The 49,972-nt window shown below is 55.2% G+C and carries 48 protein-coding genes; 27 read left to right on the forward strand and 21 right to left on the reverse strand.

Annotated features, from left to right (window positions below):
* Window positions 1-661 precede the first annotated feature (661 nt).
* From QN359_RS11990 to fabI, 7 genes are all read left to right on the forward strand, one after another.
* Window positions 662-2,497, forward strand: coding sequence for an ABC transporter substrate-binding protein (locus QN359_RS11990; RefSeq protein ID WP_322247747.1), 1,836 nt, complete (start codon window positions 662-664; stop codon window positions 2,495-2,497).
* Between the two features lie 18 nt (window positions 2,498-2,515).
* Window positions 2,516-3,454, forward strand: coding sequence for an ABC transporter permease (locus QN359_RS11995; RefSeq protein WP_322247746.1), 939 nt, complete (start codon window positions 2,516-2,518; stop codon window positions 3,452-3,454).
* Window positions 3,455-3,463: 9 nt separating this feature from the next.
* On the forward strand, window positions 3,464-4,501 hold the full coding sequence (locus QN359_RS12000; protein ID WP_322247745.1) for an ABC transporter permease: 1,038 nt from the start codon (window positions 3,464-3,466) through the stop codon (window positions 4,499-4,501).
* Window positions 4,502-4,511: 10 nt separating this feature from the next.
* Complete coding sequence (locus tag QN359_RS12005) at window positions 4,512-6,233, forward strand: ABC transporter ATP-binding protein (RefSeq protein WP_322247744.1); 1,722 nt, start codon at window positions 4,512-4,514, stop codon at window positions 6,231-6,233.
* Between the two features lie 14 nt (window positions 6,234-6,247).
* Window positions 6,248-7,678: a TldD/PmbA family protein gene (locus QN359_RS12010; protein WP_322247743.1), complete on the forward strand. Its 1,431-nt coding sequence runs from the start codon at window positions 6,248-6,250 to the stop codon at window positions 7,676-7,678.
* Window positions 7,678-9,000 (forward strand): metallopeptidase TldD-related protein, encoded by a 1,323-nt coding sequence (locus tag QN359_RS12015; protein WP_322247742.1) that lies wholly within the window; start codon window positions 7,678-7,680, stop codon window positions 8,998-9,000. The genes QN359_RS12010 and QN359_RS12015 overlap by 1 nt, the downstream gene beginning before the upstream one ends.
* 163 nt (window positions 9,001-9,163) lie before the next feature.
* On the forward strand, window positions 9,164-9,955 hold the full coding sequence (gene fabI / locus QN359_RS12020; protein ID WP_322247741.1) for an enoyl-ACP reductase FabI: 792 nt from the start codon (window positions 9,164-9,166) through the stop codon (window positions 9,953-9,955).
* Between the two features lie 39 nt (window positions 9,956-9,994).
* Here the strand turns inward: fabI and QN359_RS12025 are convergent, their stop codons facing one another.
* The 4 genes from QN359_RS12025 to modA are packed head-to-tail and all read right to left on the reverse strand — an operon-like array spanning window position 9,995 to window position 12,760.
* A complete protein-coding gene (locus QN359_RS12025) occupies window positions 9,995-10,897 on the reverse strand; it encodes an ABC transporter ATP-binding protein (RefSeq protein WP_322247740.1) in 903 nt (300 codons plus the stop codon).
* Complete coding sequence (gene modB, locus QN359_RS12030) at window positions 10,894-11,580, reverse strand: molybdate ABC transporter permease subunit (protein WP_322247739.1); 687 nt, start codon at window positions 11,578-11,580, stop codon at window positions 10,894-10,896. The genes QN359_RS12025 and modB overlap by 4 nt, the downstream gene beginning before the upstream one ends.
* The gene (locus QN359_RS12035; RefSeq protein ID WP_322247738.1) at window positions 11,577-12,011 is read right to left on the reverse strand and encodes a TOBE domain-containing protein; all 435 of its coding nucleotides are present in this window, start codon (window positions 12,009-12,011) and stop codon (window positions 11,577-11,579) included. The genes modB and QN359_RS12035 overlap by 4 nt, the downstream gene beginning before the upstream one ends.
* Complete coding sequence (gene modA, locus QN359_RS12040; protein ID WP_322247737.1) at window positions 12,008-12,760, reverse strand: molybdate ABC transporter substrate-binding protein; 753 nt, start codon at window positions 12,758-12,760, stop codon at window positions 12,008-12,010. The genes QN359_RS12035 and modA overlap by 4 nt, the downstream gene beginning before the upstream one ends.
* Window positions 12,761-12,920: 160 nt before the next feature.
* On the opposite strand from modA, the gene bcsZ reads away from it, so the two are divergent.
* The 6 genes from bcsZ to QN359_RS12070 all read left to right on the forward strand — a co-directional run bounded on the left by bcsZ (window position 12,921) and on the right by QN359_RS12070 (window position 19,659).
* The gene (gene bcsZ, locus QN359_RS12045; protein WP_322247736.1) at window positions 12,921-14,075 is read left to right on the forward strand and encodes a cellulose synthase complex periplasmic endoglucanase BcsZ; all 1,155 of its coding nucleotides are present in this window, start codon (window positions 12,921-12,923) and stop codon (window positions 14,073-14,075) included.
* A gap of 114 nt (window positions 14,076-14,189) precedes the next feature.
* Entirely contained in the window at window positions 14,190-15,059 is an 870-nt protein-coding gene (locus tag QN359_RS12050) for a DMT family transporter (RefSeq protein WP_322247735.1), read from the forward strand.
* 325 nt (window positions 15,060-15,384) lie between these two features.
* Window positions 15,385-16,824: a DEAD/DEAH box helicase gene (locus QN359_RS12055; RefSeq protein WP_322247734.1), complete on the forward strand. Its 1,440-nt coding sequence runs from the start codon at window positions 15,385-15,387 to the stop codon at window positions 16,822-16,824.
* Between the two features lie 117 nt (window positions 16,825-16,941).
* Window positions 16,942-18,000, forward strand: a complete 1,059-nt coding sequence (gene selD / locus QN359_RS12060) for a selenide, water dikinase SelD (RefSeq protein WP_322247733.1) — start codon at window positions 16,942-16,944, stop codon at window positions 17,998-18,000.
* A 28-nt stretch (window positions 18,001-18,028) separates the two neighbouring features.
* Complete coding sequence (tal, locus tag QN359_RS12065) at window positions 18,029-18,964, forward strand: transaldolase (RefSeq protein WP_322247732.1); 936 nt, start codon at window positions 18,029-18,031, stop codon at window positions 18,962-18,964.
* 59 nt (window positions 18,965-19,023) lie between these two features.
* On the forward strand, window positions 19,024-19,659 hold the full coding sequence (locus QN359_RS12070) for a CatA-like O-acetyltransferase (protein ID WP_322247731.1): 636 nt from the start codon (window positions 19,024-19,026) through the stop codon (window positions 19,657-19,659).
* A gap of 36 nt (window positions 19,660-19,695) precedes the next feature.
* Here the strand turns inward: QN359_RS12070 and QN359_RS12075 are convergent, their stop codons facing one another.
* The 3 genes from QN359_RS12075 to QN359_RS12085 form a co-directional block, all read right to left on the reverse strand.
* Window positions 19,696-20,082: a hypothetical protein gene (locus QN359_RS12075; protein ID WP_322247730.1), complete on the reverse strand. Its 387-nt coding sequence runs from the start codon at window positions 20,080-20,082 to the stop codon at window positions 19,696-19,698.
* Between the two features lie 357 nt (window positions 20,083-20,439).
* Complete coding sequence (gene rnhA / locus QN359_RS12080) at window positions 20,440-20,892, reverse strand: ribonuclease HI (protein ID WP_322247729.1); 453 nt, start codon at window positions 20,890-20,892, stop codon at window positions 20,440-20,442.
* A 35-nt stretch (window positions 20,893-20,927) separates the two neighbouring features.
* Window positions 20,928-21,692 (reverse strand): class I SAM-dependent methyltransferase, encoded by a 765-nt coding sequence (locus tag QN359_RS12085; protein WP_322247728.1) that lies wholly within the window; start codon window positions 21,690-21,692, stop codon window positions 20,928-20,930.
* Between the two features lie 8 nt (window positions 21,693-21,700).
* Here QN359_RS12085 and gloB point away from each other — a divergent pair, with 8 nt between their 5' ends.
* The 3 genes from gloB to QN359_RS12100 all read left to right on the forward strand — a co-directional run bounded on the left by gloB (window position 21,701) and on the right by QN359_RS12100 (window position 24,382).
* Window positions 21,701-22,486 (forward strand): hydroxyacylglutathione hydrolase, encoded by a 786-nt coding sequence (gloB, locus tag QN359_RS12090; protein ID WP_322247727.1) that lies wholly within the window; start codon window positions 21,701-21,703, stop codon window positions 22,484-22,486.
* 12 nt (window positions 22,487-22,498) lie between these two features.
* Window positions 22,499-23,686: an elongation factor P maturation arginine rhamnosyltransferase EarP gene (gene earP / locus QN359_RS12095; RefSeq protein WP_322247726.1), complete on the forward strand. Its 1,188-nt coding sequence runs from the start codon at window positions 22,499-22,501 to the stop codon at window positions 23,684-23,686.
* A gap of 120 nt (window positions 23,687-23,806) precedes the next feature.
* The gene (locus QN359_RS12100) at window positions 23,807-24,382 is read left to right on the forward strand and encodes an elongation factor P (protein ID WP_322247725.1); all 576 of its coding nucleotides are present in this window, start codon (window positions 23,807-23,809) and stop codon (window positions 24,380-24,382) included.
* Window positions 24,383-24,449: 67 nt separating this feature from the next.
* Here the strand turns inward: QN359_RS12100 and QN359_RS12105 are convergent, their stop codons facing one another.
* From QN359_RS12105 to QN359_RS12140, 8 genes are all read right to left on the reverse strand, one after another.
* Complete coding sequence (locus QN359_RS12105) at window positions 24,450-25,901, reverse strand: efflux transporter outer membrane subunit (RefSeq protein WP_322247724.1); 1,452 nt, start codon at window positions 25,899-25,901, stop codon at window positions 24,450-24,452.
* Window positions 25,901-27,907, reverse strand: a complete 2,007-nt coding sequence (locus tag QN359_RS12110) for an FUSC family protein (RefSeq protein WP_322247723.1) — start codon at window positions 27,905-27,907, stop codon at window positions 25,901-25,903. The genes QN359_RS12105 and QN359_RS12110 overlap by 1 nt, the downstream gene beginning before the upstream one ends.
* A gap of 43 nt (window positions 27,908-27,950) precedes the next feature.
* Window positions 27,951-28,982, reverse strand: a complete 1,032-nt coding sequence (gene mdtN, locus QN359_RS12115) for a multidrug transporter subunit MdtN (protein WP_322247722.1) — start codon at window positions 28,980-28,982, stop codon at window positions 27,951-27,953.
* 22 nt (window positions 28,983-29,004) lie between these two features.
* Window positions 29,005-29,280: a YtcA family lipoprotein gene (locus QN359_RS12120; RefSeq protein ID WP_322247721.1), complete on the reverse strand. Its 276-nt coding sequence runs from the start codon at window positions 29,278-29,280 to the stop codon at window positions 29,005-29,007.
* 132 nt (window positions 29,281-29,412) lie between these two features.
* Window positions 29,413-29,853: a MarR family winged helix-turn-helix transcriptional regulator gene (locus QN359_RS12125; RefSeq protein ID WP_322247720.1), complete on the reverse strand. Its 441-nt coding sequence runs from the start codon at window positions 29,851-29,853 to the stop codon at window positions 29,413-29,415.
* Window positions 29,854-29,955: 102 nt separating this feature from the next.
* The gene (locus QN359_RS12130; protein ID WP_322247719.1) at window positions 29,956-30,759 is read right to left on the reverse strand and encodes a MetQ/NlpA family ABC transporter substrate-binding protein; all 804 of its coding nucleotides are present in this window, start codon (window positions 30,757-30,759) and stop codon (window positions 29,956-29,958) included.
* 42 nt (window positions 30,760-30,801) lie between these two features.
* A complete protein-coding gene (locus QN359_RS12135) occupies window positions 30,802-31,461 on the reverse strand; it encodes a methionine ABC transporter permease (RefSeq protein ID WP_322247718.1) in 660 nt (219 codons plus the stop codon).
* A 2-nt stretch (window positions 31,462-31,463) separates the two neighbouring features.
* The gene (locus QN359_RS12140) at window positions 31,464-32,486 is read right to left on the reverse strand and encodes a methionine ABC transporter ATP-binding protein (RefSeq protein ID WP_322247717.1); all 1,023 of its coding nucleotides are present in this window, start codon (window positions 32,484-32,486) and stop codon (window positions 31,464-31,466) included.
* A 224-nt stretch (window positions 32,487-32,710) separates the two neighbouring features.
* Here QN359_RS12140 and QN359_RS12145 point away from each other — a divergent pair, with 224 nt between their 5' ends.
* The 3 genes from QN359_RS12145 to QN359_RS12155 all read left to right on the forward strand — a co-directional run bounded on the left by QN359_RS12145 (window position 32,711) and on the right by QN359_RS12155 (window position 36,556).
* Complete coding sequence (locus tag QN359_RS12145) at window positions 32,711-33,073, forward strand: hypothetical protein (RefSeq protein ID WP_322247716.1); 363 nt, start codon at window positions 32,711-32,713, stop codon at window positions 33,071-33,073.
* 140 nt (window positions 33,074-33,213) lie between these two features.
* Window positions 33,214-35,397 (forward strand): TonB-dependent receptor, encoded by a 2,184-nt coding sequence (locus tag QN359_RS12150; protein ID WP_322247715.1) that lies wholly within the window; start codon window positions 33,214-33,216, stop codon window positions 35,395-35,397.
* A 160-nt stretch (window positions 35,398-35,557) separates the two neighbouring features.
* Window positions 35,558-36,556 carry a sulfate ABC transporter substrate-binding protein gene (locus tag QN359_RS12155; protein ID WP_322247714.1) on the forward strand — a complete coding sequence of 333 codons (999 nt, stop codon included), beginning with the start codon at window positions 35,558-35,560 and terminating at the stop codon, window positions 36,554-36,556.
* A gap of 58 nt (window positions 36,557-36,614) precedes the next feature.
* On the opposite strand, the gene QN359_RS12160 is transcribed toward QN359_RS12155, so the two are convergent.
* Both QN359_RS12160 and QN359_RS12165 read right to left on the reverse strand, forming a co-directional pair.
* Window positions 36,615-37,535 carry a methyltransferase domain-containing protein gene (locus QN359_RS12160; RefSeq protein ID WP_322247713.1) on the reverse strand — a complete coding sequence of 307 codons (921 nt, stop codon included), beginning with the start codon at window positions 37,533-37,535 and terminating at the stop codon, window positions 36,615-36,617.
* Between the two features lie 161 nt (window positions 37,536-37,696).
* Window positions 37,697-37,906, reverse strand: a complete 210-nt coding sequence (locus QN359_RS12165) for a hypothetical protein (RefSeq protein WP_322247712.1) — start codon at window positions 37,904-37,906, stop codon at window positions 37,697-37,699.
* Window positions 37,907-38,093: 187 nt separating this feature from the next.
* Here QN359_RS12165 and QN359_RS12170 point away from each other — a divergent pair, with 187 nt between their 5' ends.
* The 7 genes from QN359_RS12170 to cobA are packed head-to-tail and all read left to right on the forward strand — an operon-like array spanning window position 38,094 to window position 44,857.
* Window positions 38,094-38,867, forward strand: coding sequence for a sulfite exporter TauE/SafE family protein (locus QN359_RS12170; RefSeq protein WP_322247711.1), 774 nt, complete (start codon window positions 38,094-38,096; stop codon window positions 38,865-38,867).
* A 12-nt stretch (window positions 38,868-38,879) separates the two neighbouring features.
* Window positions 38,880-40,586 (forward strand): nitrite/sulfite reductase, encoded by a 1,707-nt coding sequence (locus QN359_RS12175; protein WP_322247710.1) that lies wholly within the window; start codon window positions 38,880-38,882, stop codon window positions 40,584-40,586.
* Between the two features lie 38 nt (window positions 40,587-40,624).
* Window positions 40,625-41,143: a DUF934 domain-containing protein gene (locus QN359_RS12180; RefSeq protein ID WP_322247709.1), complete on the forward strand. Its 519-nt coding sequence runs from the start codon at window positions 40,625-40,627 to the stop codon at window positions 41,141-41,143.
* A complete protein-coding gene (locus QN359_RS12185) occupies window positions 41,140-41,853 on the forward strand; it encodes a phosphoadenylyl-sulfate reductase (protein ID WP_322247708.1) in 714 nt (237 codons plus the stop codon). The genes QN359_RS12180 and QN359_RS12185 overlap by 4 nt, the downstream gene beginning before the upstream one ends.
* An 18-nt stretch (window positions 41,854-41,871) precedes the next feature.
* On the forward strand, window positions 41,872-42,807 hold the full coding sequence (cysD, locus tag QN359_RS12190) for a sulfate adenylyltransferase subunit CysD (RefSeq protein WP_322247707.1): 936 nt from the start codon (window positions 41,872-41,874) through the stop codon (window positions 42,805-42,807).
* Window positions 42,807-44,126 carry a sulfate adenylyltransferase subunit 1 gene (locus QN359_RS12195; RefSeq protein WP_322247706.1) on the forward strand — a complete coding sequence of 440 codons (1,320 nt, stop codon included), beginning with the start codon at window positions 42,807-42,809 and terminating at the stop codon, window positions 44,124-44,126. The genes cysD and QN359_RS12195 overlap by 1 nt, the downstream gene beginning before the upstream one ends.
* Before the next feature lie 5 nt (window positions 44,127-44,131).
* Window positions 44,132-44,857: a uroporphyrinogen-III C-methyltransferase gene (cobA, locus tag QN359_RS12200; protein ID WP_322247705.1), complete on the forward strand. Its 726-nt coding sequence runs from the start codon at window positions 44,132-44,134 to the stop codon at window positions 44,855-44,857.
* On the opposite strand, the gene QN359_RS12205 is transcribed toward cobA, so the two are convergent.
* From QN359_RS12205 to lptF, 4 genes are read right to left on the reverse strand one after another with little or no spacing between them, the layout of a single operon-like run.
* Window positions 44,858-45,610 carry a substrate-binding periplasmic protein gene (locus QN359_RS12205; protein WP_322247704.1) on the reverse strand — a complete coding sequence of 251 codons (753 nt, stop codon included), beginning with the start codon at window positions 45,608-45,610 and terminating at the stop codon, window positions 44,858-44,860. It lies immediately after the preceding gene.
* A 24-nt stretch (window positions 45,611-45,634) separates the two neighbouring features.
* Complete coding sequence (locus QN359_RS12210; RefSeq protein WP_322247703.1) at window positions 45,635-46,027, reverse strand: CbiX/SirB N-terminal domain-containing protein; 393 nt, start codon at window positions 46,025-46,027, stop codon at window positions 45,635-45,637.
* Entirely contained in the window at window positions 46,027-47,157 is a 1,131-nt protein-coding gene (lptG, locus tag QN359_RS12215; protein WP_322247702.1) for an LPS export ABC transporter permease LptG, read from the reverse strand. The genes QN359_RS12210 and lptG overlap by 1 nt, the downstream gene beginning before the upstream one ends.
* A complete protein-coding gene (gene lptF, locus QN359_RS12220) occupies window positions 47,154-48,284 on the reverse strand; it encodes an LPS export ABC transporter permease LptF (RefSeq protein WP_322247701.1) in 1,131 nt (376 codons plus the stop codon). Before lptF ends, lptG begins: the two co-directional genes overlap by 4 nt.
* A 50-nt stretch (window positions 48,285-48,334) precedes the next feature.
* Between lptF and QN359_RS12225 the strand changes: the two genes are divergently transcribed.
* A complete protein-coding gene (locus tag QN359_RS12225) occupies window positions 48,335-49,843 on the forward strand; it encodes a leucyl aminopeptidase (protein WP_322247700.1) in 1,509 nt (502 codons plus the stop codon).
* The last annotated feature ends 129 nt before the right edge of the window (window positions 49,844-49,972 follow it).

The raw sequence follows: 49,972 nt of genomic DNA on the forward strand, positions 1-49,972 counted from the left end.
CACTTATTCACCCGATTCCTCGCGCCAAGCATGCGAACAATTTGAATGAAAAATTACCACAAAGACAAAGTCTTGTAATTTTTTGCAAATAAATTCCATCTTTTTTTCAAAAAATGTAAATTTCTACGCCAAAAAATTTCAGACCGCGCATAAAACCATTTCTCTATATTACCTGTCAATAGCTTCAAAGCACCATTTCCCTGAAAAACAACAAGCTGTATTCTGCCAAATATTTTACGCGAAAGGAAATGCTGTGTTTTGTGCTTTGCAGCAATTAATTGGTGCACTTTCTCTCTATGACAAACTATTTATTTAATTATTTGCCTACAAGCGCGATGTGACGAATAAAATTCACTTCAACGCGAAATACCAGCATCAAGCCAGCATAAAACTTGCAAAAATTGTGCCAGTTTTTCTCACGCTTTTAATGCGTCACAACAAATAAAAAAACCTTGCACGCCATTCCAACGGGAATTCCCTGTTCAGTTTATCGCAAAGCGCACAGATTCGGTGCAAGAGAAAATGATAAATAATTTTTACAGGCATAGGCAAATCTATCGATCTTACGCTAAGGTTACGGCGTTTCCATCGCGCACCAAGGCAAAGCCGGTACGGTGCGCCATCCGGACGACACCGATCACCGTAGTAAGAGGAACATCTGATGATTTTTAGCTTCACGGCGGCATCTTCTGCCCGCCACCATTGCCGTCGCCTCATGGCGAGCGCGGCCCTGTTGTTGGCTGCCCTGGCAAACGGAGCGGCGAGTGCCGCCAGCGCGCCAGCAACGCCCGCTACGAGCAAGGAATTGCGCACGGTCTTCATCGCCACCGAAACCGGCTTTGATCCCGCCGTCACCCGCGACATCTATTCCAACGCCATCATCGAAGCCGTGTTTGACCGGCTGTATGGCTATGATTACCTGGCCAGCCCAGCCAAAATCATTCCCGAGGCGGCCGCCAGTTTGCCCGAGGTATCGGCCGACGGCATGAGCTATACCATACGCTTGAAACAGCATATCGTGTTTGCCGACGACCCGGCGTTTCAGGGTAAGACCCGCGAACTGACGGTGAATGACTTTGTGTATTCATTCAAGCGCCTGATGGATCCACGTATCGCCTCGCCGCACCAATGGCTGCTGGAAGGGAAAATCGTCGGCCTCGATGCGCTGGCCGAACAAGCTAAAAAAAGCGGCAAATTTGATTACGATGCCAAGGTGCCCGGCTTCGAAGTACTCGATCGCTACACGCTGCGGCTACACCTAACCCGGCCCGATTACAATTTGCCCATGATACTGGCGTATACCGCGGCCTCGGCGGTAGCGCGCGAAGTGATCGAGCAATATCGGGATTTGCAAGGCCAAGCGATGGCTAACCCAGTTGGCACCGGCCCGTATCAATTGGACGAATGGGTACGCGGCGCGAAAATCGTGCTCGCAGCAAGTAAAACTTATCGCGAGGAATACTGGCATTTCACCGGCAACGGCACGGCGGTCGACCAAAAGATCATCGCCGCCATGGAAAACAAGCGCATCCCGCAAATTGACCGTATCGTGATCAATATCATCGTCGAAGCGCAATCGCGCTTGCTGGCCTTTCAACAAGATCAAATCGACTTGTTCGAATTAAGCTCCGGGCTCTCGCCTCAAGTGATCCGCAACAACCGCCTCAAACCAGAATTGGCTGCCAAGGGCGTGCAACTCTCGCACGTCATTCAGCCGGAATTGGTGACGCAATATTGGAATATGCGCGACCCGGTGGTGGGTGGCTTAGCCAAAGAAAAAATCGCGCTGCGCCGCGCGATTGCCATGGCCTATGACGTCGAGGAAGAAATTCATGTGATCGCCCATGACCAAGCCGTCGCTTTGCAATATCCGATACCACCGGGCGTGGTCGGTCACGATCCCGATTACGTCAGCAGTATTCAATATGATTTACCGGCGGCCAATGCCCTGCTCGATCGCTTCGGCTATCGGCTCGGTGCCGATGGCTTTCGTCGTCTGCCCAACGGTGCGCCGCTGACCATCACCTACACGTCCACGCCCGACTCCAGCGGTTATGTGCAAGCTGAATTCTGGAAAAAAACCTATGACAAACTGAAAATCCGCATGAAATCGGATTTCCGGCCCTTTGCCGAAATTTTGAAAGCCGAAAAAAATTGCCAGCTTACTCAGCGCAACGCCCCATGGTTAGCCGACTATCCGGACGCCGATAATTTCATGCAATTGTTTTACAGTAAAAATATCTATATGAATAACAACGGCTGCGTCGCGATTCCAGCTTACGATCGCTTATATGAACAAAGTCAAAAGCTGCCGGCCGGTGCCGCACGCGACCGGCTTTATCATAAAATGGCACGCATCATGGAAGTGTATTCGGCCCAGCGCATCACGGCCGTTCCGTATACCAATTACCTGCTGCAAGCGCGCGTGATCGGTTACAAGAAACACCCTATCATGCATACCGAATGGCGCTACCTTGACATCGATCCCAAACAATAACCCGGACTCAGCACCTCTATGAGCACTTATATCCTGCGTCGCCTGTGGCAGATGGCACCGACCCTGCTCGGCGTGATCCTGCTGGTATTTTTCTTATTCAACTGGGTAGGCGGCGATCCGGCCTACCTGTTGGCTGGAAAAATGTCCAACCCCGAACAAATCGCCAATATCCGCACACAACTCGGCATTGACCAGCCGTATTACGTGCAATTATGGATTTTCATCAAGCAAATTGTGACTTTCGACTTCGGCAACAGTTGGAGCACCGGCGAAGCCGTCTCCGCCATCCTCAAGAGTCGGCTCGGCCCTTCGTTGACGGTGCTGGTGCCGCTGACCCTACTTGAAAGTGTGCTTGCCATCGCCTTGGCTTTGAGTATCGCGTTTCGGCGTGGCTCATTTTCCGACCGTGCCGTGATGATCGCCTGCACCATCGGCATGTCGGTCAGCATCCTGGTCTACATCATCGTCGGCCAATATGTGTTCGCCTTTCAACTGGGCTGGTTTCCAGTACAGGGCTGGAGCAATCATTTTGTCACCAACTTGTTCAAGTACGCGGCCCTGCCGATACTGATCGCGCTGATGGTCAGTGTGGCACCGAATCTGCGTTTATTCCGCAGTTTTATTCTCGATGAAGTCAATCAGGACTATGTGCGCACCGCGCGCGCCAAAGGGGTGCCGGAATGGCGCGTAAAGTGGCTGCATGTGCTGCGCAATGCCGCCATACCCATCGTCACGCACATCATGTCGAATCTGCCGGCGCTGTTGATCGGCGCGTTTCTGATCGAACGCTTCTTTTCGATTCCCGGCATCGGCCGTGAAGTCATTCTGGCAGTTGAGCGCAGTGATTTCCCGGTGATCAAAGCGATCACCGTCTACGTCGCCGCTGCCACCATGTTTTTCAATCTGCTTACCGATCTGCTCTACCAAGCACTCGATCCGCGCATACAATTAAAATAAGGATCGCTCATGATTTCTGCTCCAACGCATACTTCGCCGGGCCTGTGGGCGCTGGCCGCGCGCCGTCTGCGCGCCGACAAAGTAGCCATGGCGGCGCTGACCGTCGTGCTCGCCTTCTTACTGCTCATCAGTTGCTCGGCCTGCGGCTGGCTGGCCGCCGACTGGGAACAAGAAGTCGGCCTCAGCTACGCGCCACCCGGCTTCATCGGTGCCGATGCCGAAGAAACCGGCGCCAGCGCGCCTACCATCGCGCCGGCGGCGGCCAGCAGTATCGAAGACAATGACATCATCGACCCGCTGGCAGTCGAGCTGCGCGAGATCCGCGCCAAGTTGGCACAGGCCGGTAAAGCGACCGTTCTTGAACGGGCAGCCACCCTGCCCTTCGGGGCCGACCGCTGGGGCCACGACATCCTCAAGAAAACCATCAAAGGAGCAGAAACTTCCATCGTCGTCGGCCTCGTCGCCGCCTTTCTGGCCACTCTGCTCGGCACCGTCTTCGGTGCCTTGGCCGGCTATTTCGGCGGCCGCATCGATGATTTTTTCAACTGGTTTTACAGCATTTTCACTGCCATCCCCTATCTGTTACTGATCCTCTCTGTGGCCGCGGTGCTGCAGCAAAAAGGCGTCGGCACCATCGTCCTCATCCTCGCCCTGACTGGCTGGACCGGGCCATTTCGCTTGATGCGCGCCGAATACATGAAACACAAGAACCGCGAATACATCTGGGCGGCCGATGCCATCGGTGCCAGCCATTGGCGCAAAATGGCCTGGCAGATTTTTCCGAATGTCAGCCACGTCGCCCTGGTACAAGTTTCGATACTGGTAGTCGGCTTCATCAAATCGGAAGTGATACTGAGCTTTCTCGGCTTCGGCGTGCCGGTCGGAACGGTTTCCTGGGGCAGCATGCTCAATGAAGCCCAGAATGAATTGATACTTGGAAAGTGGTGGCAACTGACTGCCGCCACCGTCGCCATGGCGGTGTTGGTAACTGCCTTCTCCTTGTTTACCGATGCCTTGCGCGATGCGCTCGACCCCAAGTTAAAGTAAGGAAATCACGATGTCATCCATCGCTACATCGCCGGCATTGCTGGAAGTCGAGAATCTGCAAATCGCTTTTCGCATCAACAAACACGACTATGCCGACACCGTCAAAGGCATTTCGTTTCAGATTCCGTATAACAGCACGGTGGCCTTGGTCGGAGAATCAGGCAGCGGCAAATCGGTCAGCTCGCTGGCCATCATGGGTTTGCTGCCGCCCGACAGTGCCCGTATCGGCAGCGCCAGTGCGATCCGCTTTGAAGGACGCAGCCTGTTGGAATTGAGTCTCGATCAACGGCGTCAACTGTGTGGCAAAGATATTGCCATGATTTTCCAAGAGCCTATGAGTTCGCTCAATCCAGTCTTCACGGTCGGCTACCAGATTGGCGAAGTATTACGCCTGCACATGGGCATGACAGCGCGCCAGGCGCGCGCGCGCGCCATCGCGCTGCTGGAAGAAGTCGGCATTCCCGAGCCCGCCGCCAAGGTCGATGCCTATCCGAGCCAACTTTCGGGCGGCCAACAGCAACGCGTGATGATTGCCATGGCCATCGCTTGCGAACCGAAACTGTTGATCGCCGATGAGCCAACCACGGCGCTCGATGTGACGATACAAAAACAAATCATCGAACTCATCAATGCCCTGCGCATCAAACTGCGCATGTCCGTGCTGTTCATTACCCACGATCTGGCCTTGGTCGGCGAAATTGCCGACCAGGTGATCGTCATGCGTCATGGTGAAATTCGCGAAGCCGGCAGCGTCGACCAGATTTTCTTGCGGCCGCAAGATAGCTACACCCAAGCACTGCTGCATTGCCGACCAAGCTTGGACCAGCGCCCATGGCGCTTGCCGGTGATTGCCGATTTCCTCACGCAAGGCGGCGCGACTACGCTCGCACAACAGCGTCAGCGCGGCCTCGACGGCAGCGAAGCCATCGTGCTCGAGGTAAAGCATTTGAGTAAAAGTTTTTACACTCCCAGCGGCTGGTTCGGCAAAACCGAATTCAAGGCGGTCGATGATGTCTCATTCAAACTGGCACGTGGTAAAACTTTGGGCGTGGTCGGTGAATCGGGTTCGGGCAAAACCACGGTCGGCCTGTGCCTGATGCGTTTGCATGCGGCCAGCCAGGGCCAAGCCTTATTCGACGGGAGAGATATTCTGGCCATGTCGAAAGCAGAATTTTTGCCTTACAAACGGCGCATCCAAATCATTTTTCAAAATCCCTATGCCTCGCTCAACCCGCGCTACACAGTAGGGCAGATACTGACCGAACCGATGCAGATCCATCAAATCGGTGCCGATCGCCAGGCCCGCGAGTACCTCGCGGCGCAATTACTCGATAAAGTCGGCTTGCCGGTCGCCGCCATCGGCCGCTATCCGCATGAATTTTCCGGCGGCCAGCGCCAGCGCATCGCGATTGCACGCTGCCTGAGCATGCAACCGGAAGTCTTGATTTGCGACGAATCAGTATCGGCACTCGATGTCTCGGTACAAGCCCAAGTACTCAATCTGCTGCAAGATTTGCAGGAAGAATTCGGCCTGTCGTATATCTTCATTTCGCACGATCTGGCCGTGGTCAAATACATCGCCGATCAAGTCATGGTGATGCAACAAGGGAAAGTCGTCGAATTGGCGAATTCCGACACCTTGTATCAACAACCGCAGCAAGCCTACACGCGCAATTTACTCAATGCGATTCCGCGCGGGTATGGCGCGCACCGTATCGCCGCAGCTGCTTGATCAGGGAGATGAATATGGATGCCATCAAAAAACTGTTTCGCGAACTCATGCCGGCAGTGGAATTCTGCTCGCTGCGCTTAGTCGATGAAAATCACGAAGAATTGCTGGTACGCCAAAACGTCCTGCAACCACTCCATAGCAAGCGTAGTCGTGGTGCCATGCTCAGTGTGATACATCGCGGTGGCTACGGCTATGCCGCCACCAGCGATCTGTCGCGCAGCGGCTTGGGCGCGGCACTGCGGCGCGCCTGCGACTGGGCCAGCCAAAGCGCGGCACGTGGCGTCACCGATTTCAGCACCCTGCCGCAATCATCGGCACAAGGACGGTACCAAGGCCCGAGCGCCAGCGGCCTTGGTCGGCGCGACTTGATCGCACTGTTACAGCAAGAAAGCCAAGCTTGCCGGATCGATGCGCGCATCGTCGATTGGCAGGCTGCCATCGCCCGCACCAGCAGTCGGCAAATGCTGTGCAACAGCGCCGGTGCCGATCTCGAGCAAAGTTTCGACTACCTCATTCCCAGTCTGTCGGTCAGCGCGCATCACGACGGCGACACCCAAACCCGCAGCCTCGGCGGCCAATACAATGGCTTTTGCCAGCAAGGTGGCAGCGAAATTTTATCTGCTGCCGGCTTGTATGGGGCCGGCGCGCGCGTGGCCAGCGAAGCCTTAGCCCTGCTGGCGGCACCGAACTGCCCGAGCGGCGTGATGGATTTGCTGCTGATGCCAGAGCAGATGATGTTGCAAATACACGAATCGATCGGTCATCCGCTGGAACTCGACCGCATCCTCGGCGACGAACGCAATTTCGCCGGTACCAGCTTCGTCACGGCCGATATGTTTGGACATTTTCAATATGGCTCGGCACTGCTCAATGTCACGCATGACCCCTCGCGCGCCGAACAATTCGCCAGCTATCACTGGGATGACGAAGGCCACCCAGCCGAAAAAACCTGGCTCATCCGCGCTGGCGTACTCGAGCGCCCACTCGGCAGTGCCTTGTCGGCCGCACGCAGCGGCTTGCCTGGTCTGGCGAATGCCCGCGCCTGCGACTGGAACCGCCCACCGATCGACCGCATGGCGAACCTGAACATCGAAGCCGGCAGCAGCACGCTGCAAGAAATGATCGCCGCCGTCGAATATGGCGTGCTGATGAACACCAATGTCTCGTGGTCTATCGATGATTCGCGCAATAAATTTCAATTCGGCTGCGAATACGGACAATTGATCAAACACGGCGAACTACAAGGCTGGCTGAAGAACCCGAATTACCGCGGCATTTCCGACAGCTTTTGGCGCTCGCTGAAAATGGTCGGCGACGCCACCACCTGCGCCGTCATGGGCACGCCCTACTGCGGCAAGGGCGAACCGGCACAAGTAATCCGCGTCGGCCATGCCGCTCCGGCCTGCCTGTTTGAACAAGTCGAAGTTTTCGGAGGTGATGCCTGATGCAAGAATTTTTTTACCAACTCGCCGACTACGTGCAAACCCAACTGCAAGACGAGGAACAAAGCACCTGCTATTTGTCGGCCGAGAGCAGCGACTTCGTGCGCTTCAACCACAGCACCATCCGCCAACCCGGTCATGTGCAACAAATTGTTTTACGTCTGCAATTGCTGCGCGGCAGTTGCCATAGCAGCCGCAGTATCAATCTCAGTGGCAATACTGAGACTGACCTGCCCCTGCTCGATGACTGTCTGCTGCAATTACGCAGCGAGTTGCCCGATCTGCCAGCCGACCCGCATTGGCTCAGCACCAGCAGCGTCAGCCACAGCAGCACGGTGCAAGACAGCGCACTGCCGAGCGCCGCCGAACTGGTCGCCCAGATTCTGGCTGCTGCTGCCGGCCTCGACCTGGTCGGCTTGCTCAGCTATGGCAGCATTTGCCGCGGCTTTGCGAATTGCGCCGGACAGCGAAACTGGTATCAAACGAAAAATTTTAATTTCGACTGGAGCCTGTTTCATGCCGGAGACAAGGCCATCAAGTCCAATTACGCCGGCATGCAATGGGATCAACAGCAATTTTTGCAAAAATTCGCACTATCAAAACAACAACTGCTGTTATTGGCGCGCCCGGCCATCAGCATCACGCCGGGCGACTACCGGGTGTATCTGACGCCAACCGCACTCAATGAATTGCTAGGCATGCTGAACTGGCGCGGGCTGTCGGAAAAAGCCCTGCGCACCCAACAAAGCTGCCTGCAACGGCTGCACAGTGGCGCGGTAGCGCTCAATCCGGCGCTGCATCTGTGGGAAGACAAGCAACTCGGCATCGCCCCGAGCTTTCAAGAACAGGGCTTCATCAAGCCACCGCAGATCGCCCTCATCCGTGCCGGACAGTTGTGCGGCAGTATGGTGTCGCCGCGCAGCGCTAAAGAATACGGCATCGCCGATAACGGCGCCGACTCGGAAGAAAGCTGCCACTCATTGCGCATGCAGGGCGGCGAACTAGACATGGAGCAAGCTCTGGCCGCACTCGGTACCGGTATCTACATCAGCAACCTCTGGTATTTGAATTTTTCCGATCGCGCCAGTTGTCGCATCACCGGCATGACCCGCTTTGCCTGCTTCTGGGTTGAAGATGGCGTGATTCGCGCACCACTCAATGTGATGCGCTTCGATGACTCACTCTACCGCTTGCTGGGCGATGAATTATTGGCGCTGACAACCCAAACCGAACTCATCATGGATGACCAATCCTACGGCGAACGACGCACCGGCGGTGCGCAGTTACCGGGGGCCTTGTTGAAGGCGATGCGTTTCGTGTTGTAACATTCGCGCTTAACCACTACAATTCCGACCTGTTGTGATGAACGCGCTGAATTTCGCCTCGCACAACAATTTTCAGGAGTTTCCTGAAACCAAACATTCTATTCTGCCGATCCGTGCACCACAGCGCTGACGGCAAGGAAAGACGATTTTATCTGGAGTCAATATGGCATTTCTGCAAGGCAAAAAAATTCTGATCACCGGTTTGCTGTCCAACCGCTCCATCGCTTATGGCATTGCCCAGGCATGCAAACGCGAAGGCGCAGAACTGGCTTTCACCTATGTCGGCGAACGTTTCAAAGACCGGATCACTGATTTCGCGGCAGAATTCGACAGCAAACTGGTGTTTGACTGTGATGTTGCCAGCGACGAGCAAATCGATGCGGTCTTCACCGATCTCGCCAAGCATTGGGACAAACTCGATGGTTTGGTGCATGCGATCGGCTTTGCGCCACGCGAAGCCATCGCCGGCGAATTCCTCGATGGTTTTTCACGCGAAGCCTTCCGCATCGCGCATGATATCTCGGCTTACAGCTTCCCAGCTATGGCCAAAGCGGCCCTGCCTTTGCTGCATGAAAACTCGGCCCTGCTGACCCTGTCTTACCTCGGTGCCATTCGCGCCATTCCGCATTACAACACCATGGGCTTGGCGAAAGCGTCGTTGGAAGCCTCGGTACGCTATTTGGCGGAAAACCTCGGTAAAAAAGGCATACGCGTCAATGGTATCTCGGCCGGCCCGATCAAAACTTTGGCTGCCAGCGGCATCAAAGATTTCGGTAAATTGCTTGGCTTCGTTGCCGCGCATGCACCCTTGCGTCGCAATGTGACCATCGAAGACGTCGGCAACACCGCCGCCTTCCTGCTCTCGCCACTGGCCAACGGCATCACCGGCGAAATTACCTATGTCGATGGCGGTTTTTCGCATGTCATGGGTTTGAACGCCGAATCCTACGCGTAATCGCATGGGCGTCTGCTGCCGACATCAGTGGCAGCAGACTCAGCTTATGGCCACGGCTGGCTTGTTTCTGACGATCAGCGGACTGAAAGCCTTGGCCGAAATCGCAATCCTCTCGCCGACCTGCAAATTTTGCACTTCATCGGCGGCGGCGATGATTTCAACGATATCCGCACCGACCAGCAGCGACAAAATAAATACCACCTCTTCGCGCCGTACCGCCAGCACTTGCGCCTGCAATAATAATTGCCCCTGCATACGCTGCTGCAAAAACATCTCTGACGGACTGCCACTGCGCGCCACCGTGCCGTTTTCCAGCAGAAAAACTTGTTGCGCCAACTTAAACACTTCACCGACATCATGACTGACAAACAAGGTAGTCAAACCGAATTCGCGTTGCAGTTGTATCAATTCATCCTGTAATTGCGCACGCATGGCGGAATCGAGCGCCGTCAAGGCTTCATCGAGCAGCAACACGCGCGCCTGACTGCCAATCACACGCCCGAGCGCGCGCGCCAAGGCCACGCGCTGCTTTTGCCCGCCCGATAATTGCGCCGGCAAGCGCTCACGCAAGGCTGCTAAACCGCTCAACTCCAGCAAACGTTGGCATACCTGTTCCTGCCCCGCTGGCAAGGCATACGCGACCTGCTGCGCCACGTTCAAATTTGGAAACAAGGCATAATCCTGAAACACCAAACCGAGCGCACGCTGTTGCGGCGGCAAATTGATGCCACGCGCACTGTCATACCAACACTGACCATCAACCGTGATGCACCCGCTGTCGGGTGCGGTTAAACCGGCCAACATGCGCAAGAGCGTGGTTTTACCAGCTCCCGAGACCCCGAACAAGGCCGCACAGGCACCGGCCGCAAGCTCAAATTGCACATCGAGGCGCAGCGCCCCCTGACTGCTTTGCAAAGACTTTTGGCAATCGAATGTAATCATGGCCACATCCGCGCAGCAAGGCTGCGGCGATTGAGTAAATACACGCCCAATAAAATACTGAAACTGAGCACCAACAGCACGGCCGCATAGGTATGGGCAGCGGCATAATTGAGGCTCTCCACCTCATCATAAATCGCCAGCGAAGCGACCTTGCTCACACCGGGAATATTTCCGCCTATCATCAACACCACACCGAACTCGCCGACCGTATGCGCGAAGCTCAACACCACCCCGGTCAACACAGCCGGTTTGATATTGGGTAACAAAATACGCCACAAGGTGTAGAAATCGGATTTACCCAAACTGCGCGAGGCTTCGAGTAAAGACGCTGGTAAATTTTGCAAACCGGCTTGCAGCGGTTGCACCATAAACGGCAAACTGAAGATCAGTGAACCGAGCACCAAACCGGAAAAACTGAACACCAACTTCAGATGCAAATACTGCTCCAGCCAGTGCCCGAAAGCGTGCTGCGGACTCAAAGCCAGCAACAAATAAAATCCCAATACCGAAGGCGGCAGCACCAGCGGCATGCTGACCAGCGTTTCCCACAAGGGTTTCAGGCGGCTTTGCGACGAAGCCAAAAAATAAGCCAGCGCTATACCGATTGGCAACAGCAACGCTGTCGTCAAGGCCGCCAGACGAAAACTCAGCCACAACGGTGCCGTATCGATGCCGCCTATCATGCCACCACTCCATCATTAGCCGAGCCAGCCATAATACTCATCTCGTTCGCCTTCACCAGCCCCTCGAGTGCATCACCGACTTGCAGTTGCAAATTCTTGGCCGAGCGCGTGGTGATGACGGAACTGATCGTCACGCCGGCGAGATCATCCAGCAGCACGAGCACGCGCGTCAATAGCTGTCCCCATTCGATCTCGACTATGCGGCCGGGCAAGCGATTACGCAGGCTGATTTGCCCCTGTAAATTCTTGGCCAAGGCCACTTCGGTTTCCTTGAACAGCATCTGTACCGGCTGCGCCGCCTGCCAAGTCGCCAATTGCTGCGCGCTGCCCAGCAAGGTCGCCGTCAATTGCAGTGCACCCACGGCGACATCGACGATGGCGACAGTACCATGCGCCTCGACCGCCAAAATTGTTCCGTGCAAACAATTCATGGCAGCAAATAACCGTAACGCTGCAAAATCGCCCGTGCTTTGGCCGAATACATGAAGTCATAAAACTGCTGCGCCGCTTGCGCATGATGTTGTCGACCATAATTAAGCAACACCGCCCCCTGCGCAATCGGTTCATACGCAGACTTCGGCATCTCTACCCAACTGCCATGGCCCTGCATCTGCGGCGACAGCACCACCGACTTGGCGGTGAAACCGAGATCGACCAAGCCCGAGTCGATATATTGATTGGTTTGCGAAATACTTTCACCAAACACCAGTTTGCTCTGTACAGCAGCATCCAGACCCAAGGTTTTCAGCATTTTCATGGCTTCGCGACCGTAAGGTGCAGTCTTGGGGTTAGCCAGCGCAATGCGCGTGATCGCGGCACTGCTCAGTAATTGCTGCCACTGCTGCCAATCGCGGCTTTTACTGCTCCACAACACCAGCGCACCGCTGGCATACACCTTCGGGGCTGCCGTGGTAAAGCCATCTCGATACAATTTTTCGGGAAATTCCATATCGGCCGACAAGAATACATCGAAGGGCGCACCATTACTGATCTGCGCCACAAACTTACCCGAAGAATTGAACACCCCCTGTGCCTCGTGCCCGGTTTCCTGTTTGAAGGCCGCCTTCAAGTCATCGAAGACATACTGTACATTCGCCGCCACCGCCACCGAAATCGTCTCGGCAGCGGCCGGTAGTGTCACTGTCATACAAAACAGCAGACTGAACAATTTGTTGCGCATTCTTTATCCTATGGTTAACACACTTCATTGCTGCATCGTATCAGTCTCATCCACATTACTCAAATAAAACCAAGTGCGGCCACTTGCACATTTACTTGCTGCATGCTTTACACTTTCACCTGCCGCCCCATGGGCTTTACTCAAACGATCCAACCACACCATGCGCACCAACCATTACCGCCGTCGTTTCACCTGTTTGGCATGCAGTTGTTTGCTCCTCCTTGGCCACGCCCATGCCAGCGCGGCCGATTGCGCCGCGCCTTGGCCGGAATGGGAACAATTCAAACATCAGATGATCAGCGTCGACGGCCGCGTCACCGATCGCAAAGAAGCGCAGCAAACCACCGTTTCCGAAGCCCAAGTCTACGGCATGTTTTTCGCCCTCGTCGCCAACGACCGCAGCAGCTTCGACACCCTGCTAACTTGGACCGAAAATAATCTGGCCGGTGGCGATCTGACGGTACGCTTACCGGCTTGGCAATGGGGCCAGCGCCCCGATCAAAGCTGGGGCATACTCGATGACAACAGCGCCAGCGATGCCGACCTGTGGCTCGCCTACCTGCTCGAACAAGCCGGCCGCCATTGGCAAACGCCGCGCTACCGCGCGCTCGGCCGCTTGCTTGCGGCGCGCATACTGAAAGAAGAAAGCGCCGAACTGCCCGGCTTAGGTCTGGCCTTACTGCCGGCACCGCGCGGCTTTGCTTATGCAGCCGCCAATTCGCCGACCAGTTGGAAACTCAATGCCAGCTACCTGCCGCTGCAAGTCTTGCGTGGCCTCGAAACTGCCCACAAAGACGCGCGTTGGGGCCAATTGGCCCATTCTGCCTTCGCGATTACTGTCGGCTCCGCGCCCAAAGGCTATGCGGCCGATTGGATACGCTACAGCGCCGCCAGCGGCTTCAGCATTGACAGCGATGGTGCCGAGCAAGGGCGCGGCGGCTACAACGCCATTCGCGTCTACCTGTGGACCGGCATGCTGGCCGATACGGTGCCGGAACGCGCCGCCCTGCTCAAAGCCCTCGCTCCGATGGCGACCCTGACCGAACAACTGGGCTACCCGCCCGAATACGTGCGCATCGATAATGGCATCACAACGGGCAGCGCTGGCAGTGGCTTTTCGGCGGCATTACTACCGTTTTTCCAAGCCAGCCGCGCCCACAAAGCCTTCGATCACCAGCAACAAAGGCTGCAAGCACGCCCACCGCAAGCCTACTATGACCGCGTGCTGAGCCTGTTTGCCGGCGGCTGGCTGGAACGGCGCTATACGTTTGATGCCAACGGCAGCTTGCGGCTGAACAGTACTTGTAAGCCGTGAGCAGCAGAGAATGCTCGCGAACGTGTGCAAATAAATAAGCAGACAACTTATCTCGCTCACACTAAAATAGTTTACATCAAGGGATAAGCATAGCGGCCCCTCAGGGAAAATACCATGACTCCCCAACGCAAAGTCCAACTCGCCACCGCCTTCGTCATCGTGTGCTGGGCCTATTCCCCGATAGGCATACGCAGCGGCTTGCAAGCCTATGCGCCGGGCAGCCTGGCGTTGCTGCGCTTCCTGATCGCTTCGCTGTTCATGCTCGGCATCGCGCTCTGGCGTGGCATCGCCTTGCCGGCGCGGCGCGATATCCCACTGCTGCTGCTGCTCGGGGCCTTCGCCGTCAGCTTCCATCATCTCGCCCTCAATCTCGGTCAGCGTCATGTCAGCGTCGGTGCCGCCAGCATTTTGGCGCAATCGACGCCTATCTTCAGCGCCCTGATTGCCCGTTTTTTCTTGGGTGAAGCGGTCAGCCGCTGGCGTTGGGGCTGTATCGGCGTGGCCATGGCCGGTGCCGCGTTGGTGGCGCTGAGCGACCGCAGCGCTGCCGCACCCCACTACGGCTATGCCGCACTGATACTTGGGGCGGCCGTATCATGGAGCATTTATTTCAGCCTGCAAAAACGCTACGGTCAACGCTACAGCGACTTGACTATGGTGTGCTACACCATTTGGAGCGGCACCTTGTTGCTATGCGCTTATCTACCGGGGCTGGCCGTGCAAATCGCTGCCGCACCGCTGCGCGTCAACATGGCCGTGCTGCTACTGGGACTATTCCCGAGTGCGCTGGCCTACTTGGCCTGGGCCTATGTGCTGCAACACTGTCAACTGAGCCGCGCCGCCGCCGCCCTCTATCTGGTGCCGCCGACGGCCATCCTGATGGCCGCCGCGCTGTGGGGCGAGCTCCCGAGCTGGCCGGTATTGCTCGGTGGCGCGCTGATCATCGCTGCGCTGTTTGGGCTACAGCGCGGGCAACAAGCCTGATAGCGCCGAGTAAGTATTGCGGCCAACTCAAAAACTTGTGCAAGTTTGGTCGAAATCATGTATCATTCCGTTTTTGCACTGCAATATAAAGCAAATAAAACCTGTAGCATCGCAAGCCTGTGCTCATCAGCCTCTGATGGAGCATGTAAAAGCCCTCCCGCCCTGCATGTCTGGTATTACGAAGACATCATCCCGGCGCAAAGCTTTTGTGCCGAAATCTCATTGTCGTCCGTTGTTGGATTTTCTGTGTTCATTTCGTTTGGTTGGCGCTGCATTGTTGCGCGCGTTACGTTTGCATCGCGCTAAATCTTTACGAAAGAATTCCATGAGTTTCGAAGCACTAGGCCTCCACGTTAACCTCATCCGTGCACTGACTGACTCCGGCTATACCAAGCCGACATCGGTGCAAGAGCAGGCGATTCCTGCCGCGATTGCAGGTCGTGACCTGATGGTCTCCTCCCAGACCGGCTCGGGCAAAACTGCCGCATTCATGCTGCCAGCCTTGCACAAATTGATCGCCGCCGAAGTTGTCGAATACGACAACAGCAAAACCCCTAACCAAGAACGTCAATCGGCCCGCTCACGCGGCGACCGTCCACGTTTCATCGCTGCAAAACCAAAAATGTTGGTCTTGACACCAACCCGTGAATTGGCTTTACAAGTCACGACTGCCACCGAAAAATACAGCGCCTATTCGCGCCGTATCAAGGCCGTCTCGATTTTGGGTGGCATGCCTTATCCTAAGCAAATGCAATTGCTGGCACGCAATCCGGAAATTCTGGTTGCCACACCAGGTCGTTTGATCGACCACATGGAATCGGGCAAAATCGATTTCTCCGAACTCGAAATGCTGGTACTTGACGAAGCCGATCGCATGCTCGACATGGGTTTCATCGACGATATCGAAAAAATCGTCGCCGCTACCCCACCGACCCGTCAAACCATGCTGTTCTCGGCGACACTCGACGGCGTCGTCGGCAATATGGCCAAGCGCATCACGAACGACCCAATGGTCGTACAGATCGCCGGTTCCGCCAGCAAGCATGAAAATATCGAACAAAAAGTGCATTTCGTCGACGATTTGTCGCACAAAAATCGCCTGCTCGATCATTTGCTGCGCGATGTCTCGCTCGATCAAGCCGTGGTCTTCACCGCCACCAAACGTGATGCCGATACCATCGCTGATCGCCTCAACATCGCCGGTTTCGCCGCTGCTGCATTGCATGGCGACATGCACCAAGGCGCGCGTAACCGTACCCTCGACGGCCTGCGTCGCGGTCAAATCCGTGTTTTGGTAGCCACCGACGTTGCTGCCCGCGGCATCGACGTACCTGGCATCACCCACGTATTCAACTACGATTTGCCGAAATTCCCAGAAGATTACGTCCACCGCATCGGCCGTACTGGCCGCGCCGGTCGCAAAGGTTTGGCGATTTCCCTGGTCAACCACGCCGAAGGCATGCACGTCAAACGTATCGAACGCTTTACCAAGCAATTGATACCAGTCGATGTCATCGAAGGTTTCGAACCAAAGAAAACTGCCTCGGCACCGCGCTCTGCAGCACGCAAGCCAGGTAACTGGAAACCAGGCGACAACCGCAAACCGGCCGGTGCTGGTTTCGGCGCCAACAAACCAGCGCAACGTTCGTTCAGCAAACCGGCCGGCAGCAGCAATGCCGCACCGCGTAAAGAAGGCAGCGGCGGCTACAAAGGTACGCGTAGCACCGAAGGCAGTGCACGTCGCTCGTTTGGCGACTACAACTGATCGTCTTCAGCATATAAGCAACATTATCAAAAAGCGAACACTGCGGTGTTCGCTTTTTTTTATTCCAAGGCGCTGCAGCGTATAATCATAGCCTTGATGCTGACTGATGAAACGACCATGACCACACCCACCGAAACGCCGGTACGCCTGACCTCCTTTTCTCACGGCGGCGGCTGCGGCTGTAAAATCGCCCCCGGCGTATTGGCTGAAATTCTGAAGAAATCGAGCGGCTTCCCGGTACCGCCAGCGCTGATGGTCGGCATAGAAACGGCCGATGATGCCGCAGTTTGGCGTCTCAACGATGAACAAGCGCTGATCGCCACCACCGATTTTTTCATGCCCATCGTCGATGATCCATTTGACTTCGGCCGCATCGCTGCCACCAATGCCATCTCCGATGTCTACGCCATGGGCGGCACACCGATCATGGCGCTGGCCTTGGTCGGCATGCCGATCAATCAATTACCGCTGAGCGTGATCGGCGACATCATTCGTGGCGGAGAAACCATCTGTGCCGAAGCCGGCATACCGATCGCCGGTGGCCACACCATCGACTCAGTCGAACCGATCTACGGCTTGGTGGTGATGGGCTTGATCCATCCATCCAAGGTGAAACGCAATGCCGATGCCAAAGCCGGCAACAAGCTGATACTCGGCAAACCTCTAGGCGTAGGCATACTCTCGGCGGCCTTGAAAAAACAAGCGCTCGATGCCGCCGGTTATGCCACCATGATCGCCAGTACCACCCAACTCAATCGCCCCGGCCAACAATTATCACAGCTGAGCGGCGTGCATGCCATGACCGATGTCACCGGTTTCGGCCTGCTCGGCCACTTGCTGGAAATTTGTCGCGGTGCCGGCTTGAGTGCCACGCTGCGCATGGCTGACATTCCGCTGCTGCCAGCCGCAGCCGAACTGGCACAAGCCGGTTACGTCACCGGTGCCTCGGCCAGAAACTGGGCCGCCTATGGCCACGACGTCAGCCTGGCCGACAGCCTCAGCGCGGCGCAACAAGCCATGCTGAGTGACCCGCAAACCTCGGGCGGCTTATTGGTATCGTGCGATGCCGAAGCAGTCGAGCAAGTATTAACAATTTTCCGCGCCGGCGGCTTCATGGATGCAGCCGTCATCGGCGACATCGTGGCCGGCCCGGCGCATATAAACGTGCAAGCCTGATCTTTTACTCATTGAATGCGAACCTGACATGAACCAATTAGAGCAATTGAAGCAATACACCACCGTGGTCGCTGACACCGGTGATTTTCAAGCCATCAAAGCCTACACGCCGCGCGATGCGACTACCAATCCTTCCTTGATCTTGAAGGCGGTGCAAAAGCCGGAATACCGCCCGCTGCTGGAAGCGGCCGTGCGCGCCACCGTCGGTCGTCCGGTCGATGACACCATCGATCACCTGCTGATCGCCTTCGGTCTCGAAATCTTGCAACAAATCCCAGGCCGCGTCTCGACCGAAACCGACGCGCGCCTATCCTTCGATACCGCCGCCACCGTCGCCAAAGGCCGCCAACTGATCGCCCTGTATGAAGCCGCCGGCATTGCCCGCGAACGTATCCTGATCAAAATCGCCTCGACTTGGGAAGGCATACGCGCCGCCGAAATCCTCGAACGCGACGGCATACGCTGCAACATGACGCTGTTGTTCTCGTTAGCCCAAGCCGTCGCCTGTGCCGAAGCCGGCGCCCAACTGATTTCGCCGTTTGTCGGCCGCATCTACGACTGGTATAAAAACAAAACCGGTCAAGAAATTTTCGGTGCCGACGATCCTGGTGTCGTGTCCGTCAAAAAAATCTACTCGTACTACCGCAAGTTCGGCTACCGCACCGAAGTGATGGGCGCGAGTTTTCGCAATACCTCGCAAATTCTGGAATTGGCTGGCTGCGACCTGCTCACCATCAGCCCGGAATTACTGCAAAAATTAGCCGACTCGAACAACCCCATCAGCGCCAAGCTGAGCCCGGAAATCGCTGCCGCCAGTACGGTCGAAAAAATCGACATGCACGAAGCCGCATTCCGCTACCAACTTAACGACGATGCCATGGCAACGGAAAAACTGGCCGAAGGCATCCGCGCCTTCTGCGCCGACACGGTCAAACTGGAACACATGATCAGCGCCCTGCGCTGACCCGACGGCCACCTCGGTAGCCGGCACCCGCGCGGTGCCGGCACCGCAAATAATCAGCTATGAAAACCCTCATCGATTTGGCCAACTGGAATCGGCGCGAACATTTCGCCTTTTTCTCACGGTGTGACGAGCCTTTCCACGGCATCGTCGCCAACCTTGACTGTCGCACCGCACGCGATCACTGCCGCCGCGAGCAGCTGTCGTTCTTCCAATTTTATCTGCATCAAGTTTTGGCTGCGGTCAATCACACCCAAGCTCTGCGCCTGCGTATCGAAGATGGCCAAGTGCTCGATTACCATAGTATTCACGCCCATGCCACCATCAGCCGGCCCGACCACACGTTCGGCTTTTGCCGCATCGCTTACCAAGAAGAGTTTGCGGCTTTCAGCCGCGCCACCAGCGCTGCCACCGAGCTCGTCAAACAAGCCAGCGGCCTGTGCATAGGCGAGCACCACGAACGCACCGATGCGATTCACTTCTCCGCCATCCCTTGGATCAGCTTTTCCGGCATCAGCCATGCGCGCCGCCACAATGATGGCGACAGCGTACCGAAAATTTCAGTTGGCAAATGCTACGAACAAGACGGTCGCCTGCTGCTGCCGGTGGCTACCTTCGTCCATCATGGCTTGGTTGATGGCTGGCATATTCATCAGTTTCTTGAGCGTTTGGAAAATGGCTTGCAGGACGTCGCTTGAAGCCTTGGTTCTGCTGGCAGGCAGGCGATGTCGGCACTACTCGCACTGCGGCTGATATTTCAGAAAACGAATGGAAGGCATGTTCGAACGCAATGTAATCACTGCCGTGTAAGAGCTCGCATCCAATTGAAAATCAAGCCTCTTTTTCGGCGGATAACTGAGCATAAACAAATCTTGAAATCCAATATTTTCTGCGCCGAACTCTACCTTCATCCAACACTGCGCTTCTTCGACTGACTTCGTATCGACCTTGCTTAAAATATGAATAATCTTCTGGTAGTGCACCGGATTGTCTTTCTTGATTTTTGCCAATACGGCCCGATTATTGACATTCAATGGCCCGGAAATACGCGCGTCGTTGCCCGCATAGCCAGAGTGCGAGAAAAGAGCTGTGACGCAAACCATGGCAATATATTTTTTCATCAAAAATCTGACCAGGGTTTGCAATCCCGGCCTTCAGAGGCTGTCGCAAAAGGGTATTGAGTCGGTATCATTACCCCAACTGGTGGCCACGTCGTTCCTGCGCGCTTTTGGCAGGAATCCAGCGACGTTCGTGCTTAACTGAACATGCCAGAAATGATGATGTTTTCAGTGTTAAAAACGACGCCAGGTTCCCGCCAAAAGCACGCGGGAATGACGAGGCTGCGGCATGCGGGAAGGACGTCGACTGAAAAGCCTTTTGCGACAGCCTCTTTCTGCCTAAGCAGTAGCCGTCAGGCTAAGGTGGGAGTGGACGTCAATCATATGAGTGAGGCTTGGCAAACAAACCTGGCCGAAAAATCAGGATACCACTCGCCCCGACAACACCATCTCCACCCCACGATTCGCCAACTGATCGGCACGCTCATTACCGGGGTTGCCGGTATGACCACGCACCCAGCGCCATTCGATTTCATGGGTCGCTTGGGCGGCGTCGAGCGCTTGCCACAGGTCGACATTTTTGACCGGGGCCTTGGCCGCAGTTTTCCAGCCCTTGGCTTTCCAACCCTTGATCCATTCCGTGATTCCCTTGAGCACATATTGGCTGTCGGTGTGGAGAATGATCTGGCAAGGACGTTTGAGCGCGGCCAGTGCCTGTATTACCGCCATCAATTCCATGCGGTTATTGGTGGTTTCTTTTTCGCCGCCGCACAGTTCTTTTTCATTGCTGCCGGCAATCATGTAGGCACCCCAACCGCCGGTGCCAGGATTACCCTTGCAAGCGCCGTCGGTGTAAATTTCGATTTTATCCATGGCTATCTTTGATTTTTTTGTTGTTACTGGCCGCGTCAATCGGGCCCGCTCTTGTTGACCACGGCCACGGCATTGCCGCGCACCGGTCGCCGTCGTTTCACGGCTGGTCCGATCAGATGCATGCCACGCACGCGTTTCACGGCTTGCATCATATACACTGCGCCGAAATAGGGCCACCATTTTTGTCCGGCCGCTTCCATGAAATGATAACGCTGCAGCCACTTATCCGAACGGCACGGCGGCGCATAGCAACGAAAATCGATGCGCCCGACTTCCATGTTCAGTAATTTCAGCCAATCTTTGAGGCGCTTCGCGCTGATGAATTCGCCTTCGCGCGGCAAATAAGCAGGTGCGCCCAAGCGTGCTGCCAGTTGGCGTGCACCCCACATACTGGCTTGATTAAAGCCGCTGATGATCAAGCGCCCTTCCGGTATCAAGATGCGCTCGACCTCACGCAAGATTTGATGTGGTTCACTGGCAAATTCCAAGACATGCGGCAACACCACCAAGTCCATGCTGTGGGCATCAAACGGTAATTCGGTAAAATCGTGACTGACCACGATAGGCCGCGCCGACTTACCGGGCTCGGCGCACAGCGCGGTATTGCTGAGCCAACGCCGCGGCATGCGGCTGGCGGCCAGCGCATCAATTTGTGGCATGCCGATCTGCAGCGCATGGTAGCCGAAAATATCGGCCGTCATGGCATCGAACAGCACGCGCTCCTGCGCCAAGACATATTGCCCGGCCGACAGCGCCAACCAGGCATCGAGGTCTATAATGGGTGATTCCAATCCATCCATGTTGATCTATGAACCATTCTCTCAGTGTGTTGACAGTACCCGCATTTAACGATAACTACCTGTGGATCATCCATAATGGCAGCCATGCCGCCGTGGTCGACCCGGGCGATTCAGTTCCTATCTTACATGCGCTGGCCGCACACGGGCTGATATTATCGGCCATTTTACTCACTCATCACCATGCTGACCATATCGGCGGCGTGGCGGCGTTGTTGGCCCAGCATCCGGTACCGGTGTATGGGCCAGCCCATGATGGCATCGCTTGCGTGACCGTGGCGCTCGAAGATGGCGACAGTGTGCATGTGCCGGAACTCGACTTGAACTTGCGTTGCATCGCCGTGCCCGGCCACACGGCTGGTCATATTGCCTATTACAGCCAAGCACAAGCCTGGTTGTTTTGCGGTGACACGCTGTTCGCCGGTGGTTGCGGACGCCTGTTCGAAGGCACGCCGGCACAAATGCTCCATTCACTGGAAAAGCTGGCAGCGCTGCCCGATGCCACTGAAGTCTATTGCGCACACGAATATACGCTGTCGAATTTGCGCTTCGCCCGCGCGGTGGAACCGAATAATACCGCGCTGCAAGAGCGCAGCGTGCGCGAGCAACAGCGGCGCGAGCAAGGCATTCCTACCGTGCCAACTCAGATCGGGCTGGAAAAGCAAACCAATCCCTTCTTGCGTATCCGTGAAGCCGGCGTGATCGCGGGTTTGTTGGCAGAACAAAAAATTTCAGCCGATCAAGATGCTGTCAGTCATTTCGCTGCTCTGCGCGAATGGAAAAACCATTACGCTTAAAGTTTGCTCACCATGTCTATCACTCTTTCCTGCGCGCCGACTCTGGCGCTGTTTTGTCGCGTCGTCGATAACTATGGCGACATCGGCATTTGCTGGCGTTTCGCGCGTCAGTTGCAGCGCGAACATGGCGTTGCCGTCAGCCTGTGGGTCGACGATTTACTCAGTTTTGCGCGGATTTGCCCGCCGCTCGACCCCAATTTAGCTGAGCAAGAGATTGCCGGCGTGCGCATCGTGGCGTGGCGCGATCAAGCCGGCACTTACACGGCAGCCGAGGTGGCGGACATCGTGGTCGAATTTTTTGCCTGCGATATACCGCCCGACTACATCCGCGCCATGGCGGCGTGCGCCGTGCGTCCAGTCTGGATTAATTTCGAAGGTTTGACGGCCGAATCATGGGTTGAAGGCTGTCATACCCTGCCTTCGCCGCATCCGCGCTTGCCGCTGACCAAGCATTTTTTCTTTCCCGGTTTTAATGCGGCTACCGGCGGTTTGCTGCGCGAAGCCGATCTGGCGGCGCGACGTCAGGCTTTTTTAGCCGATACTGCGGCGGTCGCGGTGTTTTTCGGGCAATGGGGCTTGACGCCGGCCGAGCGCGCCGCCTTCAAGGTGTCGCTGTTCGCTTACCAAGAAGCGCCGGTCGCAGCCTTGCTCACGGCTTGGCAACAGCAAGCCCGGCCGATTACTTGCATCGTCCCGGCTGGGGTAGCCGAGGCGGCGCTGACGGCCTTTCTCGGCGAACCAGTACGCAGCGGCCAGCGCTATACGCGCGCGGCCCTGACGCTGTGTATCGTGCCCTTCATGCCGCAAGACGACTATGACCGCCTGCTGTGGGCCTGCGACTTCAATTTTGTGCGTGGCGAAGATTCTTTCGTGCGCGCGCAATGGGCGAGAAAAGCCTTTATCTGGCATATCTATCCGCAAGATGAAGCACTGCATCATCGCAAATTACAGGCATTTTTACAGATTCATGATGCCGCCGGCAGCCAGCTACGCGCTGCCAGTCTGGCTTGGAATGCCGTCACGACCAGCGCCACCGACTGGGCGACAGTATGGCCGGCGTTGATGCAGGAATTGCCCGAGATCGAGGCATGCGCGCGCGTATGGGAGCAAAAAATGCTGGAAAATGGCGATTTCAGTAGCAATTTGCTGCGTTTTACCACCGGGCTGGCTGCAGTTAATGCAGCGGCGGCCCAAATTTAAGGTAAAATATGCGGTTAAATTTTATCGAATTTTAAATTCAATCAGACCTGAGCTTGCGGGGCTTTTTGCCAGTATGCAACAGATGATTTTTATGCAACCACCTTTTTACGTATATTCGCTATGAAACCTGCAAAAGAAATTCGTGTTGGCAACATTATTATGGTCGACAGCAAGCCAATGATCGTGCTGCGCTCCGATGTCAACGGCTCGAGCCGCACAGGCTTCACCTACAAGTGGAAAATGAAGAACTTGTTGACCAACAGCCCGTTGGAAAACGTGTTCCGCGGTGATGACAAGTTTGACGTGATCGTGCTCGATAAAAAACCAGTTACGTATTCGTACTTCGCTGATCCGCTGTTCGTCTTCATGGATGCCGATTACGAACAATATGAAATCGAAGAAGAAAACCTCGGCGACGCCTTGCATTACCTCAAAGATGGCATGGAATGCGAAGCGATTTTCTACGATGGTAAAGCGATCTCGGTTGAATTGCCAACCACGATAGCACGTCAAATCGTGTACTCGGAACCAGCTGTCAAAGGCAACACTTCGGGCAACGTTCTGAAACAAGCTAAAATCGAAAACGCTGTCGAAGCGCATTGCCATATCGTACAAGTGCCACTGTTCGTGAGCCAAGACGATGTCATCGAAATCGATACCCGTACTAACGAATACAAACGCGTCGTCCGTAACTAAGACCACGTCGCTGTAAAAAAACGCGGCCACTTGATGTGGCCGCGTTTTTTTATGCGTGACTTGTTGTTCAGCCAGCCTGATAACCGCCACCTAAGGCACGGATTAAATTCAGTGCCGCAGTAATCTGACGCTGACGCAATTCCAGCAGATGACTGCGCTCAGCCAATACCGGCAAACGCGCCTCCAGCACGGCCAATTCATCGCCAACACCACGCTCATAATACGCCTGGGCGCTGTGCAACTGATACGACACAGCCGTCAGCTTAGCCTGCTCCAAGCTCAATTGCTGATCGATATTTTGCAAGGCAATCTGCCCGGTGACGACGTCGCGCACGGCATCGATGACGGCTTGGTTATATTGGGCAATCAATACATTACTCTGACCGCGCGCACCAGCCAACGCGGCATTGAGGCGACCGCTGTCAAAGATCGGCAAGCTCAAACCGGGCACGAGATTAAACTGGGTACTCGAGCTATGCAGCAAATCATCAAGATGCAAGGCATTGAGGCCCAACATGGCCTTGATATCAAAACTCGGGTAAAACGCCGCACGCCGCACTTCTAGCTGGCTCAGTGCCGATTCCACATACCAGCGCGCCGCCTGTAAATCAGCACGACGCGTCAGCAATTGGTAATCCAAGCTGCTTGGCACCGGTGCCGGCCGCTGCGGCCACACTTGCACTTGCAAGACTGGAAAATCAGCGGGGCCGGCACCAACCAGTGCGCGCAAACTTTCGCGTGCCATGCGCAGTGCAGCGGTGGTTTCCATTACTTGTTTTTGCAATTCCAAATCGCGCACCTGTGCCAGTTGCCAGGGTCCCGCCGCTTCGATACCACGCGCGACGCGGGCTTGATGGGCTGCTTGCAGCGCCGTCGCGCAGCTCTGCGCTTGCTGCAGCAAGGCCAGTCGGGCAAATTCGGTTTGCATGGCATAGTACTCAAGCGCGATGCGGTGCGTCAGTTGTAGCTGCGCTTGCGCGGCTTCGGCCGCGCGCGCGCGCTCGACACCGAGCGCCGCGACAACGGCGGCGCGCTCCTTACCCCATAGGTCAACGCGGTACTCGGCGCTCACACCAACTGAGCCTTCGGTATACCAAGGCCCGGTCATGCCTTCGCCGCTGTGTGCATAGGGTGCCAAGAAACCATTAGCCGAGACATCTTGGCGATCAAGACTGGCACCGAAGTTCAGCGACCAACCGCCGCTGGCATGCTGCAAAGCCGTATTAGCACGACTGGCCACCAGCCTTTGATCGACGACCGCCATCAGCGGCGCTTGCTGCAGCGCTCTTTCCATCAAGCTATTCAATTGCGCATCACCATACTGCTGCCACCACTGCGTCTGCGGCCACTCCGACGCAGCCGGCGGCGGCGCTTGCTCGAGGCGCACCTGGGCCGGGTCGATCAGGGCCAGTTGCGGACTTTCTTTGGCCAGCATGGCACAAGCATTGAGCAGTACGAGGGCGCTTGCCGCCAGTGGCCAACGCCAACGCTGCGGTCGACATAAAAGATCAGGCTTCATCAGGTTCTCACAGAGGGAAAGTGCAAAGGATGCAAGGCTAATTGCTCGATGCAGCGGTTCAAGACTTGCGCCGACGCGGGCAAACCGAGCTCTAGCGGCTGCAGCCACAGCCTCGCATCGGTGGCCATTTCCGTCGCGCTTGCATTCGCCAAACGCAGCGCCAGCGCTTCCAGCGTGGTCGCGGCAGCCAGCAGCAAAGGCGGCACCGCGCGCCATGCTTCGGACTCAGCGTCCATGTTGGCGTGATGCCATTGCGTTTGTATATCATTGACGGCAAGCAGCGTTTCCTGCGCTTGGGCCAACCAAGTTTGCAAATCCGGGCTGCCATGCGTCAGTTGCCATCCGGCTTCCAGCGCCACCCGCGCTTGCAAGTCGCGATTTTGCGCCAGCAGTGTGTAACTGTGCAAACGTGCCAACTCCAATTCGCGTAAGCCAGCGTCGCCACCATTGATGCCGACGCGCGCCATGCTGCCTATGCTTTGCAACAAACGCGCCAACATCTGCTGCAAACGCCCTTGTTCCGACTCCGGCCACAGCAAGGTATAGATGGTCAACGACACCGCAACACCGATTGCAATGCCGAGCAAGCGGTCACGAATTTCCGGCAAATTGACCGATGGCGCAAACTGCCCGAGCAAGGCCAAGGCATAGGCAAACGCTAATTGCGTGCCGATGTAGCTGCTGCGCGCCGAGCCGGCCGCAATCCAGGCGGCCACGGTCAGCACTGGCAAACTGAGCAAGAGCAAACCAGCCACCCCTTCCAGATGCGGCACCAGAAACACCGTAGACAGCAGCGCCAGCACGCTGCCTGCTGCGCAGCCTATCAAGCGCTGTAAGCCCTTGTGTGTGCTCGCACCGGTACTCGGCAAGGCCATCACTAAACACGTCACCATCGCCGTTTGTATGCCCGGCCATTGCACGGCCGAATACAAAAAATAACAAAAAAATGCTGCCAACAGGGTTTTCAAAGCAAACTGCCAATACACGGGATTACTCCACACATCGCTGGCTGCGGCCAGCGGCTGTGCTGCTGGCAAGGATTCCAAACTGCCGCTGCGTGCCAAAGAATTGATCGCATGCACCATTTCAGACAAGACCGCAGTGGCAGACTGCGCCGCGTTTGGCTCAGCTAATAGCAAGGCGGCAGTCGATCTGTCGGGCAAGGCGAGCGGGTCTTTGCGCAAGCTGTCGCAACGCGACAGCAATTGCTGCCACAGCGCATCGTGCTCACCACTGTCCACGGGCAAGCGCGACAAGTGCAGCGCCGCGGTATGCAAACGGTCAATCACATGCATTTGCATCAGATAGGCACCCTGACGGTTGACGGCAGTGCGATCGGCCATCATGACAAAACTCAAATGGCGATGCGCGCTCAACATGGCGTGCTCAAGCGCGCCCAGTGGCAGCGGCAGCGCCGCTTGATGTTGCAAACGCTGTTTGATTTGCCCCATCACCACATCTAATTGGCGCTGCAATTCGCGTTCCAGCAATTGTAACGGTTGTGCCGGCAATAAAAGAAAGTTCACCGTCACCGTCACCAACACCGGATAGACTTGTGCCACCCACACCCACAACAGAGTGCGTGTGAGTAATTCCGGGTCACTGGTCACATCGGCCATGCCTTGTAAGTTGGTGGTGAACAAGGCCAGCAAGAACCCGGCACCGCCAAACTTGCTGGTACGCATGAACACCAGGCCAGACAGGGCGATCAACGCCGTTCCTAACAAGCGCAGCAAGGGCAGTTCAATCGTCCACTTGAGCAAGAGCAGCAAGGCCAATACCGCCAGCGTGCTGCCACTGATCAACACCAAGGCCGACACCCGGGTCAGTACGGTATTTTCTTGTATGGTAAAAAATACTAAAATCAGCGATACCGCCAGAAATGGTAGTTGCAGCGTCATGCTGCACAGAATCACGATGGTACAACTGAGCAGATAGCGCAGCAGCGCGCGACCGCGACCGGGGAACGGAGCGAATTCTTGTACGCAAAAACGATATATATCCATCAGCACAGACGGAGACTCGGAGCTCGGATTGCCGGCTTGCATTTTATGGCTGCGCTTTGAGTACCGCCACGGCCGACAAGCCGAGACGGAATTGTTGCGGATCCGGGTTTTGCACCAAAATACGTACCGGGAAACGTTGCGCTACGCGCACCCAATTGATGGCTCGCGGCACGCGCGGCAAGCCAGCGGTTTCCGCCCCACCCTCTTCCGGATACACGCCATAACCGACCGACTCGACTACCCCTTGGTAGGCTTTCGTGCTGTCACTGAGTAAATACACTTGCGTCGCCCGTCCCGGCGTGATGTGCGCCAGTTCCGTTTCACGGAAATTGGCAATCACATACCAGTGGCGCGTATCGAGCAAGGTGAACACGGCATGGCCGGCATCGACCATTTCGCCAGTGGAAATTTTCAAGCCGATCACGCGGCCATCAAACGGCGCTCTGACGGTGGTGTAGGCAAGCTTGAGCTTGGCTTGCTCCCATTCCGCCTGTAACACGGCGCGCCGCGCCACCAGCGCTTCGATGCCACTGACGGCGGCATTGGCGCGCTGCGCCTCCAATTCGGCCGTGAGCAATTGCGCTTGGCTAGTCAGGCGCGTCGTCTGCGCTTGATCAACTTGCTCGGCAGCCACATAGCCTTGCGCCAACAAGGGCTCGACTCTGGCCAAGGTGGCCGCACTCTGGCGCGCAGTGACATCGGCGCGCACCACTCCGGCCCGGGCGGCGGCGGCGGCAAATTTCTGCGCCGTCACCGCACGCTGCGCCAGCATGATGTCACTCTCGAGCGCTTGTAAGTTGGCTGCTGCCCTACTCACCGCCAGTTCATAGGGACGCGCATCAAGACGAAACAAGACCTCGCCGACGCGTACCGCCTGATTATCTTTGATCGGCAGATCGACTAAGCGGCCGCTGACTTCGGCCGCGACGTGCACCACATCGACCGCCACATAGGCATCATCGGTGCGCGGCGCAGTATCGAGCCGCCACACCACCAGTATCAACAAGGCAGCGGCGACGCATAGCGCAAGCAAGAGCATGCTGCGGCGTAGCGCAATTGACCAAGAAGCAAACATAGAGAAAATCCTTGAATTAATTCTAAAAATACAACAGCCAAGTCAGCATGGCGACGATGGCCGCGAACACCGCGTACATCAATAAGCTGGCCGGCGTCTGCACGGCCGCCCGCCAGCCAGCTAAACTGAGCAAGCCATGCCACGCCATCATCAGTACCAAGCCAAGCAAAAGGCAAAACATCCAGTCGGGGAAATATGCCCCGAGAAAATTGAGCGATGGCGCATTGGTGCAGCCGCACAGCACAGTGCTGGTGGCGGCGCTCAGCAGCCAAGTCAGACTGACAGTTGGTCTTTGCATGCAGCGATCTCCGATGTTTGGGCTGATTAAATATATATTAAGTCAGAATATTAACTGCCTAGGCAGCTACTGTCAAGGCAGCAATCTACGCAGAACTACGTAGCAAGCAAGGAAAAATTACCGGGGAGCAAATCAGCTGATGGCGGTTTTTTGCAGCAGCGCGGCCAAGGTTTCGAGTTCATCTCCCTCGTAACGCGTGAAAAACTGGCGCAATACCAAGTTGGTGCGGGCTAACATGGCCGGATATAAAGCTTGGCCGTGTGCCGTCAATTCCACCAGCACGGTGCGGCGGTCGTCGAGGCTACGTTTTCGCAAGAGCAAGTCTTTGTGCGCCAAGCGGTCGAGCATGCGTGTCATGGCACCGGAATCGTAAGACAATTCATGGCAAATTTGCGCCGCTGTATGGGCGCGACCGGCCACCAGTGCCGCCATCACCGCGTATTGAGCGGTAGAGATATCGAAGGCGGCTAATTCGGCATCGAGCGCCTCGACCAGTTTGATATGGGTGCGCGCCACCAACCGCGCCGCTTGGGCATAACGCTGGTAATCGCTGACATCAAAGGAATTTGTCATCTGGCCTGGCCCGCAAGAGGCAGAGTGAAACACGCCGGGGTGGCGTGTTTCACTACATGATATGCTGCCCAGGCAGGTAAATGCAAGCCTGCCCTGAGGAACTTAAAACGCTGGAACGACTGCGCCCTTGTATTTCTCTTGGATGAATTTTTTTACTTCCGGCGAATTCAATGCCGCTGCCAGTTTCTTGAAGGCCGGGCTGTTTTTGTTATCTTCACGCGCCACCAACAAGTTCGCATACGGCGAATTGGCATCTTCGATCAACAAGGAATCTTTGACCGGGTTGAGTTTGGCTTCGATCGCATAATTGGTATTGATCAGCGCCAGATCGACTTGATTGAGAATCCGCGGCAACGTGGCAGCTTCGAGTTCTTTGAATTTCAAGTGTTTCGGATTGTCGATGATGTCTTTCTTGGTCGCCGAAATATTGCTCGGATCTTTCAATTTAAGTAAACCATTTTTTGCCAATAACAACAAGGCGCGGCCCGAATTCGATGGATCATTCGGAATCGCTACCGTAGCACCGTCAGGCAATTCGGCGATGGTTTTGTATTTACTCGAATAAGCGGCGAACGGTTCGACATGCACTTTTGCGATCACGACTTCCAGATCGTCAGGATGACTTTTCTTGAATTCATTCAGATACGGTTGGTGCAAGAAAAAATTCCCATCCAGATGCTTTTCATTCACTTGCACGGCCGGTTGTATGTAATCGGTAAACACTTTGATTTTCAAATCCACGCCTTGCTTGGCCAATTGCGGTTTAATGAATTCCAAAATTTCCGCATGCGGTACCGGCGTAGCGGCGATCGTCAAGGTATCGATTGCCGCAGCAGAAGTGGCGATCAGCGCCAGCGCGCCGGCGGCGACTAAGTGGGTAAATCGGGTTTGCAATGAACATGTCATGATGATTTCCTTTTTAAAAAAACAGAATTGAAAGACAAAGATTTATTTGCGGGTAAACCGCAGTACCAGCCGGTCACCGAAAAATTGCAGCAACTGCACCAGCAAGATCAGAATCGCCACGGTGACGACCATGACATCGGTTTGAAAACGTTGATAACCATAACGCAGCGCCAGATCACCGAGACCACCGCCGCCGATCACACCCGACATTGCCGCATACGAGACCAGCGCAATCGCCGTCACCGTTACGGCCGCCAGCAAACCAGGCAAGGCTTCCGGCAGCAAGGCATGAATGATGATTTGATAGGTTTTCGCGCCCATAGCTTGGCAAGCTTCAATGATGCCGCGATCAACCTCACGCAAGACGTTCTCGACCAAGCGCGCAAAGAACGGTGTGGTGCCAATGACCAAGGGTGGGATGGTGCCGGCCACGCCTAGCGAGGTGCCGACCAAAAAAACCGTCAAGGGAATGAGTACGATGAGCAAAATAATGAACGGTACCGAGCGCAGTACATTCACCAACAGCGACAGCAAGGCATAGATGCCGCGCTGTTCGAGCAATTGCTTTTTCCCGGTCAGGAACAACAACACACCCAAGGGCAAGCCGAGTGCAACCGTCAAGGCCAGCGAGACGCCGGTCATGGTCAGGGTATCAAGGGTCGCTTGGGCAATATCTTCCCAATCTATGTGTGAAAAATCCATGTTTACTGTCCTCCTTCACTGGCAATCAATTCCACCCGCACCTCGGCGGCACGCAACAAAGCCAAGGCTGCTTCGGTTTGCTGCGGACTGGCCGTCAACGCAATTTGTAACTGGCCATAAGGAATATCTTTGATACGCCCTATCGTGCCTTGCAAAATCACAAATTCGGCACCGGTTTGCGCCGCGACTCGGCTTAACACCGGTTCATGCGCGGTGTTACCAACATAGGTCAAGCGCAGCAGCAAGCTGCCGGCGCGCTGCGCCTCGAATAAATCGGGTGACAGGGCCTGATGCTCCGCCACCATACTTTGCGTCACTGCATGTTGCGGGTGCAAGAACACATCGCTAACGGCACCGGTTTCGACGATTTCGCCAGCTTCCAGCACGGCGACTTGATCGCAGATAGTCCGGATCACCTGCATCTCATGCGTAATGAGCACGATAGTCAAACCGAGTTGTTGATTGATTTGTAATAGCAAACGCAAAATCGATTGCGTGGTTTCGGGATCGAGTGCCGATGTCGCCTCATCACACAATAATAATTGCGGATAATTCGCCAATGCGCGCGCGATGCCGACCCTTTGCTTTTGGCCACCCGACAATTGCGCCGGATACTGATGCGCCTGCTCAGTCAAGCCTACCAATGCTAGCAAAGCGGCGACGCGCTCGCGCTTTTGTTCACAAGTAAAGCCACCGGCTAACTTCAATGGAAAGGCGATGTTCTGCTCCACCGTTTTGGCATTCAATAAATTGAAATGCTGGAACACCATGCCGGTGCGTTGGCGCAGTGCATGCAAACCGGCCGCATCGAGGCCCATGATGTCGACGCCATCGATGAATACCTTGCCGGCACTCGGGCGTTCGAGTAAATTCAGCGCCCGCAATAAACTGCTCTTGCCGGCACCGGAACGTCCGATGATGCCGAAAATCTCACCCTTGCGGACAGACAGGTCAATATTGCGTAAGGCATGCACCTCACGATTGCCGACACGATAAATTTTTTCAACTTGTTCAATATGAATCACTCAATACCACTTCAAGAAATGCAGAAGTTTCGTATGATAATCAAATCTCCTTACACTTTCCAATCATATAAAATCACTTGCATATGCAAATCGTGTCTATAGGAAATACGGCTGAATGAAAATCAGCGGCGCATCCTGTCCCGGTCAAAGCCATTTTTTTTCCGACATCTTCCAGATTTTTGCTACTATTTGCTGCTCACATTTTTTTACCGGATGATTGTTTCATGCGTCACACCCGCGCCGTTACGGCTCGCCGCCAGCACCATCTTGCCTCGCCGCTATCGGCTTGCTTGATGCGGCTTGTCGTCGGCGGCCGACGCAGTGTGATGGCCATCATCACGGCCTTGGCCTTTGTTTTGCTAAGCGCGACCGCAGCCACGCATCACCACGCCGATCGTATCGAAGATCAGGCGTGCTCGATCTGTACCGCAGTAGCCAACCAAGCCGATTTAGCGACACCACCGGCCAGCTTGGCGCTGTGCCTCATCATCCTGCTCTACCTGCTGCTGCCGGCCACGCCGGTACTGCGCGACTTCGCCGCACCACGACTGCTGCCACCCGGCTGCGGCCCGCCCACACGGCACTGAGCCACTTCCACAACTGACTGCCCAGCGCGACCAATTTGTCGCGCTGCTGTGCCTGTCTACCCTGCTCGCCAAACAGCACCGCCTACATGGCAGCCGCTGCTATTTGGCACTGAATAAAAACTCTGTATCAAAGGCTTACCATGTCATTCCGTCTCCGCCCCTTACCTACTTTATTGGCCGGCATCTTCGGCAACTTACTGCTGCATGCTGTCGCCACTGCCGCCGGCAACGAGCTCACTAACGAGGCCGCCAGCGACAGCGCTGCCAGCAGCACTGCCGCCACCACCGTCGAAATTACCGCGACCCATTTGAAAAATGCGCGCACCGCCTTATCACCGAAAATCGGCACGACCATCTATTCGATCGACCAGCACATGGTCGACAGCTTGGGCCAAGGCGATTCGACGCCGTTCAACGAAGTCTTGCTGCGCTTACCAGGCGTCGCCCAAGATTCGAAAGCCTCGGGCGGCCTGCATGTGCGCGATGAACATGGCAATGTTCAGTACCGTATCAATGGGGTACAACTGCCAGAAAGTATCACCGGTTTCGGTCAATCGATCGATACCCGCCAAATCGCCGAAACCGACTTCATGACCGGCGCACTGCCAGCTCAGTTCGGTTTGCGTACCGCAGGCGTCGTCGACATCCAAACCAAAGAAGGCCATACCACGCCAGGTGGACGCATCGGTGTCTTGCTCGGCGCACATAATTACAGCAATCCCAGCGCCGAATTTTTCGGCACCGTCGGGGCTTTCAATTACTACTTATCCGGCAGTTATCTGTCCAACAGCCTCGGTATAGAAAATCCGACAGCCAGCCGCACGGCGCTGCATGATGAAACCCGCCAAAGCAAAAGCTTCGGCAACCTGTCTTACTACCTCGACGATAGCACCCGTCTGGGCATGATGTTCGGTACCTATCAAGGGAAATTTCAAATCCCGAATAATCCGGCTCAGAGTCCGGCGTTTTCTCTGGCCGGTGTCAGCGATGCCGCAGCCGGCAGCAGCAGCCTGGCTTCGGCCGATTTGAATGAAAATCAACGCGAGATCAATCGCTTCTTGGTGTTGTCTTACCAAAAAAGCCTCGGTGCCGTGAATTTTCAGCTATCCGCCTTCAAACAATATTCTGAACTGCATTTCACGCCCGACCGCAACGGCGACCTGATTTATAACGGCGTCGCTTCCGATACCCTGCGCTCCAACTCCTCGGCCGGTCTGCAAGGCGACTTCAGTTACCCGCTCAATGCCAACCATACGCTGCGCACCGGTTTCGCGTATACGCGGCAAAACAGCGCCAGCAATAACACCGTCAGCGTGTTCCCGGTCGATGCCAGCGGCACGGCCAGCTCGGCCAGCGCCTTCGATATCGTCGACAATTCCAGCAAAACCGGCCATCAAAGCAGCCTTTACCTGCAAGATGAGTGGCGTGTCAGCGCACCCTTAACCGTCAATTACGGGGTACGTTTTGATAAAGTCTCGGCCTTCGTCGAAGAACAGCAATGGAGTCCGCGCGTCAACCTCGCTTACAAACTCAGCGATGCTACCGCCTTCCACGCCGGCTACTCGCGCTACTTCACGCCGCCGCCACAAGAATTGGCTTCACAAGCGAGCATCAATCTGTATACCGGCACCAGCAATGCCGCGCAGACCGCCCTGTCCGACAATGTCAAATCGGAACGCACGCATTATTTTGATATCGGTCTCAGCCATCAAGTCAGCCCAGAGCTGAGCTTGACAGCCGACCTTTACTACAAAAAAATCCGCAATATGCTCGACGAAGGACAGTTCGGTCAAGCGCTGATCCTGTCGCCGTTCAATTACGAGCAAGGCTATGCCAAGGGCTTGGAATTGGCCGCCATCTACAGTCAACGCAATTGGGGTGGCTTCCTCAATGTATCACTGCAAAAAGCCCAGGCGAGCAACATCATTTCCAGCCAATCGCTGTTCGGTCCGGACGAATTGGCGTATATCGCCAAGCATGACATCTACGTCGATCATGACCAGACCTACACGGTTTCCGGTGGTGCGCATTATCATTTCGGCGACTCGCAGATCAGTGGTGACTTCCTCTACGGCAGTGGCTTACGTAAAACCCCGGACGGTGGCGCACCCAACTCAGCCAGTCTGAACTCGTATACGGTGTTCAACGCGGCACTGGTGCATAATTGGAAAAAAACCATCGTCGGCGATCTCGAAGCGCGGCTCTCGCTGCTCAATCTGTTCGATAAAGTCTATTTGCTGCGCGACGGTTCCGGCGTCGGCGTCGGTGCGCCACAATACGGCGCGCGACGCACGCTTTACCTCGGCTTATCGACCAGTTTTTAAACTGGCCGGCATGTAAAGCAAACAGGCAGACCGCAATCTGCCTGTTTTTTATATGAAAGCTGGTCTTTATGCGTTTTTCATCTATACAAAGCACAATACTGTCGTTCCCAAGATTGCAAAAACTGCGCAAGATAGCACCACCCTATTTCCGGATTGCACGATGAAAACTTCTTCCCGCCTGTTTACCGCTCTCTTGCTCAGCTTCGGTATCGTCAGCGCTGCCGCGCACGCCACCGAGCCATTGCTCAATGCTTCGTATGATGTGACGCGCGAATTATTCAAAGATATCAACCCCGCTTTCATTGCTGAATGGCAAAAGAAAAGCGGCGAAACTGTGGTCATCAAGCAATCGCATGGTGGCTCGAGCAAGCAAGCGCGCTCGGTCATCGACGGCCTCAATGCTTCAGTCGTGACCATGAACCAAGCCAGTGACATCGATATTCTGGCTGAAAAGGGTTTATTGCCAGCTAACTGGGAAAAATTATTACCGAATAATTCGGCACCGTTTTATTCCACCATGGTGTTTTTAACCCGCAAAGGCAATCCTAAAAAAATCGCCGATTGGGAAGATCTCGGCAAACCCGGCGTGAAAGTCATCGTGCCTAACCCTAAAACTTCGGGTAACGGCCGCTATACCTATTTGGCTGCTTGGGGTTCGGTCATCAAATCCGGCGGCAGCGAAGCGCAAGCGCGCGCCTTGGTTGGCCGGCTGTTTAAAAATGTACCGGTGCTCGATGCCGGCGGCCGCGGTGCCACCACCACGTTTACCCAACGCGACATCGGCGATGTGCTGGTGACGTTTGAAAATGAAGTGCAATTAGTGCGTCAAGAATTTGGCGATCACTACGACGTTGTCTACCCGCGCAGCTCTATCTTGGCCGAATCGCCCGTGGCCGTAGTCGATAAAGTGGTCGACAAACTCGGCACGCGCAAAGCCGCCACCGCCTATTTGCAATTCCTTTACTCGGAAGCGGGACAAGATATCGCTGCGCGCCACTATTTCCGCCCGCGCTCGGCCATCGCCGCAAAAAAATACGCGGCCAACTTCAAGCCCATCGCCCTGTTCACGTTGGAAGAAGTATTCGGCGGCTGGAAGCAAGTGCAAAAGAAACATTTCGACGATGGTGGCGAATTCGATCAGTTGTATCAAAATAAATAAGCAGTAAAAAACGCCGTTCAATCAAATTGAACGGCGTTCTTTTCAACTGAAAGCCAAATTAACTGACTACCAACGACAAATGCTGACTACGCAAGGCAGCCGATTTAACTTGAACCTTGATGGAGTTTTGTAAGGACGCGAACGAGCCGCCGGCGCGATAGCTGAAACTGAGTTCCAAGATATCACCGGCCTTGACCTCGACCGCCTCATCCAAGGGCAAGGATAAATAATGATTGAGCCAATCGATCGTGCCGCCAGTTTCCATCAACACGGCCAGAATATTTTTGGTAATGAAACGCAGCGCCGTCACACTGCCGCCCTGCTCTATCGTGAAGCTGCCTGCCCAACTGATCTGCAAACCATTCGTCTGGGTAAAGTCGATCACGCTGTAGAGTGCCGGCTGTGCCAATTCGCGGGTATCAGCGGAAAATACGCCGGGTTGCAAAAACTGAATGATCGGCGCCTGATAACCGAGAAAATCGCAGGTTTGTTGTACCGGCTGCACCGCCATCACTACCGCTTCCGGAATAAAAATCGGCAGAGGGCCGCCGAATTTTTCCAAGTAGCGCTGTTTGAAATTTTCTATCACTTCGACTTGCTTTTCGCGCAGCATCGCCACATGTATCATCTCGCATATCACCACGTCGACCGGTTCGGGTGGTAAATATTCGAAGGCATCGGCATGAATTACCTCGACCTTGTCACCGTCGCGGTTTTTCGCCAGCAAACGGCGCGCTTCGGCGACCATATCGGGATTAAACTCGACGCAATACACTTTGGCCGCACTCTGCGCCGCAAACCACGACAACACGCCGGTGCCGCCGCCGAGTTCCAGTACTTTCGCGCCATCGAACACTTGACGCTGAATCGCTGCCTTAAAGTTATCCATGCGGTTGGCATCCATCAGCATATTGTGATGGTATTGCAAAGGTATAAATTGTCCGAGATAGCAACTCTCTGCTTCGCGCTCATTCAACATCACATCTCCTCATTCCATGCCGGTAGCTGGCTTTGCGCACCGGGAACGCGGCTGCGTTCTAAGCGGTAGGGCATTTGTCATGATTATGCGGGGAAGGAAAAAAAACAAAGGCGCGAATTCAGCTGTAAATCCGCTTCAATTCATGCTTTAGGGCAAATTAATCAGAATCGCCGCGACGAAGGCTCAAGCAAAATCGTGCAACGCGCATCTTTGTAAGGCGTGTCAGCACGCTGCCAAAACGCGCCAGGTGAAGTTTGTGAGCAAACCACCGCATCGGCCGTCGTACTATGCCAACGATACCAGGGTGCCGGTTCGGCTGGCAGCAGCGGCGCTGTCAATAACAGCAAGCACAATACATAGCAACGCAACATGACAAACTCCCGAAGTGAAGGATCAAGGCAAACAGATGCACGGCCGAGCAGTGCAAAAAGTTAACATAAAATCAATATTTATTCACTGATGTTACTTATATCAAAACCACATATAAGCAAATAAATACTAAGTAGTTGGGAAAAATGCTCGAACTCATTACGATTGAGCTACTTTGTTTGGAGCAATATGACCTTCACCTATATTATTTCCGGATTTGCCGTCGGTACGCTGGTCGGCTTGACCGGTGTCGGCGGCGGCTCGCTGATGACGCCGTTGTTGACACTGTTGTTCGGCGTCTCGCCCGCCGTCGCGGTCGGTACCGACCTCGCCTTCGCCTCGATTACCAAGGCCACCGGCACGTTTACCCACCGTTTGCGCGGCACGGTCGACTGGCATGTGGTGCGCTTGCTCTGCTATGGCGCACTACCGGCGGCCTTACTGGCAACGCTGAGCCTGAAGCATTTCGGTAGCCTGAATAAGGAAATTGCTCAGATCATTCGCTACTCAATTGCAATTTCTGTCATGTTAACCGTGATTGCCTTGCTTTTCAAAAGTAAAATGATGACTTGGCTCAACAATCATCCGGAAAAGCAATTGCAAGGCCGTCAGTTGGCAATCGCCACCATCGTCTCCGGTGCCTTACTCGGTACCTTGGTGACGATTTCGTCGATCGGTGCCGGTGCCATCGGCGCGACTTTGCTGGTGATGTTATATCCACGCATGTCGGCCGCGCACATCGCCGGCACCGACATCGCCTACGCGGTGCCACTGACAGCGATTGCCGCCTTCGGCCACTGGTGGCTGGGTTCGATCGATTGGGCCTTGCTCGGCGCTTTGCTGCTCGGTTCGCTGCCGGGTATCACGATCGGTTCGCTGGCAGCACGCGCCGTACCGGAAAAATTTTTACGCGGCATATTAGCGACGACCCTGACCTTAGTGGCCGTCAAACTCGTTTTTTAAGGGCAAACCAAGATGTATCGTTACGACCACCACGATCACCAGATCATACAAGAGCGTATCGCGCAATTCCGTGATCAGGTACGCCGTCGCCAAGCCGACGAACTGACGGAAGAAGAATTCCTGCCTTTGCGCTTGCAAAACGGTTTGTATTATCAACGGCACGCTTATATGCTGCGCGTCGCCGTCCCTTACGGCATGCTGTCATCGGCACAGATGCGCACCTTTGCCCATATCGCGCGCAAGTACGATCGCGGCTACGGCCATTTCACCACGCGCCAAAACATTCAGTACAACTGGATCAACCTCGAAGATACCCCGGACATTCTGGAGCAATTGGCACAGGTGGAAATGCATGCGATTCAAACTTCCGGCAATTGCATGCGCAATATCACCTCGGATGAATTCGCCGGCGTCGCCGCCGATGAGATCATCGATCCGCGCGCGTATGCTGAAATTCTGCGTCAATGGACCACCTTCCATCCGGAATTCGCTTATTTGCCGCGTAAATTCAAGATCGCCATCAATGGTTCCAAGGAAGATCGCGCCGCCATCGCCGTGCATGATATCGGCCTGACCGTGATCCATAACCAAGCCGGCGAAGTCGGCTTTCGCGTGATGGTTGGCGGCGGCATGGGACGCACACCTATCCTCGGCAGTGTGATCTGCGAATTCTTGCCATGGCAACATGTCATGACCTATCTGGAAGCGATCCTGCGGATTTATAACCAACACGGCCGCCGTGATAATAAATACAAGGCACGTATTAAGATTCTGGTCAAAGCCATCGGTGCCGATGTCTTCCGCGCCCAAGTGGAAGCCGAATGGGCCGATATCAAAGGTGGTCCGGCCACGCTGACCGAAGCCGAGTTGCAGCGCGTCGCCAGCTTTTTCAGTACGCCCGACTACCTGCCGTTGACCAGTACCGATGCCGCCTACGAACAAGCACTGAAGGACAACAAAGCCTTCGCCAATTGGGTCAAGCGCAATGTCAAAGCGCATAAGCAGCCTGGTTACGCGGCGGTGGTCTTGTCGCTGAAAAAACCGGGTGTTCCACCGGGCGACGCTACGGCCGAACAAATGGATTTCATCGCCGACCTGGCCGATCGATACAGCTTCGGCGAACTGCGCGTTACACATGAACAGAATTTGGTACTGGCCGATGTGCGCTTGGCCGAATTGTTTGCGGTTTGGCAGGAAGCCAAGGCCCATGGCTTGGCAACGCCGAACATCGGCTTGCTGACCGATATGATTTGCTGCCCAGGTGGCGATTTCTGCTCCCTGGCCAATGCCAAATCGATTCCCATCGCCTTAGACATCACCGACCGTTTCAGCGACCTCGACTACTTGCATGACATCGGTGAAATCGAACTCAATATGTCGGGCTGTATCAATGCCTGTGGTCATCACCACGTCGGCCATATCGGCATACTTGGGGTCGACAAAGATGGCAGTGAGTGGTACCAGGTGTCTATCGGCGGTGCGCAAGGTAATGCTGCCGCCATCGGAAAAATCATCGGCCCATCATTCTCAGCCGGCCAAATGCCGGAAGTGATAGAACGCTTGATCAAAGTTTATCTGCGCGAACGTCAAGAGAATGAACGCTTCATCGATACCGCGCAAAGACTGGGTGTCGCACCGTTTAAAGAATTTGTCTATGCCACGCCGATCAAAACTACCGAACACTATGGCGAAGATGCCGGTTCGCTGGTTTCTTACTAAACCGTTGCTACTACACCGTTACCGAATCGCGAGCGAACATGACGAGTAAAATTATTCAAGGAAAGGCCATTGTGGCCGACGACTGGAGCGTACTGCGACTGGCCGAGGGTGAAACCGCCGATGCCGTTGCCGTTCCGGCTGGTAAGACCATCATACCGCTGCAGGTATGGTTGCTGCAGCGGGTCGCACTGGAACAGCGCAAGGATCTGGCCATCTGGTTTGGTAGTGCTGAACAAGCCAAAGATCTCGGTGACGACCTCTCGCGCTTTGCCTTGTTGGCAGTCGATTTTCCGAAATTTTCGGATGGCCGCGGCTATTCCATCGCCCACAATCTGCGCACCCGTTGCGCATATACCGGTGCCTTGCGCGCCATCGGCGACGTTTTACGCGATCAATTGTTTTACATGCAGCGCGTTGGCTTCAATGAATATGCCGTACGCGCCGATAAAGACATTAACGATGCCATCAAAGGTCTGACCGATTTTTCGGAAAAATACCAGACCTCATGGGATGAAAAAAATCCACTGTTCCGCCGTCGTGACGGAGCCGCAGCATGAGCGATTTCGCCGCCCGTCTGGCTGTCAGTCTGAGCTGCTTGGAAACCATCGCGCGCGATTTCGCGCCGGCGGTATTCGCCTCGAGCTTGGCGGCCGAAGACATGGTCTTGACCGATATGATTTTGCGCGGCAAATACAACATCGGTATTTTTTCGCTCGAAACCGGTCGTCTGCACGCCGAAACCCTGGGTATGATTGAGCGCATCAAGGAAACCTACGGCACCGACATCGCGCTGTACCGTCCCGAGCCGGCCGCAGTCGCAGACTATGTCGCACAACACGGCCTCAATGCGTTTTACGACAGTGTCGAGATGCGTAAAGAATGCTGCCGCATCCGCAAGGTCGAACCACTCAATCGTGCTTTAGCTGGCCAAACCGCCTGGGTCACCGGCCAACGGCGCGCGCAAGCGGCCACCCGTACCGAACTGGCAATGCAGGAAGACGATGCGGCGCACGGCATGCAAAAGTTCAATCCGCTGGCGGATTGGTCGCAAGACGATGTCTGGCACTATATTCGCACTAACAATGTGCCGTACAATCCTTTGCATGACAAAGGCTATCCGTCCATCGGTTGCGAACCCTGCACGCGTGCCATCGAAGCCGGTGAAGATGTGCGCGCCGGCCGCTGGTGGTGGGAAAATCCGGAATCGAAAGAATGCGGTTTGCACGTCGTCGACGGTAAATTGATTCGAATTAAACAAGTCAGCTGAATACAGAAAAGAGACATGATGAACACTGTCAAAGAACAAGATTTTATGGATGCCGCGAGTAATCGCCATCTCGATTGGCTGGAGTCCGAAGCCATCCACATCATGCGTGAAGTGGCAGCCGAATGCGGCAACCCGGCGCTGCTGTTTTCCGGTGGTAAAGACTCCATCGTCTTGCTGCGCTTGGCTGAAAAAGCCTTTCGTCCCGGTAAATTCCCGTTTCCGCTGGTACACATCGATACTGGCCACAACTTCGACGAAGTCATCGCGTTTCGCGACAAACGCGTGGCCGAACTCGGTGAACGCTTGATCGTTGGCTCAGTGGAAGACTCGATACAACGCGGTACTGTACGCCTGCGCAATCCGGCCACCGATTCACGCAATGCGGCTCAAGCCGTCACCCTGCTCGAAACCATCGCGGCGCACAAATTTGATGCCTGCATCGGCGGTGCCCGTCGCGATGAAGAAAAAGCCCGCGCCAAAGAACGGATTTTTTCCTTCCGCGATGAATTCGGCCAGTGGAATCCAAAAGCTCAGCGTCCTGAGCTATGGGACCTCTACAATACCCGCGTGCATGCCGGTGAAAACATGCGTGTGTTCCCGATCTCGAACTGGACTGAACTCGATGTTTGGCAATATATCGCGCGCGAAAAACTCGAATTGCCGCAAATTTATTTCGCCCACGAACGCCAAGTCATCCCGCGCAATGGCCTGTTGGTACCGCTGACTCACCTGACACCAGCGCTGCCAGGTGAAACCGTGGAAACCCAGATCGTGCGTTTCCGTACCGTCGGCGATATTTCCTGCACCTGCCCGGTGTCGTCCGATGCCGCCACGGTAGCAGCGATCATCGCCGAAACCGCAGTCACGCAAATTACCGAACGCGGCGCTACCCGCATGGATGATCAAACATCGGAAGCTTCGATGGAAAAACGTAAAAAAGAAGGATATTTCTGATGACTGCCGTTCAAACTCTCAACCTCAACACGGGCATCGAACGCGGTCTGTTGCGCTTCATTACTGCCGGCTCCGTCGATGATGGCAAAAGCACCTTGATCGGCCGTCTGCTGTTCGATAGCAAAGGCATTTTCGCCGACCAGCTCGATGCGATGTCACGCGCCAAGCACAAGCGCACCGTCGGTGACACCATCGACTTGTCCTTGCTGACCGATGGCCTCGAAGCCGAACGCGAACAAGGCATTACCATCGATGTAGCCTACCGCTATTTCGCTACACCGAAGCGTAAGTTCATCATCGCCGACACTCCGGGCCACGAACAATACACCCGTAATATGGTGACCGGTGCCTCGACGGCCGACGCCGTGGTGATTTTAGTCGACGTCTCGAAAGTCAAGCTCAACGACGACGGCAGCGTCGACTTGTTGGTGCAGACTAAGCGTCACTCGACCATCGCCCATTTGCTGAAAATTGAACATGTGATCGTTGCCGTCAACAAGATGGATCTGGTCAACTATGACCAAGTGATCTATGACCGCATCATCGCCGAGTACAGTAAATTTGCCGCCCAACTCGGACTCAAAACCATACACCCTATTCCGCTGTCCGCCTTGGCCGGTGACAATGTTGTCAGCGCCAGCGATAAGCTGGCATGGTATCAAGGTCCTACTCTGATCGAATTGCTCGAGTCGCTCAGCGTCTACGACGCCTGCCACGATGAACCGTTTCGCTTTCCGGTACAACTGGTCGCGCGTCACAACGGTCATGAAGCCAATGACTTCCGTGGTTACATGGGTCGTATCGAAGCCGGCAAAGTCAGCAAGGGCGATCGCCTGATCGTCCAACCGAGCGGACAAATTGCCACGGTCAAAGATATCCAAACTCTGGACGGCTCACTGGAATCGGCCGTGGTCGGCCAATCGGTAACTTTGCTGCTCAATGAATACCTCGACATCTCGCGTGGCGACATGCTGGCCGGTGCCGACCGTCCTGCCACTCAGTTGAAAACCTTAAAGGCCGATCTGTGCTGGCTGTCAGAAGATGCGCTCGATGTCGGCCGTAAATACTGGCTCAAACACACCACCAAACAAGTCGCGGCGCGCGTCACGGCGGTCGATACCCTGCTCGATATCAACACTCAGCAAACGCGCCCGGCCGACAGCCTCAAGCTCAACGACATCGCCACCGTCTCGATCAGTGTTGGGCAAGCGCTGGCCGTCGATGATTATGCCGACTTGCGCTCGACCGGTGCCTTCATTCTCATCGATGAAGTCACCCATCAAACCGTGGCTGCCGGCATGATCCACTTGGCAGACTGAGCACGATGACGACCCCGCTCGGCCAAGTGGTGTTGATCGGTGCCGGTCCCGGTGCCGCCGACCTGATCACGGTGCGCGGCGCACGCCTGTTGGCGCAGGCCGAAGTGGTGTTGTATGACGCCTTGGTCACGACCGAGATGTTGGAACTGTGCCCGCAAGCCGTGAAGATTGCGGTCGGCAAGCGCAGCGGTCAACGCTCGGCCGCGCAAGACAGCATCAACCGACAACTCGTCGCTGCCGCCCATCAGTATCGTCTGGTAGTGCGTTTGAAAGGTGGCGACCCCATGCTGTTCGGGCGTGCTGATGAAGAATTAAGCGCACTCGAAGCGGCCGGTATTGCTTACGCCGTGGTACCCGGCATCACCACCGCCTTGGCAGCGGCGGCGGCGGTATGCCAGCCGCTGACCAAGCGCGGCATTGCCCGCAGCGTGGCCTTGTTTACTTCGAGTACTGCACCAGGCGAAACTGCGGACACCCGCATTCCCGAATGTGACACCTTGATCCAATATATGGGTGGACGCGAAGCGATGCTGACGGCCGAACGTATGCTGGCCAAGGGTTTTCCGGCGCACTTGCCGGTTATCGTGATGGAAAATTGCAGCCGCAGCGATCAACGCTATCTGCGCTTGAGCTTGGCCGAACTGGCGCACGGCCTGCCGCTCTCGCATGGACCGGTATTGGTGATGATGGGCGAAGCGATGCGCACCCGTGTAGCCGCGCATCCAGCGTGATTACGGCGTCGGCAAACGCACCTCGAAACGACGTGCCAGCGCCGACAAATCACCACTGACACGCATTTGCTCAAAGCTATCATCATAAGCTTGCCGCATTCGCTCGCAAGTCGAGCGACAATACGCCAAATAGCCATCCTGTGTATCGATCAAGGGGGCGACGATCGCGAATCCCAACTTCAAGTCGAGTTTTCTCAACTGTGCTTCCGAATTGCGTAAATTAGTTGCCAGTAAATCGATGCGGCCGGCCGCCAGCATGGTCAAGCCATTGCTCAAGGTATGCACAAGCTCCGGTTTGATCTGCGTGCGGGCCGCTTCGAATGCTTCACCATAAGCCCAACCGTTGATCACCGCGACTTTGCGCGTGCGCAGAGAGGCGTAATCGCCGTTCCAGCCTACATTCGATCCTTGCCGGGTATAAAAAGCCAGAATATCGCGATAAAAAGGCCGCGCCGAAAATTTGAACTTGCCTTCGCGTTCGGCAGTTTTATACGGACCGATCAGCACCTGCGCATAGCCGTTTTCCACCATCCACTGCGCCCGATTCCACGGATATAGTTCAAAGCGCACCGTGTCACCATTTTTTTGCGCCAATTGCCGCACGATTTCTACCCCTAATCCGGTGTAGCCATTCGCTTCGCTGGCTTCGAAAATGCCGGCAAACTCACTGCCAACGGCCAGCACCTCGGCAGCCGGCAGCGGCAGCGCGGCCAGCAAAAACATGGGGGCAATCCATTTAATCAAACGACGCACGACTGTCTCCAAATGAAAATTGCGTCAGCTCTGCTTGATGCAGTAATCCCGAATCGCCGACAACACCGCCTCATCCTCACCAACCGCCATAGCGATGTGCAAGTGCAGTTGCGGATAACTGGCCCGTAATTGTTCCGCCAACAGCGGTAAATCACGCAACACATGACCGCCCTGACCGAGGAACACCGGCGTCACGGTAATCCGCTGGCAGCCGGAAGCGACCAGACTGGCCACCAGATCGGGCAAGTTCGGTTGCATGAATTCGAGAAAGGCCAGTTCCACGCGCTGCTCTGGCAAACTCTCTTGTGTCATTTTTTGCAGCCGCTGGAACGGTGCCAGCCAACGCGGTTCACGCGCACCGTGGGCAAACAAGATCGAAGCAGTCGTCGCGGTAATCGGGGTAATTGGAGTAGTCATCAGTTTCTTTCAACGTAGCGCAGCCCGAGCAAAGCCAGGCCCATAAATAATATACTCGGCACCAAGGCCGTCACCATTGCTGGCCAGGTATTGAGTAAGCCGAGATGGGAAAACAGTGAATTGATCAGATAAAACACCATCCCTATCATGATGCCGCTGAAAATTTTCAAGCTGATCCCACCGCTGCGCACATGCAGGTAAGCAAATGGCAGCGCCAAGGCCATCATCACAAAGGTGACGAAGGGATAGGTGATTTTTTTCCAAAATGCGATTTCATAACGCTCGCCGTCTTGCTTGTTTTCCGCCAGATGACGGGTATACGCGGCCAAATCCCAGGCCGACATGCGGTCCGGATCGGCGAACAAGACCGATAAAATATCGGGCGTGACTTCAGAGATCACATCCCTGCTGGGATAGCTGTGGCTGCTGACACCGGTGATATCTTCGGCCGCCAAATTTTTGGGGAAGGATGTTTCCGACACCTCGAACAAGCGCCACACATTACTGCCCTGGTACGCGGCCCGTTTGGCCGTCACTTCGCGCGCCAAATGAAAATCTTTATCAAATTCATACATACGCACCAAATTAAGCTGACGATTCGGCAAAATCTCCTGCACATTGAGGAAGCGCGAACCGATCACGGCACCGCTGAGGCCATTTTCGCGCACCAAATCTTTGGTCCACAGTCCGGTACGAAATTCCTGCGCTTCCGCGGCACCAAGTGCCGTCAGCTTCATGCTTTCGGCGTATTTGCTGGTGTTCGGTGCCACCAGTTCGCCGAAGGCAAAGGTCAGCAACACAAACAAAATACCAATTTTGAACAACATCCCGGCAGCCATCGCGGTCGACATGCTGGCCGCGCGCATGATGGTAAATTCAGAATTCGAGGCAAATTGGGCCAAGACATAAATGGTGCCGATCAGTACCGCAATCGGCATGAATTCATAAATATATCCAGGCAAACCTAGCAAGACATACAACAAAGCGTAGGGCAAACTGTAGCCACCCTTGTTTAAGGACGGCAGCTCAGCCATTAAATCAAAAAAGGAAAATAATGCCAACAAAGCCAGCATGACGAACAACACTGAACGGATAATTTCAGTACCAAAATATTTCTGCAAAATTCTCATGCACAACTTTCTTGTTTACGCAGACTCGCTTTACAGTTCGACCAAAGCACCAATGGATGCCAACGACTGTTGACCTTCAAACGCCATAAAAACAAGGCTAACACGAGTAGCAAAATCAGCAAGTGCACCGGCCACCAACTGAGCGCAAACGAGGTACGGCCTTGGGCTACGGTAGCCTGAGAAATATTGACGACATTTAAATAAATAATCACGGTCAGCAAAGCGACAATCAAATTGGCGGAGCGACCGACGCGCGGATTGACGAAACCCAGTGGTATCGCCAGCACCAGCAACAAAGCGCACATCAACGGCAGCGAGATACGCCATAACAATTCGGCTTTCTTGGTGTTATCGAGATTTTCCAGCAGCGCCATCAATGGCATCGATTTGGCGGAATTATCACCAGCCAGCGCACCGTTTTGGCTCGACACCAGCACGCCGTATCTTTCAAATTGCATCATTTGGAAATCTTTCGCGGTCGGCAAACCGTCATAGCGCCGACCACGACTCATCACCAAAAACTTATCGCCGAGCTGATCGATTTCAATCACGCCTTCTTTCGCCACTACTACGCTGGAACGCCCCTCACTGATGGTATTGATGAAGATATTCTGCACCTTCCCGAGATCGCCGGCGACCTCTTCGACAAAGAATACCCGGTTCGACGACGACGATTCCTGGAACTTGCCCGGTGCAACCTTGGCAATATCCGAGCGTTTTTCATACCGTTCGCGAAATTCGGCGCTTTGCTGACTGGCCCACGGCGTGACGACCAAGCTGAGCACACCGGTCAAGACGACCCAAGGCGCACCGAAGCGCAGTACCGGTGCGATCCAGTCTGTCAAACTCAAGCCCGAAGCGAACCACACCACCATTTCAGAGTCTTGATAAGCACGCGTCACCACCAACAGCACGGCGATGAAGCCGGTCAGTATCAGCAGAATTGGCATATTCATCAGCGAGGTGAAGGCGATCAGCGCCACCACATCACTCGAAGCCACCTTACCGCCGGCCGCTTGGCCGAGAATTTTTATAAGCATCACCGTAATGGTGATGGTAAATAGAGTTGTGAAGACTGCGCCTGCTGCGCTGAGCAATTCACGTCGAAGCGCGCGTTGAAAAATCATGAGAAGGATTATAATGTCGTTTTTACGAGACTTAACAAGAGGAGTAATACGTGGACTTTAGCATAAAAACATACGACGCAAAAAGTGCCTCCACAGCCCACAAGGCGATTAAAACAGCCTGTATTGTGGTCGGTGTATTCGAAAATAAAAAGCTTTCCGTCGCCGCTGCCGGCCTCGATAAGCAAGGTGCGATCGCTGCGGCGCTGAAATCGGCCGACATTTCGGGCAAAATCGGTTCGTCGCTGTTGCTTCGCAATATAGCCGAAATCGCGGCTGAGCGCGTATTACTGGTCGGTTTAGGTGAAGAAAACCAACTGATTTCTGAAAAATCCTTCCAACAAGCGGTACAAGCCGCCGCCCGCAGTCTGGCTGGCCTGGGTGCGAGCGAAGCGGTACTGGCACTGCCGGCGGTAAAAGAGCGCGATATCGCTTGGAGCATCCGTACTGCCGTGGTCGCCTTCCGCGAAAGTATTTTCCGCGCCGACGCGCTGAAAAGTAAAAAAGACCTCAGCGTCGCCGGCGTGAAGAAAATCGCCATCTACGTCGATGCGGCCGATGCGGCAGTTGCTAAAACAGCCTTGATGCAGAGTGTCGCGCTGGCCAACGGTATAGACCTGACCAAAGAATTAGGCAACCTGCCGCCGAATATCTGTACCCCGACTTATTTAGCCAGCACCGCCAAAACCATCGCCACCGATTACAAAATGGTGGTTGAAATCCTCGATCGCAAACAAATCCAAGCGCTCAAAATGGCCAGCTTTCTATCGGTCACAGCCGGCTCCATCGAACCACCGAAATTCATCGTGCTGCGCCATAACGGCGGTAAGGCCAAAGATGCACCGGTGGTTTTGGTTGGCAAAGGTATCACCTTTGATTCCGGCGGTATCTCCATCAAGGGCGGTGCCGGCATGGATGAAATGAAATATGACATGGGTGGTGCCGCATCGGTGATCGGTACCATGCGTGCCATCGGTGAAATGAAATTGAAGCTCAATGTCATCGCCGTCATTCCTAGCTGCGAAAACATGCCTTCCGGTTCGGCCACCCGTCCGGGTGACATCATCACCTCGATGTCCGGTCAAACCATCGAAGTCTTGAACACCGATGCCGAAGGCCGTCTGATCCTGTGTGACGCGCTGACTTACTCGGAACGCTTCAACCCGGCCGTAGTCATCGACGTCGCCACCCTCACCGGTGCCTGCGTGACCTCGCTCGGCCATCACAACACCGGTTTATTTACCCGTCACGATGCCGCCCACGATGCGCTGGCCGATGAATTGCTGGCAGCGGGCAAAGCCAGCGGTGACACTGCTTGGCGCATGCCGATCGAAGAAGCTTATAACGAGCAACTGAAATCGAACTTCGCCGACATGGCCAATATCGGCGGCCCAGCCGGCGGCAGCATCACCGCCGCGTGTTTCCTCGAACGTTACACACGTAAATACACTTGGGCCCATCTCGATATCGCCGGCACCGCCTGGAAATCGGGTGCCGCCAAGGGTTCAACCGGTCGTCCGGTATCACTGCTGACGAGCTTTTTGATGAATCGCGCAGCATAAGCACTCGCCAGCCATTCCGAAACCGGCCGCGCTGTTGATCAGCGCGGCCGGTTTTTTAACAACTATCTGGAAAGGGTTTGCATCCCCTCCCATCGGGTCGCTCCTTCGTCGCTCACCGGCCAAAAGAGG

The sequence above is a fragment of the Undibacterium sp. 5I2 genome, from assembly GCF_035019605.1.
GTDB lineage: Bacteria > Pseudomonadota > Gammaproteobacteria > Burkholderiales > Burkholderiaceae_D > Undibacterium.

What these genes read in the sequence shown, in the direction of transcription:
- QN359_RS12175 (WP_322247710.1), top strand. Translation starts at nt 38,880, where the DNA reads ATGTATCGTTACGACCACCACGATCACCAGATCATACAAGAGCGTATC.
- QN359_RS12075 (WP_322247730.1), bottom strand. Translation starts at nt 20,082, where the DNA reads ATGAAAAAATATATTGCCATGGTTTGCGTCACAGCTCTTTTCTCGCAC.
- QN359_RS12210 (WP_322247703.1), bottom strand. Translation starts at nt 46,027, where the DNA reads ATGACTACTCCAATTACCCCGATTACCGCGACGACTGCTTCGATCTTG.
- rnhA (WP_322247729.1), bottom strand. Translation starts at nt 20,892, where the DNA reads ATGGATAAAATCGAAATTTACACCGACGGCGCTTGCAAGGGTAATCCT.
- cysD (WP_322247707.1), top strand. Translation starts at nt 41,872, where the DNA reads ATGAACACTGTCAAAGAACAAGATTTTATGGATGCCGCGAGTAATCGC.
- QN359_RS12050 (WP_322247735.1), top strand. Translation starts at nt 14,190, where the DNA reads ATGACTCCCCAACGCAAAGTCCAACTCGCCACCGCCTTCGTCATCGTG.
- lptF (WP_322247701.1), bottom strand. Translation starts at nt 48,284, where the DNA reads ATGATTTTTCAACGCGCGCTTCGACGTGAATTGCTCAGCGCAGCAGGC.
- selD (WP_322247733.1), top strand. Translation starts at nt 16,942, where the DNA reads ATGACCACACCCACCGAAACGCCGGTACGCCTGACCTCCTTTTCTCAC.
- mdtN (WP_322247722.1), bottom strand. Translation starts at nt 28,982, where the DNA reads ATGTTTGCTTCTTGGTCAATTGCGCTACGCCGCAGCATGCTCTTGCTT.
- QN359_RS12110 (WP_322247723.1), bottom strand. Translation starts at nt 27,907, where the DNA reads ATGGATATATATCGTTTTTGCGTACAAGAATTCGCTCCGTTCCCCGGT.
- QN359_RS12195 (WP_322247706.1), top strand. Translation starts at nt 42,807, where the DNA reads ATGACTGCCGTTCAAACTCTCAACCTCAACACGGGCATCGAACGCGGT.
- QN359_RS12165 (WP_322247712.1), bottom strand. Translation starts at nt 37,906, where the DNA reads ATGTTGCGTTGCTATGTATTGTGCTTGCTGTTATTGACAGCGCCGCTG.
- QN359_RS12185 (WP_322247708.1), top strand. Translation starts at nt 41,140, where the DNA reads ATGAGCGATTTCGCCGCCCGTCTGGCTGTCAGTCTGAGCTGCTTGGAA.
- QN359_RS12170 (WP_322247711.1), top strand. Translation starts at nt 38,094, where the DNA reads ATGACCTTCACCTATATTATTTCCGGATTTGCCGTCGGTACGCTGGTC.
- earP (WP_322247726.1), top strand. Translation starts at nt 22,499, where the DNA reads ATGTCTATCACTCTTTCCTGCGCGCCGACTCTGGCGCTGTTTTGTCGC.
- cobA (WP_322247705.1), top strand. Translation starts at nt 44,132, where the DNA reads ATGACGACCCCGCTCGGCCAAGTGGTGTTGATCGGTGCCGGTCCCGGT.
- modA (WP_322247737.1), bottom strand. Translation starts at nt 12,760, where the DNA reads ATGCGCAACAAATTGTTCAGTCTGCTGTTTTGTATGACAGTGACACTA.
- gloB (WP_322247727.1), top strand. Translation starts at nt 21,701, where the DNA reads ATGAACCATTCTCTCAGTGTGTTGACAGTACCCGCATTTAACGATAAC.
- fabI (WP_322247741.1), top strand. Translation starts at nt 9,164, where the DNA reads ATGGCATTTCTGCAAGGCAAAAAAATTCTGATCACCGGTTTGCTGTCC.
- QN359_RS12125 (WP_322247720.1), bottom strand. Translation starts at nt 29,853, where the DNA reads ATGACAAATTCCTTTGATGTCAGCGATTACCAGCGTTATGCCCAAGCG.
- bcsZ (WP_322247736.1), top strand. Translation starts at nt 12,921, where the DNA reads ATGCGCACCAACCATTACCGCCGTCGTTTCACCTGTTTGGCATGCAGT.
- QN359_RS12025 (WP_322247740.1), bottom strand. Translation starts at nt 10,897, where the DNA reads ATGATTACATTCGATTGCCAAAAGTCTTTGCAAAGCAGTCAGGGGGCG.
- QN359_RS12150 (WP_322247715.1), top strand. Translation starts at nt 33,214, where the DNA reads ATGTCATTCCGTCTCCGCCCCTTACCTACTTTATTGGCCGGCATCTTC.
- QN359_RS12000 (WP_322247745.1), top strand. Translation starts at nt 3,464, where the DNA reads ATGATTTCTGCTCCAACGCATACTTCGCCGGGCCTGTGGGCGCTGGCC.
- QN359_RS12085 (WP_322247728.1), bottom strand. Translation starts at nt 21,692, where the DNA reads ATGGATGGATTGGAATCACCCATTATAGACCTCGATGCCTGGTTGGCG.
- QN359_RS12180 (WP_322247709.1), top strand. Translation starts at nt 40,625, where the DNA reads ATGACGAGTAAAATTATTCAAGGAAAGGCCATTGTGGCCGACGACTGG.
- QN359_RS12160 (WP_322247713.1), bottom strand. Translation starts at nt 37,535, where the DNA reads ATGTTGAATGAGCGCGAAGCAGAGAGTTGCTATCTCGGACAATTTATA.
- QN359_RS12070 (WP_322247731.1), top strand. Translation starts at nt 19,024, where the DNA reads ATGAAAACCCTCATCGATTTGGCCAACTGGAATCGGCGCGAACATTTC.
- QN359_RS12100 (WP_322247725.1), top strand. Translation starts at nt 23,807, where the DNA reads ATGAAACCTGCAAAAGAAATTCGTGTTGGCAACATTATTATGGTCGAC.
- QN359_RS11995 (WP_322247746.1), top strand. Translation starts at nt 2,516, where the DNA reads ATGAGCACTTATATCCTGCGTCGCCTGTGGCAGATGGCACCGACCCTG.
- QN359_RS12055 (WP_322247734.1), top strand. Translation starts at nt 15,385, where the DNA reads ATGAGTTTCGAAGCACTAGGCCTCCACGTTAACCTCATCCGTGCACTG.
- QN359_RS12015 (WP_322247742.1), top strand. Translation starts at nt 7,678, where the DNA reads ATGCAAGAATTTTTTTACCAACTCGCCGACTACGTGCAAACCCAACTG.
- QN359_RS12005 (WP_322247744.1), top strand. Translation starts at nt 4,512, where the DNA reads ATGTCATCCATCGCTACATCGCCGGCATTGCTGGAAGTCGAGAATCTG.
- QN359_RS12035 (WP_322247738.1), bottom strand. Translation starts at nt 12,011, where the DNA reads ATGAATTGTTTGCACGGAACAATTTTGGCGGTCGAGGCGCATGGTACT.
- QN359_RS12105 (WP_322247724.1), bottom strand. Translation starts at nt 25,901, where the DNA reads ATGAAGCCTGATCTTTTATGTCGACCGCAGCGTTGGCGTTGGCCACTG.
- lptG (WP_322247702.1), bottom strand. Translation starts at nt 47,157, where the DNA reads ATGAGAATTTTGCAGAAATATTTTGGTACTGAAATTATCCGTTCAGTG.
- modB (WP_322247739.1), bottom strand. Translation starts at nt 11,580, where the DNA reads ATGATAGGCGGCATCGATACGGCACCGTTGTGGCTGAGTTTTCGTCTG.
- QN359_RS12155 (WP_322247714.1), top strand. Translation starts at nt 35,558, where the DNA reads ATGAAAACTTCTTCCCGCCTGTTTACCGCTCTCTTGCTCAGCTTCGGT.
- tal (WP_322247732.1), top strand. Translation starts at nt 18,029, where the DNA reads ATGAACCAATTAGAGCAATTGAAGCAATACACCACCGTGGTCGCTGAC.
- QN359_RS12120 (WP_322247721.1), bottom strand. Translation starts at nt 29,280, where the DNA reads ATGCAAAGACCAACTGTCAGTCTGACTTGGCTGCTGAGCGCCGCCACC.
- QN359_RS12010 (WP_322247743.1), top strand. Translation starts at nt 6,248, where the DNA reads ATGGATGCCATCAAAAAACTGTTTCGCGAACTCATGCCGGCAGTGGAA.
- QN359_RS12145 (WP_322247716.1), top strand. Translation starts at nt 32,711, where the DNA reads ATGCGTCACACCCGCGCCGTTACGGCTCGCCGCCAGCACCATCTTGCC.
- QN359_RS11990 (WP_322247747.1), top strand. Translation starts at nt 662, where the DNA reads ATGATTTTTAGCTTCACGGCGGCATCTTCTGCCCGCCACCATTGCCGT.
- QN359_RS12135 (WP_322247718.1), bottom strand. Translation starts at nt 31,461, where the DNA reads ATGGATTTTTCACACATAGATTGGGAAGATATTGCCCAAGCGACCCTT.
- QN359_RS12130 (WP_322247719.1), bottom strand. Translation starts at nt 30,759, where the DNA reads ATGACATGTTCATTGCAAACCCGATTTACCCACTTAGTCGCCGCCGGC.